Annotated in this window: 57 protein-coding genes (2 of these 57 running past the window's edge); 19 read left to right on the top strand and 38 right to left on the bottom strand. The window is 65.2% G+C overall.

Going from position 1 to position 55,319, the window contains the following annotated elements:
* Positions 1 to 129 carry the 3' portion of a TraB/GumN family protein gene (locus ASE49_RS00895; protein WP_082456227.1) on the top strand. The gene continues 861 nt to the left of window position 1, outside the view, so the window shows 129 of its 990 coding nt (coding positions 862–990); its start codon lies off the left edge, out of view; its stop codon occupies positions 127 to 129.
* Positions 130 to 218: 89 nt separating this feature from the next.
* Here the strand turns inward: ASE49_RS00895 and ASE49_RS00890 are convergent, their stop codons facing one another.
* The 4 genes from ASE49_RS00890 to ASE49_RS00875 are packed head-to-tail and all read right to left on the bottom strand — an operon-like array spanning position 219 to position 1,381.
* Positions 219 to 416, bottom strand: coding sequence for a hypothetical protein (locus ASE49_RS00890; RefSeq protein ID WP_156370003.1), 198 nt, complete (start codon positions 414 to 416; stop codon positions 219 to 221).
* Entirely contained in the window at positions 416 to 610 is a 195-nt protein-coding gene (locus ASE49_RS00885; RefSeq protein ID WP_007684939.1) for a helix-turn-helix transcriptional regulator, read from the bottom strand. The genes ASE49_RS00890 and ASE49_RS00885 overlap by 1 nt, the downstream gene beginning before the upstream one ends.
* Positions 607 to 1,197 (bottom strand): hypothetical protein, encoded by a 591-nt coding sequence (locus ASE49_RS00880; RefSeq protein WP_056767601.1) that lies wholly within the window; start codon positions 1,195 to 1,197, stop codon positions 607 to 609. Before ASE49_RS00880 ends, ASE49_RS00885 begins: the two co-directional genes overlap by 4 nt.
* Positions 1,198 to 1,201: 4 nt before the next feature.
* Positions 1,202 to 1,381 carry a hypothetical protein gene (locus ASE49_RS00875; RefSeq protein WP_056767598.1) on the bottom strand — a complete coding sequence of 60 codons (180 nt, stop codon included), beginning with the start codon at positions 1,379 to 1,381 and terminating at the stop codon, positions 1,202 to 1,204.
* 355 nt (positions 1,382 to 1,736) lie between these two features.
* Between ASE49_RS00875 and thrS the strand changes: the two genes are divergently transcribed.
* Entirely contained in the window at positions 1,737 to 3,731 is a 1,995-nt protein-coding gene (gene thrS / locus ASE49_RS00870; protein ID WP_056768620.1) for a threonine--tRNA ligase, read from the top strand.
* Positions 3,728 to 4,402, top strand: coding sequence for a spermidine synthase (locus tag ASE49_RS00865; protein ID WP_056767594.1), 675 nt, complete (start codon positions 3,728 to 3,730; stop codon positions 4,400 to 4,402). Before thrS ends, ASE49_RS00865 begins: the two co-directional genes overlap by 4 nt.
* A gap of 30 nt (positions 4,403 to 4,432) precedes the next feature.
* Here the strand turns inward: ASE49_RS00865 and ASE49_RS00860 are convergent, their stop codons facing one another.
* The 6 genes from ASE49_RS00860 to ASE49_RS00840 form a co-directional block, all read right to left on the bottom strand.
* Entirely contained in the window at positions 4,433 to 4,774 is a 342-nt protein-coding gene (locus tag ASE49_RS00860; protein ID WP_056767589.1) for a hypothetical protein, read from the bottom strand.
* Positions 4,775 to 4,811: 37 nt separating this feature from the next.
* Positions 4,812 to 5,699: a bestrophin family protein gene (locus tag ASE49_RS00855; RefSeq protein WP_056767585.1), complete on the bottom strand. Its 888-nt coding sequence runs from the start codon at positions 5,697 to 5,699 to the stop codon at positions 4,812 to 4,814.
* Complete coding sequence (locus ASE49_RS00850) at positions 5,696 to 5,956, bottom strand: hypothetical protein (RefSeq protein ID WP_056768619.1); 261 nt, start codon at positions 5,954 to 5,956, stop codon at positions 5,696 to 5,698. Before ASE49_RS00850 ends, ASE49_RS00855 begins: the two co-directional genes overlap by 4 nt.
* Positions 5,957 to 6,121: 165 nt before the next feature.
* Positions 6,122 to 6,244 (bottom strand): hypothetical protein, encoded by a 123-nt coding sequence (locus tag ASE49_RS18815; RefSeq protein WP_268778231.1) that lies wholly within the window; start codon positions 6,242 to 6,244, stop codon positions 6,122 to 6,124.
* Positions 6,245 to 6,302: 58 nt separating this feature from the next.
* On the bottom strand, positions 6,303 to 7,283 hold the full coding sequence (locus ASE49_RS00845) for an agmatine deiminase family protein (protein WP_082456267.1): 981 nt from the start codon (positions 7,281 to 7,283) through the stop codon (positions 6,303 to 6,305).
* Positions 7,280 to 9,007, bottom strand: coding sequence for a M28 family peptidase (locus ASE49_RS00840; protein WP_056767577.1), 1,728 nt, complete (start codon positions 9,005 to 9,007; stop codon positions 7,280 to 7,282). The genes ASE49_RS00845 and ASE49_RS00840 overlap by 4 nt, the downstream gene beginning before the upstream one ends.
* A gap of 97 nt (positions 9,008 to 9,104) precedes the next feature.
* Here ASE49_RS00840 and ASE49_RS00835 point away from each other — a divergent pair, with 97 nt between their 5' ends.
* The 4 genes from ASE49_RS00835 (at position 9,105) to ASE49_RS00820 (ending at position 13,940) form a co-directional block, all read left to right on the top strand.
* A complete protein-coding gene (locus ASE49_RS00835) occupies positions 9,105 to 11,825 on the top strand; it encodes a bifunctional [glutamine synthetase] adenylyltransferase/[glutamine synthetase]-adenylyl-L-tyrosine phosphorylase (RefSeq protein WP_056767573.1) in 2,721 nt (906 codons plus the stop codon).
* Complete coding sequence (locus ASE49_RS00830; RefSeq protein ID WP_056767569.1) at positions 11,822 to 12,292, top strand: peroxiredoxin; 471 nt, start codon at positions 11,822 to 11,824, stop codon at positions 12,290 to 12,292. Before ASE49_RS00835 ends, ASE49_RS00830 begins: the two co-directional genes overlap by 4 nt.
* A gap of 28 nt (positions 12,293 to 12,320) precedes the next feature.
* Complete coding sequence (locus ASE49_RS00825; RefSeq protein ID WP_056767566.1) at positions 12,321 to 13,112, top strand: ferritin-like domain-containing protein; 792 nt, start codon at positions 12,321 to 12,323, stop codon at positions 13,110 to 13,112.
* A gap of 141 nt (positions 13,113 to 13,253) precedes the next feature.
* The gene (locus tag ASE49_RS00820) at positions 13,254 to 13,940 is read left to right on the top strand and encodes a M23 family metallopeptidase (RefSeq protein WP_082456266.1); all 687 of its coding nucleotides are present in this window, start codon (positions 13,254 to 13,256) and stop codon (positions 13,938 to 13,940) included.
* A gap of 90 nt (positions 13,941 to 14,030) precedes the next feature.
* On the opposite strand, the gene ASE49_RS00815 is transcribed toward ASE49_RS00820, so the two are convergent.
* From ASE49_RS00815 to cyoA, 8 genes are all read right to left on the bottom strand, one after another.
* Entirely contained in the window at positions 14,031 to 14,486 is a 456-nt protein-coding gene (locus tag ASE49_RS00815; RefSeq protein WP_056767562.1) for a GtrA family protein, read from the bottom strand.
* 67 nt (positions 14,487 to 14,553) lie between these two features.
* Positions 14,554 to 15,114, bottom strand: coding sequence for a response regulator transcription factor (locus tag ASE49_RS00810; protein ID WP_056767558.1), 561 nt, complete (start codon positions 15,112 to 15,114; stop codon positions 14,554 to 14,556).
* On the bottom strand, positions 15,101 to 16,438 hold the full coding sequence (locus ASE49_RS00805; RefSeq protein WP_056768617.1) for an ATP-binding protein: 1,338 nt from the start codon (positions 16,436 to 16,438) through the stop codon (positions 15,101 to 15,103). Before ASE49_RS00805 ends, ASE49_RS00810 begins: the two co-directional genes overlap by 14 nt.
* Positions 16,438 to 17,100 (bottom strand): SURF1 family protein, encoded by a 663-nt coding sequence (locus tag ASE49_RS00800; RefSeq protein ID WP_056767555.1) that lies wholly within the window; start codon positions 17,098 to 17,100, stop codon positions 16,438 to 16,440. The genes ASE49_RS00805 and ASE49_RS00800 overlap by 1 nt, the downstream gene beginning before the upstream one ends.
* A 74-nt stretch (positions 17,101 to 17,174) precedes the next feature.
* Complete coding sequence (gene cyoD / locus ASE49_RS00795; protein WP_056767550.1) at positions 17,175 to 17,609, bottom strand: cytochrome o ubiquinol oxidase subunit IV; 435 nt, start codon at positions 17,607 to 17,609, stop codon at positions 17,175 to 17,177.
* Positions 17,609 to 18,148 carry a cytochrome o ubiquinol oxidase subunit III gene (gene cyoC, locus ASE49_RS00790; RefSeq protein ID WP_235522802.1) on the bottom strand — a complete coding sequence of 180 codons (540 nt, stop codon included), beginning with the start codon at positions 18,146 to 18,148 and terminating at the stop codon, positions 17,609 to 17,611. The genes cyoD and cyoC overlap by 1 nt, the downstream gene beginning before the upstream one ends.
* A gap of 124 nt (positions 18,149 to 18,272) precedes the next feature.
* Positions 18,273 to 20,288 (bottom strand): cytochrome o ubiquinol oxidase subunit I, encoded by a 2,016-nt coding sequence (gene cyoB / locus ASE49_RS00785; protein ID WP_056767542.1) that lies wholly within the window; start codon positions 20,286 to 20,288, stop codon positions 18,273 to 18,275.
* Positions 20,289 to 20,293: 5 nt separating this feature from the next.
* Complete coding sequence (gene cyoA, locus ASE49_RS00780) at positions 20,294 to 21,562, bottom strand: ubiquinol oxidase subunit II (protein ID WP_056767539.1); 1,269 nt, start codon at positions 21,560 to 21,562, stop codon at positions 20,294 to 20,296.
* 194 nt (positions 21,563 to 21,756) lie between these two features.
* On the opposite strand from cyoA, the gene ASE49_RS00775 reads away from it, so the two are divergent.
* From ASE49_RS00775 to ASE49_RS00755, 5 genes are all read left to right on the top strand, one after another.
* Positions 21,757 to 23,073, top strand: coding sequence for an MFS transporter (locus tag ASE49_RS00775; protein WP_056768616.1), 1,317 nt, complete (start codon positions 21,757 to 21,759; stop codon positions 23,071 to 23,073).
* A 421-nt stretch (positions 23,074 to 23,494) separates the two neighbouring features.
* Complete coding sequence (locus ASE49_RS00770; protein ID WP_056767536.1) at positions 23,495 to 24,706, top strand: efflux RND transporter periplasmic adaptor subunit; 1,212 nt, start codon at positions 23,495 to 23,497, stop codon at positions 24,704 to 24,706.
* Between the two features lie 16 nt (positions 24,707 to 24,722).
* Positions 24,723 to 28,151, top strand: a complete 3,429-nt coding sequence (locus tag ASE49_RS00765) for an efflux RND transporter permease subunit (RefSeq protein WP_056767533.1) — start codon at positions 24,723 to 24,725, stop codon at positions 28,149 to 28,151.
* An 80-nt stretch (positions 28,152 to 28,231) separates the two neighbouring features.
* Complete coding sequence (locus tag ASE49_RS00760; RefSeq protein WP_056767529.1) at positions 28,232 to 29,452, top strand: DUF445 domain-containing protein; 1,221 nt, start codon at positions 28,232 to 28,234, stop codon at positions 29,450 to 29,452.
* The gene (locus ASE49_RS00755; RefSeq protein ID WP_056767526.1) at positions 29,449 to 29,979 is read left to right on the top strand and encodes a GNAT family N-acetyltransferase; all 531 of its coding nucleotides are present in this window, start codon (positions 29,449 to 29,451) and stop codon (positions 29,977 to 29,979) included. The genes ASE49_RS00760 and ASE49_RS00755 overlap by 4 nt, the downstream gene beginning before the upstream one ends.
* 3 nt (positions 29,980 to 29,982) lie before the next feature.
* Here ASE49_RS00755 and ASE49_RS00750 read toward each other — a convergent pair whose 3' ends face one another.
* The 4 genes from ASE49_RS00750 to sucC form a co-directional block, all read right to left on the bottom strand.
* Positions 29,983 to 30,843 carry an energy transducer TonB gene (locus ASE49_RS00750; protein WP_056767524.1) on the bottom strand — a complete coding sequence of 287 codons (861 nt, stop codon included), beginning with the start codon at positions 30,841 to 30,843 and terminating at the stop codon, positions 29,983 to 29,985.
* A gap of 110 nt (positions 30,844 to 30,953) precedes the next feature.
* Positions 30,954 to 31,883, bottom strand: a complete 930-nt coding sequence (locus tag ASE49_RS00745; protein WP_056767519.1) for an electron transfer flavoprotein subunit alpha/FixB family protein — start codon at positions 31,881 to 31,883, stop codon at positions 30,954 to 30,956.
* 29 nt (positions 31,884 to 31,912) lie between these two features.
* Positions 31,913 to 32,659, bottom strand: coding sequence for an electron transfer flavoprotein subunit beta/FixA family protein (locus ASE49_RS00740; RefSeq protein ID WP_056767515.1), 747 nt, complete (start codon positions 32,657 to 32,659; stop codon positions 31,913 to 31,915).
* Between the two features lie 226 nt (positions 32,660 to 32,885).
* On the bottom strand, positions 32,886 to 34,085 hold the full coding sequence (gene sucC / locus ASE49_RS00735; protein ID WP_056767510.1) for an ADP-forming succinate--CoA ligase subunit beta: 1,200 nt from the start codon (positions 34,083 to 34,085) through the stop codon (positions 32,886 to 32,888).
* Positions 34,086 to 34,252: 167 nt separating this feature from the next.
* On the opposite strand from sucC, the gene ASE49_RS00730 reads away from it, so the two are divergent.
* The gene (locus ASE49_RS00730) at positions 34,253 to 35,047 is read left to right on the top strand and encodes a 3'(2'),5'-bisphosphate nucleotidase CysQ (RefSeq protein WP_056767508.1); all 795 of its coding nucleotides are present in this window, start codon (positions 34,253 to 34,255) and stop codon (positions 35,045 to 35,047) included.
* On the opposite strand, the gene ASE49_RS00725 is transcribed toward ASE49_RS00730, so the two are convergent.
* Entirely contained in the window at positions 35,035 to 36,606 is a 1,572-nt protein-coding gene (locus tag ASE49_RS00725; RefSeq protein WP_235522773.1) for a DUF1570 domain-containing protein, read from the bottom strand. The genes ASE49_RS00730 and ASE49_RS00725 overlap by 13 nt on opposite strands.
* A gap of 78 nt (positions 36,607 to 36,684) precedes the next feature.
* Positions 36,685 to 37,359: an OmpA family protein gene (locus tag ASE49_RS00720; protein ID WP_056767504.1), complete on the bottom strand. Its 675-nt coding sequence runs from the start codon at positions 37,357 to 37,359 to the stop codon at positions 36,685 to 36,687.
* 201 nt (positions 37,360 to 37,560) lie between these two features.
* Here ASE49_RS00720 and ASE49_RS00715 point away from each other — a divergent pair, with 201 nt between their 5' ends.
* Together ASE49_RS00715 and ASE49_RS00710 are read left to right on the top strand one after the other, a co-directional pair.
* Positions 37,561 to 38,898, top strand: coding sequence for a hemolysin family protein (locus tag ASE49_RS00715; RefSeq protein ID WP_056767502.1), 1,338 nt, complete (start codon positions 37,561 to 37,563; stop codon positions 38,896 to 38,898).
* Positions 38,899 to 39,180: 282 nt separating this feature from the next.
* Entirely contained in the window at positions 39,181 to 41,361 is a 2,181-nt protein-coding gene (locus ASE49_RS00710) for a TonB-dependent receptor (RefSeq protein WP_156370001.1), read from the top strand.
* Between the two features lie 35 nt (positions 41,362 to 41,396).
* On the opposite strand, the gene ASE49_RS00705 is transcribed toward ASE49_RS00710, so the two are convergent.
* Both ASE49_RS00705 and ASE49_RS00700 read right to left on the bottom strand, forming a co-directional pair.
* Positions 41,397 to 41,903, bottom strand: coding sequence for a 3'-5' exonuclease (locus tag ASE49_RS00705; RefSeq protein ID WP_056767495.1), 507 nt, complete (start codon positions 41,901 to 41,903; stop codon positions 41,397 to 41,399).
* 20 nt (positions 41,904 to 41,923) lie between these two features.
* The gene (locus tag ASE49_RS00700) at positions 41,924 to 42,928 is read right to left on the bottom strand and encodes an adenosine kinase (RefSeq protein WP_156369999.1); all 1,005 of its coding nucleotides are present in this window, start codon (positions 42,926 to 42,928) and stop codon (positions 41,924 to 41,926) included.
* A 141-nt stretch (positions 42,929 to 43,069) separates the two neighbouring features.
* On the opposite strand from ASE49_RS00700, the gene ASE49_RS00695 reads away from it, so the two are divergent.
* Positions 43,070 to 43,534, top strand: coding sequence for a hypothetical protein (locus tag ASE49_RS00695; RefSeq protein WP_056767489.1), 465 nt, complete (start codon positions 43,070 to 43,072; stop codon positions 43,532 to 43,534).
* Between the two features lie 11 nt (positions 43,535 to 43,545).
* On the opposite strand, the gene ASE49_RS00690 is transcribed toward ASE49_RS00695, so the two are convergent.
* Positions 43,546 to 44,463 carry a cation diffusion facilitator family transporter gene (locus ASE49_RS00690; RefSeq protein ID WP_056767486.1) on the bottom strand — a complete coding sequence of 306 codons (918 nt, stop codon included), beginning with the start codon at positions 44,461 to 44,463 and terminating at the stop codon, positions 43,546 to 43,548.
* Complete coding sequence (gene pdxH, locus ASE49_RS00685) at positions 44,460 to 45,098, bottom strand: pyridoxamine 5'-phosphate oxidase (RefSeq protein WP_056767483.1); 639 nt, start codon at positions 45,096 to 45,098, stop codon at positions 44,460 to 44,462. The genes ASE49_RS00690 and pdxH overlap by 4 nt, the downstream gene beginning before the upstream one ends.
* Positions 45,099 to 45,259: 161 nt before the next feature.
* Here pdxH and ASE49_RS00680 point away from each other — a divergent pair, with 161 nt between their 5' ends.
* The 3 genes from ASE49_RS00680 (at position 45,260) to fabI (ending at position 48,007) form a co-directional block, all read left to right on the top strand.
* Positions 45,260 to 46,195, top strand: a complete 936-nt coding sequence (locus ASE49_RS00680) for a DnaJ C-terminal domain-containing protein (protein ID WP_056767480.1) — start codon at positions 45,260 to 45,262, stop codon at positions 46,193 to 46,195.
* Positions 46,196 to 46,313: 118 nt separating this feature from the next.
* Positions 46,314 to 47,207, top strand: coding sequence for a YihY/virulence factor BrkB family protein (locus ASE49_RS00675; RefSeq protein WP_235522772.1), 894 nt, complete (start codon positions 46,314 to 46,316; stop codon positions 47,205 to 47,207).
* Positions 47,204 to 48,007, top strand: coding sequence for an enoyl-ACP reductase FabI (gene fabI / locus ASE49_RS00670; protein ID WP_056767477.1), 804 nt, complete (start codon positions 47,204 to 47,206; stop codon positions 48,005 to 48,007). The genes ASE49_RS00675 and fabI overlap by 4 nt, the downstream gene beginning before the upstream one ends.
* A 39-nt stretch (positions 48,008 to 48,046) precedes the next feature.
* Here the strand turns inward: fabI and ASE49_RS00665 are convergent, their stop codons facing one another.
* From ASE49_RS00665 to ASE49_RS00620, 10 genes are all read right to left on the bottom strand, one after another.
* Positions 48,047 to 48,889, bottom strand: coding sequence for a sulfite exporter TauE/SafE family protein (locus ASE49_RS00665; protein WP_056767474.1), 843 nt, complete (start codon positions 48,887 to 48,889; stop codon positions 48,047 to 48,049).
* A gap of 96 nt (positions 48,890 to 48,985) precedes the next feature.
* Positions 48,986 to 49,552, bottom strand: coding sequence for a hypothetical protein (locus ASE49_RS00660; RefSeq protein ID WP_056767471.1), 567 nt, complete (start codon positions 49,550 to 49,552; stop codon positions 48,986 to 48,988).
* A 92-nt stretch (positions 49,553 to 49,644) separates the two neighbouring features.
* The gene (locus ASE49_RS00655; RefSeq protein WP_056767470.1) at positions 49,645 to 50,166 is read right to left on the bottom strand and encodes a demethoxyubiquinone hydroxylase family protein; all 522 of its coding nucleotides are present in this window, start codon (positions 50,164 to 50,166) and stop codon (positions 49,645 to 49,647) included.
* A complete protein-coding gene (locus ASE49_RS00650; RefSeq protein ID WP_056767467.1) occupies positions 50,163 to 50,651 on the bottom strand; it encodes a disulfide bond formation protein B in 489 nt (162 codons plus the stop codon). Before ASE49_RS00650 ends, ASE49_RS00655 begins: the two co-directional genes overlap by 4 nt.
* A gap of 21 nt (positions 50,652 to 50,672) precedes the next feature.
* Positions 50,673 to 52,022, bottom strand: a complete 1,350-nt coding sequence (locus ASE49_RS00645) for a S41 family peptidase (protein WP_056767465.1) — start codon at positions 52,020 to 52,022, stop codon at positions 50,673 to 50,675.
* A 131-nt stretch (positions 52,023 to 52,153) separates the two neighbouring features.
* Positions 52,154 to 53,389 carry a murein hydrolase activator EnvC family protein gene (locus tag ASE49_RS00640; protein WP_056767462.1) on the bottom strand — a complete coding sequence of 412 codons (1,236 nt, stop codon included), beginning with the start codon at positions 53,387 to 53,389 and terminating at the stop codon, positions 52,154 to 52,156.
* 53 nt (positions 53,390 to 53,442) lie between these two features.
* Positions 53,443 to 53,868 carry a 23S rRNA (pseudouridine(1915)-N(3))-methyltransferase RlmH gene (locus ASE49_RS00635; RefSeq protein ID WP_056767460.1) on the bottom strand — a complete coding sequence of 142 codons (426 nt, stop codon included), beginning with the start codon at positions 53,866 to 53,868 and terminating at the stop codon, positions 53,443 to 53,445.
* A 53-nt stretch (positions 53,869 to 53,921) separates the two neighbouring features.
* Positions 53,922 to 54,320 (bottom strand): ribosome silencing factor, encoded by a 399-nt coding sequence (rsfS, locus tag ASE49_RS00630; RefSeq protein WP_056767457.1) that lies wholly within the window; start codon positions 54,318 to 54,320, stop codon positions 53,922 to 53,924.
* 113 nt (positions 54,321 to 54,433) lie between these two features.
* Positions 54,434 to 55,138 (bottom strand): nicotinate-nucleotide adenylyltransferase, encoded by a 705-nt coding sequence (locus ASE49_RS00625; RefSeq protein WP_056767453.1) that lies wholly within the window; start codon positions 55,136 to 55,138, stop codon positions 54,434 to 54,436.
* Positions 55,102 to 55,319, bottom strand: partial view of a glutamate-5-semialdehyde dehydrogenase gene (locus tag ASE49_RS00620; RefSeq protein WP_056767449.1) — the end only. Its footprint extends 1,072 nt past the window's final position; 218 of the gene's 1,290 nt are visible here — the last part of the coding sequence; its start codon lies beyond the right edge, outside the window — the gene reads right to left on this strand; the stop codon is at positions 55,102 to 55,104. The genes ASE49_RS00625 and ASE49_RS00620 overlap by 37 nt, the downstream gene beginning before the upstream one ends.

Genomic DNA, 55,319 nt, shown 5'->3' with positions numbered 1-55,319 from the left:
TTCGAGGCGATGCTGGACGAGCCGAAGCCAACGATGGTCGTTGTCGGACTCTACCACCTAGTTGGTCCCAATAGCTTGCTCGCCAAACTTCGAGAGGCCGACTTCACGGTCAGCAAAGGGATTTACTAATCAGCGCGACTGAGAGGCAAGGTCCGCTGTTGGGGCGAAAGCAGACATCGAGACCAAAGCTGAGGGATTGTGCGGCAGTTATACTCCCCTCAATAGAGCTTGGGCGCCATCACCCGCAGCACCAGCTTTCCATCGGGCCGGATCGTTCCAAACAACTGCTGCGGGGCTGATACGCGGGGGCTCGTCCCGGACTGGAAAACATCCATCGCGACAACCACGCCCACTGCGATGGCAACCCCGGCGCCGATCAGCGCCGCTTTTCTGCGCGGGTGCAAATTTGCCGCCATCATTCCCCCCTTTGGAATATGTCTTCGATCGCCATACCGAACAGATCGGCGATGCGGAAGGCCAATGGCAACGAGGGATCGTAGCGCCCGGTCTCGATCGCATTGACGCTCTGGCGGGAAACTTCCAGCCGCTCTGCCAGATCCTGCTGGCTCCACCCGCGCTCGGCGCGCAGCACCTTGAGGCGGTTCTTCACCGGCTGTCCCTCCACCGGCCGATCGCGCTGCCGATGCCAAGCCCCACCGCCCACACCGGCACCGCCATCCAGCCCGGCACATGGTCAACCACGTGGAAGGTTTCCAGAAAACCCCAGACCGTCGCCACCCCCAGCAGCAGCGCCGTGGCCCCCAGCGCGGCGTTGACGACGCGCATGCGCAAGTATTCGTCCTGCTCTTCGGCCAGATAGCGGGCCATCGCCCAGATGAGGTAGAGGATCGGCAAGGCCGGCAGCACCGCCAGCAGCCACAGCAGCGGACCGCCGGGGTGCAGCTGGCGGTTGGCGATCACCGAAACCGCGAGCAGGACCATATACCCGAACGACCATAGCATGGCGCGCCGGTTGTAGCGCCGCGTCGCCGCGGACAACGCGCCGCACTCCGCCTGCGCGCGCTCCGACGAACGGACCAGCGGGATCAGCAGCAGCATGGGTGGCAGCATCACCAGCATGGACGGGATCGCGCCAAGGTCGAGCCGTCGTGCCAGGATGCCGGTGCCAAACATGCCCACGAAGAATGCCGCGCCCCACAATGTCGCGGCGCGGCGTGGGGCGGTGATGGTGCTCATCGCCTCAGCCCTCCATGCTGTGCTGGCTGGCATAGGTGCGCACGGCCGCGAGAACGGGCAGCGCGCAGATCGCCGCGATCGTGGTCCAGTGCGGCAGGACGCCGGCGACTTCGAGCGCGAACGTCAGGCCGACGGCGATTCCCCAGTCGCGGGCGATTTTGCGGGGCAGAGTGTCGCAGAGCATCGAATCAAACTCCCTTTGTCATTAGTAAAGGGTGTTTGACATCCCGGCGCCACATGAGTCAAGTTTCATTTACTCTTTGTCGTGCTTCGTTGACTCACCTGCACGCTTGATGACAAATCCCGTCGGCGTCGCTATCTGCCTTGCCCATGCCCAGCCCCCGCCTCACCCACACCCAGCGCACTACCCGGCCCCTGCGGGCACGGCTGGCCACGCGCTGAAGCGCAACGCCGCCGTCGCCCGGTTTCGGGTGAGGCCGCGTCCCTCCCTGCCGAAACTGCCGCAATCCCGACGCGCAACGCTTCACCCGCGCGCGCGCCTGTGCCATGGCGCGCGGCAGGTAATGGAAAGACTGCCGATGTCCGAAATGTTCAAGATCAGCCTGCCCGACGGTTCGGTGCGCGAGATGCCGCAAGGGTCCACCCCGGCAGACGTGGCCGCCGCGATCGGCCCCGGGCTTGCCAAGGCAGCGATGGCCGCGCGGATCGACGGTGAATTGGTGGACCTGTCGATGCCGTTCACCGGCGATGCCGCGCTCGCGCTGGTCACCAGCCGCGACGAGGCGGACGCGCTGGAACTGGCGCGGCACGACTTTGCGCATATCCTGGCCGAAGCGGTGCAGGCGCTGTTCCCAGGCACGCAGATCACCTTCGGCCCGTCCACCGACGATGGCTTTTACTATGACTTCGCGCCGCGCGACCGCCCCTTCACCGAAGAGGACCTGCCCGCGATCGAGGCGGAGATGCGCCGCATCATCGCCGCCGACAAGCCGCTGCGCCGCGAAGTGTGGGACCGCGAACAGCTGGTCAGCCGCTGGAAGCAGCAGGGTGAGACGTTCAAGGCCGAATGGGCCGCGCAACTGCCCGGCGACGAGCCGCTGACGGTATACTGGTCGGGCGACGACTGGCTGGACATGTGCCGGGGCCCGCACATGCCCTCCACCGGCAAGCTGGACCCGGCCGCCTTCAAGCTGACGCGGGTGTCCGGCGCGTATTGGCGCGGCGACCAGAACAACGCGATGCTCAGCCGCATTTACGGCACCGGCTGGCTCAACAAGAAGCAGCTCAGCGCCCACCTCACCCGGCTTGAGGAAGCCGCCAAGCGCGATCACCGCCGCCTGGGCGCGGAGATGGACCTGTTCCACCTTCAGGCCGAAGCGCACGGCTCGGTGTTCTGGCATCCCAAGGGCTACATGATCTGGCGCGAGCTGGAAGCCTATATGCGCCGCGCGATTGACGATGCCGGCTACCGCGAGGTCAAGACCCCGCAGGTGATGGACGCGCGCCAGTGGGAACAGTCCGGTCACTGGGGCAAGTACCGCGAGAACATGTTCGTCATCCCCGACGAAGTGCCCAACGTGGAGGACGAAGGCCCGATCGTGTCGGACGACGCGCAGTGGATGGCCCTCAAGCCGATGAACTGCCCGGCACACGTGCTGATCTTCCGCCAGGGCATCAAGTCCTACCGCGATCTGCCGCTGCGCCTGTATGAAAACGGCTGCTGCCATCGCAATGAGCCGCACGGCGCGCTGCACGGCCTGATGCGCGTGCGCCAGTTCACGCAGGACGATGCCCACATCTTCTGCCGCGAAGACCAGATCGTGGCCGAAGTGCGCGCGTTCTGCGAACTGGCGGACCGTATCTACAAGGACTTCGGCTTCACCTATTCCATCAAGCTGGCGCTGCGCCCCGAAAAGCGCTTCGGCACCGATGCCATGTGGGACATGGCCGAAAACGAGCTGCGCAACGCGGTGGTCGAGGCCGGCCTTGCCACCCCGGAATACGGCTGGGAAGAACTCCCCGGCGAAGGCGCCTTCTATGCGCCCAAGCTGGAATGGCACCTGACCGATGCGATCGGGCGCACCTGGCAGGTGGGCACGATCCAGTCCGACCGGGTCCTGCCCGAGCGGCTGGACGCCAGCTACGTGGGCGAAGATGGCGCGCGCCATCGCCCGGTAATGCTGCACCGCGCGATCTTCGGCTCGTACGAACGTTTCATCGGCATCCTGATCGAGCATTTCGCAGGCAGGCTGCCGGCGTGGCTGGCGCCGGTGCAGGCGGTGGTGGCCACGATCGTATCGGACGCCGATGCTTATGGCGCGCAAGTTGCCGCCAAGCTGCGGAGCGCCGGGGTGCGGGTGGAAACCGACATGCGCAACGAGAAGATCAACTACAAGGTGCGCGAACACTCCCTGCAGAAAGTCCCCTACCTGCTGGTGGTGGGCAAGCGTGAGGCCGAGGAAGGCACCGTGGCGCTGCGCACGCTGGGCGCGGAACACCAGAAGATGATGAGCCTGGACGATGCCATCGCCCTGCTCACAGCAGAGACCGCCGCGCCGGACCTGCGCCCATGATCCAGCGCGAACTTCTGGACAGCGCCTGGATCCCCGATGGCGAGAAGCTGGAGCTGTACCGCCACGACAAGGACTTCATGATCGTCATCGGCCACAACGAGCTGATGAGCACCCGCAAGTGGGGGTCTGAAGAAGCGCTGGCGACGATGGCCTACGATCGCATCAAGACTGCGAGGCGCCCGCACATGCTGATCGGTGGCTATGGCATGGGCTTCACCTTGCGCGCCGCGCTCAGGGTGCTGCCCGCCGATTCGCGCGTGACGGTGGTGGAACTGGTGCCCGAAATCATCCAGTGGGCGCGCGGGCCGATGGCGCACCTGACCGCCGATTGCCTGGAAGATCCACGCGTCACGCTGGTGATGGGCGATGTGGCGCATGTCATCGAAGAAGGCCTCGGCGATTATGACGCAATCCTGCTCGACGTGGACAACGGGCCGGACGGGTTGGTGCGCGAGGACAACAACGTCATCTATTCCAAGCTGGGCCTGCGCGCCGCCAAGCGGGCGCTGACCCCGGACGGGGTGCTGGCGATCTGGTCCGCGGGTGCCGATCCGGTATTCGCCCGCAGGCTGGAAAAGGCGGGCCTGGCGGTGGACGAGGTAAAAGTGCACGCCCGCAGCAACGGCAAGGGCGCAAAGCACGTCATCTGGTTTTCCACCAAGCGCGAGTAATTCGCGCAAGGCGGGCGCGCAGACCTGCGCTTACGCTTGCGCCTTAAAGACATCCAGCCAGGCGCGGGCCTGCTTCGCCTCGCCCACCTCGTGCGCCTTGGCTGGCCTGCGCCGCGCCAGAAAATCGCGGTGAAGCGCGAAAGGCTCCATATCCAGCTTTTCGCGCAAGTCGTCGATCTGCGCGGCCTGCTCTGCCAGATCGTCCAACACCGGTGCGGCCTTGGCGCGCGTGGCCTTGTCCACCGATGGGTCCAGCAGCCCGCGCATACCGGACGCCGCCGCTTCCAGCGCGGCCATCAAGGCGGCGCGATACTCCGCCTCCAGGTCGAGGCGAAGGTTTTCCATGCGTTCGAGACGGTCTGCTCTGGCCATGGGCCCTGTTAGACCGCGTTAGCGCAGCGTCAACCGGTCACCACAGCACGCCGTGCTTGTCCGGCTGGACCGGCGGCGGTGCTTCCTCGCCGATTGCCTGCAGCAGATCTATCTCGATGGTGCGACACATGGCGTTGAGCGGCAGATCGTGCACGTCGTTGGCGAACGGGTCCACCAGATCATCGCCGATCGTCAGCACCGCCAGGAACATCAGCCCTGCGATAGTGGAGCCCAGCGGGGTGGCGAACTGCAGCGTCTCCACCAGCCCGATCGGCAGCAGCAAGCAGAACAGGTGCGTGAACAGCACAGGCAGGAACCGGTATTGCGACGGCAGCGGCGTATTCTTGAGCCGCTCCATGCCGCCTTGCGCATTGGCGATGTCGATCAGGACCGATTCCATCCGGGATTCCTGGATGGTGTCCAGCCAGCCGCGCTTGCGCGCCTCTGCGATGCGGCGCCCGGTGCCGTCCAGAATACCGTTCGCCACGTTGGTGCGGCCCAGCGCAAGGTCCGCCTCGTGCTGCGGGAGCAGGCGAATCACCTCCTCGTCCGGCGGCAGGCGGCGCAACTGGCAGCGCAGCGCGTTCACATACGCAATCTGCCGCCGCACGATCCGACGCTTGAAATCGGCGGCTTCCGGATCAGGCATGAAATTGCACGCGGCGCGCGCCAGGTTGCGGCTGGCGTTGATCATCAGACCCCACAGCCCGCGTCCTTCCCACCAGCGCTGGTAGGCCGAGTTACTGCGAAAGCCCAGAAACAGCGCCAGCGCGGTGCCGAACAGCGTCACCGGCAGTTCCGGCGCATCGAACGGCAGGACGTAATACGTTATGGTGACGATGACGTCCCATACGAACAGCACCGTCAGCGGTTTCCAGACTTCCCGGACGATGCGGGTGGGGCTGGGAAATTTGGAAACGATCATTGGTGCGAAGCAGGCTCCGTGCGGGGACGCTGCGCAAGGGTTGCAACAGCCTTTTGTGGCTTCACGTTGGTGTCGCCAGCCTCGGTCGAACGGGCCATGGCGATCGATGTTCCGGTGGCCGGGCGGATCGCGAACCAGTTCATGCGGTCTACCGAGACCAGGAACGCCAGCACCAGGCAGCCGAACAGCAAAAGCAGGCCATTGCCCATCAGCGCTTCGCGCAGGCGGGTCTTTTCCGCTGGGGTGAGGTTACGCATAACAAGCCTTTCGAAAGCGACGTTTGACGCCAAAATGGTCATCCTCGGTTTCGTTCGTTTATGCATAATGCAACAAAAGTTTGCTGCAGCGCACCCATGCGGTGTGCAGTGCAGCAACCGCGATAAATCAGCAGTTTGAAATGAAAAGAGAGGCCTTGGCCCGTGTCAAAGCGCGAGCGAGTGGCGTGCCAGAATCAGCGCCAGTGCGCAGCCTGCAACCACGACCGGGCGCAACAGCGCCGTCGATCGGACGGGAAGCGCGTGGGCAAAGGTGATGATGCGGGCCATAGCCGGCATCCTGCGCGCGCAGTGGTTGCCAAAGCGTTAAGCGTGCAGCGTGCAGCGTTCAGGCCGCCGGCATCTGCTGGCTGGAACAGTGGAAGGAGCCGCCGCCGGCCAGCACCGCATCGGCCATGATCCCCACGGTATCGCGATCGGGAAACAGCGCGGCGATCGCGGCCACCCCGTCCTCGTCATGCGGCGTGCCGTAGATCGGCACCACCACCAGCGTCGAGGTGATCGCAAAGTTCATGTAGCTGGCCGGCTCTATCCGCCCGTCCGCTTCCACCCGGCCCGGAGACGGCACCTGCGTGACTATGACGCCCATTGCCTCGGCGCGCGCCCTGGCATCGGCATAGATCGCGGCATTGGGATCTTCCGGCCCGGTGGCGCCCGGCAGGGTCAGATGGTTTGGCCCCACGAACCGCGCGAGATTGTCGACATGGCCGTCGGTATGATCGTTGATCAGCCCCTCACCCAGCCACAGCACCCGGTCGTACCCCAGATCGCGCTTGAGGCGCATTTCGATGTCGGCGGGCGACAAATGGGGGTTGCGGTTGGGGTTGAGCAGGCACTGCTGCGTGGTGACGACGAGCCCGGTGCCATCCCCGTCCAGCGCTCCGCCCTCCAGAATCCAGTCCCCGGTCTCGACCTCCAGCCCGGCCTCGCGCGCCAGTTCCTCGCCGATGTCCTGGTCGCCATCCATCAGGTATTTGCCGCCCCAGCCGTTGAAGCCAAAGCGCATCGCCTTGCGCCCGCCATGCCCGTCGGTCACCACCAGCGGCCCGGTATCGCGCAGCCATACATCGCCGTAGCGCCGGGTTTCCAGCGTGACCTTGCCGCTCACCAGTTCGAGGGCGCGGGCGCGGTTGGCCTCGTCGCGCACCAGGAGGCGCACTTCCTGTCCACTGTCGGCCACGGCGCTGGCGAACGCGGCGATCTGTTCCTGCGCGCGCTCAAGGTAGCCGGGCCATTCCACCGGGTCATGGGGAAAGCCGATCCAGATCCAGTCCTGCGGGTGCCATTCTGGCGCAAGCGCATAGCTCATCGGGGATGACACCCGCCGGTTGCGGCCGCGCATGCCTTGTCGCGAATCGCGCGAAATTCGTCGGTCTTGCGCCAGTTCGGCCACATGGTGCCGTCCGCCAGTTCGCGGCCCAGCGCGTAATACAGCTCCACATCCTGGGCGATGCCGGACCAGTCCCAATCGGGAGAATACTCGTCCGCCGGGGCGTGATAGCGGTGATCGGTGTACTCCTGCGCGGCTTTTTCGCCGGCGGCGACACCGCCGTTCGCCAGATCGTTGCCGCGCTCCACGCTAAACATCGGAACGCCGCGCTTGGCCAGGCTGAAATGGTCCGAACGGTAATAGCCGCCGCGCTCCGGGTGATCTTCGGGAACGTCCGTCAAGGCGCGGTCGGCCAGCGCCTTGCGATACAAGTCCGCAAGCTCGGACTTGTCCCCGCCGGTCATGGTGTAGGAGCGCGCCGGGCCCACCGGCAGCAGCGCGTCCATGTTCACCCCGCCCACGGTGTGATCAAGGGGGTAGACCGGATTGGCGCCGTAGTATTCCGACCCCAGCAGCCCCGATTCCTCCAGCGTCAGCGCCACGAACACCTGGCTGCGCGCGGCGGGACCGGCTTCGGCGTTCATCTTCGCCAGTGCGGTCAGCGCGGCGACGCCATCGGCATTGTCCACCGCGCCGTTGCAGATATCGTCTGCGGGCTTGGCGCTGTCCTTTACCGGGGCGCAGTGGCCCAGATGGTCCCAGTGCGCGGAATACAGCACCACTTCGTCAGGACGGGTAGTGCCGGGCAGCACGCCCACCACATTGTTGGAGGTGGCGCGGCGGATCGCATTGTCGAACCCGAAGCTGACCTTGAGACCCAGCGGCACGGCGCGGAAGCCCTTTCGCTGCGCCGCCGCCGTCAGGCCGGCCAGGTCCTTGCCCGAAGCCTTGAGGATCGCCTGCGCCACGGGCTTCTGGATCCAGCCGTTGGCGATGGTCTGGTCCATGCCGTCGTTCGGCTTCTGCACGGAATACTGCGCGCCGGTCCAGCTGGAGTTGACGACGTTCCAGCCATAGGCTGCCGGGAACGTGTCATGCACGATCAGCGCGGCGGCCGCACCTTGCCGGGCTGCTTCCTCGAACTTGTAGGTCCAGCGGCCGTAGTAAGTCATCCGCCGGCCCTTGAAGAGGCCATCTTCGCCCGCCATCGCATAATCCGGGTCGTTGACGAGGATAACCGCCGTCTTCCCCTTCATGTCGACGCCGGCGTAATCGTTCCAGCCCAGCTCCGGCGCGTTGATGCCATAGCCCACGAACACCAGTTCGCTGTCCTTCACCTGCGAGCGCGGCGTAACGCGATACGTGCCCGCCACGTAATCCGCGCCGAACGCGAAGGACAGCGGCGCGCCCGCGCCGGACACCACCAGCGGCGTGTGATGGCTGCCCGTGATTTCCACGGTCGGCACCGGTTGCAGCCACTGGCCCTTGTTGCCCGGCTGCAGCCCCGCCGCCTTGAACTGCGCCACGATGTAATCGAGGATTTTTGGCTCTACCGCGGTGCTGGGGGCGCGGCCTTCGAAATCGTCGGCGGACAACCGCTTGGTGATCGCCTGCATCAAGGGCACCGGCACGTCGGGCGTGGCGCCCGCATCCTGCGGTGGCCGCAAGGCCGTGCCCTTGGGCAGCGGCCCATCGTCCTGCCCGGAAGCGGCGGTGCAGACGCCAAGCGTCACAAGGGCAGCGAAAGCCAGCAGATGTTTCATGGCCGCACAGGTGCCAGAGCGCGCCGCCCGGTTCAAGGGAGCATGGCCGCGTACGAAGCGCTTGCCCTGCGCGCCGCGTCGCGGCAGGACGCCAGGCATGACCCCGGACTGGACCAGCGCCCTTGCGCGTGCGCGTGCGCACGCCCCGTTCCTGGCCGGCGCGCTTGGCCGGTTGCCGGATCTGGCGCAGTTGCTGGCGGCAGGCGAGGCTGACGCCGCGCTGGCCTATGCCCGCAACGCCGGCCACAGCGCGCCCGATACCGGCGCGGCGCTGCGCCGCGAACGCCTGGCGCTGTCCCTGGTGCTGGCGATCGGCGACCTGGCCGGCGCGTTCCCGCTGCTAGAGGTGACCGGCGCGTTGTCCACCTTCGCGGACCGCGCGCTCGATGCCGCGATCGACGCCGGTATCCGCCGCCGCGCGCCGGACTTCGATCCCGCTGGCCCCAAGGGCTTTTTCGCGCTGGCGCTGGGCAAGCATGGCGCGGGCGAGCTGAATTACAGCTCGGACATCGACCCGATCCTGCTGTTCGACCCCGCCCTCCTGCCCCGCCGCGAGCGGGACGAGCCGGGCGAGGCCGCGCAGCGGGTAGCGCGCGCGGTCGTCGAGACGCTCTCACGCGTGGACCACGAAGGCTATGTGTTTCGCGTCGACCTGCGCCTGCGCCCGGCTTCTGAAGTCAGCCCGCTGGCGATCCCGGTGGACGCCGCGCTGACCCATTACGAATCCTCTGCGCTGACGTGGGAGCGCGCCGCCTTTATCCGCGCCCGCGCCTGCTCGGGCGACATCGCGGCGGGAGAGGCGTTCCTGGCCGCGATCCGCCCCTTCGTGTGGCGTCGCAGCCTCGATTTCGGGGCCATCGCCGAGATCGGGCGGCTGACCACGCAGATCCGCGCCAGCACGCGCGGCAGTCCGCAAGTAGGCCCCGGCTTCGACCTCAAGAAAGGGCGCGGCGGCATTCGCGAGGTGGAGTTCTATGCGCAGACCCACCAGCTGATTCACGGCGGGCGCAACCCTGCGCTGCGTCTGCGCGGCACCCGCGCCACGCTGGACGCGCTCGCTGCCGCTGGCCTGATCGGCAGCGACGATGCGGTGCTGCTGGGCGAAAGCTACGACCGGCTGCGCACCATCGAGCATCGCCTGCAGATGATGCAGGACCAGCAGACCCACAGCCTGCCCAAGACCGCAGAGGCCATCGAAGCGGTGGCCTTGCTGGATGGGCTCCCCAGCGGCGCGGCGCTGCTGGACGAGGTGGCCGCAATCACCGCGCAGGTGGGCACGCGCTACGACGCGCTGGTGATGGCCAACACCCCGCAAGGCAGCATATCGGTGGCGATGCCGGACCAATCGTCGTTGGAAGAGGAACTGGACGGGCTGGGCTTCGCCGCGCCCGGCGCTTTGGCCGAGCGTATTCGCGGCTGGCTGGACGGCAAAGTGCGCGCACTGCGCACCGATGCGGCGCGCGCCGCGTTCGCCGCGATCCGGCCAGACCTGTTCGCCGCGCTGGCCGCCGCGCCCGATCCGGAACGGGCGCTGGCCCGCTGGGAGCAGCTGCTGGGCAACCTGCCCAGCGCCATCAACCTGTTCAACCTGCTGGAAGCCCGGCCAGCCCTGCTGGACATGCTCGCCCGGATACTGGGGCTGGCCCCGACCTTGGCGGACGATCTGGCGCGCCGGGCCGACCTGCTGGATTCGCTGATCGATGCCAGCGCCTTCGATCTGCCCGGCCCGGTTGAGGACCTGATCGCGCAGTTCACCCGCTTCGAGGCGGGCGACGATTACGAGCGCAAGCTGGACGCGGTGCGCCGCAAGGTGGGCGAACTGCGGTTCAAGCTGGGCGTGCAGCTGATCGAAGGGGCCAACGACCCGATCGCCATCGGCCATGCGCTCGCCCGCATCGCCCATGCCGCGCTGACCGTGCTGACGGACTTGGCAGTGGCGGAATTTCGCACCGTCCACGGGCAGGTGCCGAACAGCGAGATGCTCGTCCTGGGCCTTGGGCGCATGGGCGGCGGCGTGCTCACCCACGCCTCGGACCTTGATCTGGTGTTTCTGTTCAGCGGAGACTTCCGCGCCGAATCGGACGGTCGCCGTCCGCTGGGCGCAACGCATTACTACAACCGCTTGTCGCAGCGGACGATCTCCGCACTGTCGGTGGCGACCGCGCAGGGCGCGTTGTTCGAGGTGGACACCCGGTTACGCCCGTCCGGCGAACAAGGCCCGCCGGCCGCCAGCCTAGACAGTTTCGCGCGATACCAGCACGAACAGGCCTGGACCTGGGAACACATGGCCTTGTGCCGCGCCCGGCCCCTGTACGGCTCCGCCTCCGCGCGCGATGTGCTGTCGGGCACGCTGCATGATGTGCTCACCGCCCCGCGTGATCCGGTGAAACTGCGCTACGATGTGCTGGAAATGCGCGCGAAGATGGCCCGGCACAAACCCGCCGCCGGCCCGCTTGACGTCAAGCTGCTGCGCGGCGGCCTCGTCGACTTGGAATTCATCGTCCACTATCTGCAACTGCGCGAACGCAGCACCGGGCTGACCCCCGACCTGGGCGATGCCGTGCGCGCGCTTGCCGCCGCAGGCTTGATAGCGCCCGCCCTGGTCGATGCGCACGACGCGCTTACCCGCCTGCTGGTTGCCATGCGCTTGTTGGCGCGTGACGCCAAACCGCCCGCCCCTGCGGCATGCATGGCGCTGGGCCGCGCATGCGGCTATGCAAACTGGGACGCGCTGGTGCAGGATCTCACGCGTGCCCGCACGCATGTTGCCAAGGCTTGGCGCGAAGTCTTTGGCGAAACTTTGGAGATAGAGCAGTGACCCGCCCCCACATCGGTGACCCCTTCCCCGATATCGCGCTGGAAACGCCGGACGGCGGCAGCGTGAAACCGTCCGACTTTGCCGGACGCAAGCTGGTGGTGTTCTTCTACCCCAAGGATGCAACGCCGGGCTGCACTACCGAAAACCTCGATTTCTCGGCGCTGCACGCACAGTTCGAAGCCGCCGATACGGCGCTGCTGGGGGTGAGCAAGGATTCGGCGAAAAAGCACCAGAATTTCATCGCCAAAAACGATCTCAAGGCCCCGCTGGCTACCGATGCGGAGCAGAACGGTCTTTCCGATGCGCTGGGCATCTGGACCGAAAAGCAGAATTATGGCCGCACCTATCTTGGCATGGTGCGCACCACCTACCTGATCGACAGTGACGGCACGATCGCGCAGGTTTGGGACAAGGTAAAGGTCAAGGACCACGCCGCCAAAGTGCTGGAAGCGGCCAAGGCCCTGTAAGCAGCCATCACCCGGCAGACCCCAGGCTATGCAACCTTCCGTTTCCGCAGCCATCGCCGCTGCGCTGCACGAATGCGATCCGCGCGCCAAGGTGATGGCCGCGCGCAAGGCAGCGCGTGACTGGCGCCTGGGCCGGCTGGACTTTGCGTTCGAAACTGCGATGCCCGACGTGCCCGGCCGCCCGGAGCGACCCGAACTGCTGCCCCCGGCCCGCATGCCCCGGCGCGGCAAGGGCGGATCGCAGCGCGGGCGCATCGCCTTGTGGCATGCCCTGGCGCATATCGAATTTGTGGCGATCGACCTCGCGCTCGACATGGCGGGGCGCTTCGGGGCCGACATGGGGCCGCGCTTCGTCACCGATTTTCTCAAGGTGGCGGCGGACGAAGCCATGCATTTCGCGATGATCGAACGGCACTTGCGGGCACTCGGCAGCTTTTACGGCGCCCTGCCGGCTCACGACGGCTTGTGGAGCGCGGCGTATGAGACCCGGCACGACGTGGGGGCGCGGCTGGCGATCGTGCCAATGGTGCTAGAGGCACGCGGGCTCGATATCACGCCGATGACGATCGAGCGCACCCGCCACGCCGGCGATGAAAAGGGCGCAGCGATCCTCGAACGAATCCTTGACGATGAGATCGTGCATGTTCGATTCGGCGCAACGCATTTCATCGAAATGGCGGCGCGGCTTGGGGAAGACCCCGCAAAATGGTGGAAATCATTAGTTTTTCGTTACTTTCGGGGAACCATTAAACCACCGTTCAACGACTCAGCGCGGCTTGCAGCCGGTCTGTCGCGGGATTTTTACGCGCCTATTGCCTAACTTCGCAGCGCAGGCATAACCCTGCTCACGAGACGGCGGGGGGTTCCGACCATCTCAGTATATTCTTGGCGCAGTGCTTTGTGCTGCGCTCAATATAACGCTGCTTGCTTGCGCAAGGTGGCGGACAGCAAGGTATTGCTAGTGGTCGTAACGAAATTTTTCGCCAAGTTCCGCGCAGTTACTGGCCTCGTCGCCATCGCGGGATTTTCCATCGCAGCGCAACCGGCCCTAGCCAACAGCGCTGCTGCCTCCGCCGATATTGCCGCCACCCTTCGCACCGCACAATCGCCCAACCAGCCTGCAGCAGGCGGTGAAGACGAACAGTTCAGCAAGCTTTTCAGTTCCTGGCAGAACTTTGAAGAAACCGGTTTTGCCGCCGCCAAGCCCAAGGCAGCCGTTGGTGGCCTGGCATCGGTGGCCATCCCCTCCCGCAACCCGCTCGCGCAAGACCGCATGACCAGCACCTTCGGCATGCGCGAACATCCCATTCTCGGCGGTCGCCGCCAGCACAAGGGCGTCGATCTGGCCGCCCCGGTCGGCACTCCGATCTACGCCACCGCAGACGGCATCGTCAGCCGTGCCTCCTGGTTCAGTGGCTACGGCTTGTTCGTGTCGCTTGAGCATGGCGGCGAAATGCAGACCCGTTACGGCCACATGTCGCGCCTCAACGTTGCTGAAGGCCAGCACGTCCACAAGGGCGATGTGATCGGCTTCGTAGGCAGCACTGGGAACTCCACCGGTCCCCACCTCCATTACGAAGTGCGCGTCGATGGCGAAGCGGTTAATCCGCTCGCGTACATGCAAACCAGCCTTGCTTCGGCGCACTGATACGCCAACAGATTTCTGGTTGAGAGGATGGGAAGGCGGCTTTGCAAAGAGCCGCCTTTTCGTTTGCCCACGGTCAATCTGCTGGGACTATCACACCTCGTGAAAGTTGAGGGTGGCGTTCAACACGAACACCAGTGTGCCGGCACATACCGAAACGATTACCCGCGCCAGCAGGTAATGCGTGCCCAGCAGGCCCGTCAGCAGCGCAAAGCCGGCGAGGATGACCGCGAGGCCGATGCAGGCATTCGCGACATAAAACAGATAGCCCGCGAACATGCCGCGATCACTGTGGGGAAACACCCATAGCCGGGCCAGCAGGTAATTGAGCGAGTTGGCGACCAGAAATCCGGTCGTCACCGCCACGAACTTGTCCACGCCGGCGCGCGATACCAGCAGCCAGATCAGCGCCATGTCGAGGCAGAAGCAGGCCCCCGAAGCGACAGCGTTACGCGCAAACAGCACCGCGCCACGCCGGCTGAACAACCCCGGATGATCGTTGCCCGTTTGCCGAAGGCCGGCACGGGAAGCCCGATTGAACAAAAGCATGCTATCGGCAACGCCTGCGCAAGCGGGATGTTGCAGCGCGGCATACCAGGTGCGCCGCGGCGCCCTCTTACACCTGCCGCTTCTCCAGCTTGCGCGCCAGCGTGCGGCGGTGGAGGCCCAGCCGCCGCGCGGTTTCGGAAATGTTGAAGTCGCATTCCACCAGCGTCTGGTGAATGTACTCCCACTCCAGCGTCTTGATCGAGCTCTTGCGCCCTTCCAGCGGCACGCCCGCGTCCCCGCGCACGCTGGCGAAAGCCGCCTCTATGTCATCGGTGTTGGACGGCTTGGCCAGATAATGCGAAGCGCCCAGCTTGATGGCCTCCACGGCCGTGGCGATGCTGGCATAACCGGTCAGCACCACGATCCGGGTTTCCGGTGCATGTGTGTGCAGCGCCTCCACCACGACCAGACCGGACGCGCCGCCCAGCTTGAGATCGACGACGGCGAAATCGAAAGTCCGGGCCATGAACAGCGCCTCGGCCTCTTCCGGACTGCCCGCGGACGCCACCTCATAACCCCGCCGCTCGAACGAGCGCCGCAAGGTGCGCGCGAACGTGGGATCGTCTTCCACGATCAGCAGCGCGGCGCCCCCGGTAGTGGCGGCGGTAGTGTCGTCAGGTTCGATCATCACCGCGTGCTCCTGCCGGTTCGAGCGCCAGTGTAGCAAGCGGGATGGCAAGTTGCACGCTGGCGCCGCCGCCAGGCCGATTTTCGACCGCCACGCTGCCGCCCAGCTTGCGGATGACGTTCACCACCAGGAACAGGCCAAGACCGCCCCCGTCCCGGCCCTTGGTGGAAGCATACGGCTGACCGATGCGCCCCAGCATCTCGGGCGGGAAGCCCGGCCCGCGATCGCTGACGGTAAGCACCAGCACGGCATCGGCGCCATCGCCCTCCAGCCACGCCTCGATCACGACAAGGTGGGGTGAGACTTCGGCGGCATTGTCGATCACGTTGCCGATGACCTGCCGCAGGCCCGGATCGGCGATGATCGGCACGTCCTGCGCCACCTGGTCGATCAGCCGCACTTCGCCGTTCAGGCGCGCGCGCCATTCGCCGGCGATGTCTTCGATGAAGGCCCGCACGCCGGTGGCCGCCGGATCGATTCCGCGCACTTCGCCGGCGGACATCAGGATACCGGACACGATCGTCTTGCAGCGCGCCAGTTCGCGTCGCACGTCGGCGAGATCGGCGGCCATGTCGGGATCGTTGGCGATGGCTGGCTCCCGGCTCCAGTCCCCCAGGATGACCGAGATGGACGACAGCGGCGTGCCCAGTTCGTGCGCGGCGCCGGACGCCAGCAGCCCCATGCGGATGATGTGATCCTCCTCCGCCGCCTGCTGGCGCAGCGCAGCCAGCTGCCCGTCGCTTTCCCGGCGATTGCGATCGAGCCGCACCACAAACACGGTGAGCAGAACGGCCGCCAGCACGAAGCAGAACAGGCTGCCCTGGATATAGAGCTGGAACGGGTCGGTGGCGTAGGCAGGCGGCAGCGCCAGCGGCCTGTAGCGAAAGGTCAGCAGCGCCATGCATAAGCTGGCGTTCAGCGCTACCAGCCAGCTCCACCGCGCCTCCAGGATGATCGCGCCGATCACGATCTGCAGCAGGAACAGGAAGGTGAACGGATTGGTCGCGCCGCCCGAATAATACAGCTGCCAGCACAGCGCCACCACATCGATCAGCAGCGCCATGAACAGTTCGCGCTGGGAAAACGCGCGGCGGCGATTGACGATGCCAGCCACCGTCAGGTTGACGACGATCAGCAGCAGCGGAACCAGCAGCAGCGGCGCAAGCGGCAATCGCACTTTCAGCACGGTCGCCACCACGATGATCGTCGCCAGTTGCCCGAACACCGCAATCCAGCGCAACTGGGTGAGCAGCACGAAGCTGGAGCGGCTGGGCGCGCTGCCGGCCAGCGCTGGCGGCGCAAACAGCGCAGCCAGCCGCTCCATCACGCCCGCCGCCACGCGTGGACCAGCCCGCCGGCCGATAGCGCCGCCATTGTGAACCAGGTCAGCGCGTACATCAGGTGATTGTCAGGAAAATGGATCTGGGTCAGGCCAGGTATCGGACGGACACTACCTGATGCGGGCGCGATGCAGCGCTCCTGCTGGGCGTCGACGAAGGCGGGCGTCACCGGGCCGATCCGGCGAGCGGCGGCAAGCGCCTGCACATCGCGCGAATACCAGCGGTCGTCCGCCGGGCGGTTGGCTTGCAGCAAGCTGCCCCCCGGCTCGTTTCGCCGCAGCAACCCGACCACCGTCACCGTGCCGGACGGCGCGGATGCTCCTGCTGACTTGGCACTCGTACCCGCCGGCACGAACCCGCGGTTGATCCACACCTGACGGCCATCACCCAGCCGCAGCGGCGTCATCGCCCAGTATCCGGTGCCATAGTCGGTCGCGGCGCGCACCAGCGCGGTGGCATCTCCTTCGTACGCACCGGACACTCGGACCCGCAGATATTCAAGATCGTCCGCGCGCACACGATCATCCCCGGGCAGCGGCACGGGTGCGGCGTGCACGCGGGCGTCCACCCGCGCGATCAGCGCATGCTTCCAGTGCAGGCGCTGCACCTGCCAGACGCCCAGCCCGACGAACAGCGCGATCGCCACAAGCAGAAGCGCGGCAAGCCCGATGGGCCGCCGCGCCTTGCCTGTGGTTCGTGGCGGGTCGGAGAGCGTCCCGGTCAGGGCATCTGCCTCATATCATGGGTCATCGGCATCATGTTGTGGTTCAGGTGATACATGACCCACAGCGAGCCGGACAAAGCGATCCCCACCACCACGATGGTGAATATCAACGCCATCATCGTCCAGCCGTTCTCGGACTTGCTGTTCATGTGCAGGAAGTAGATCATGTGGACCACGATCTGCACGATCGCGAACGCCATGATCACCAGCGCGGTGGTCTGGCGATCGGGGATCGCGCCGCTCATCACCAGCCAGAACGGAATGGCGGTGAGCACGACCGACAGCAGGAAACCCACTGCGTATTCGCGCAAGGAACCGTGGCTGCCATGCTCCAGATCGTGATGATCCTCCGCGTTGGGATGCGGGTGCGCTGCGGACGGGGCCTGCCCAGACGAAGCGTGGCCGGTTGGCGAGTGCGTGGTTTGGGCCATTACAGCATTCCCATCAGATACACGAACGTGAAGACGCCGATCCAGATGACGTCAAGAAAGTGCCAGAACAACGACAGGCACATCAGCCGCCGCTTGTTGGCCGGGATCAGACCCTTCGTGGCGATCTGCGATACCAGCGTGAACAGCCAGATCAGACCGAAGGTCACGTGCAGCCCGTGCGTGCCCACCAGCGAGAAGAACGAGGTGAGGAAGCCCGAACGCATCGGCGTCGCGCCCTCATGGATGAGGGTGCTGAATTCGTAAAGTTCGATCGACAGGAATGCCGCGCCGAACACGGCGGTGACCAGCAGCCAGGCGATCGTCGCGCCCTTCTGGTTCTTCGCCATTGCCAGCATCGCAAAGCCATACGTGATGGACGAGAACAGCAGCATCGCGGTGTTCACTGCCACCAGCGGCAGTTCGAACAGATCCTTCGGCCCCGGCCCGGCGGCAAAGCTGCCCCCCAGCACACCATAAGCGGCAAACAGCATCGCGAAGATGAGGCAATCGCTCATCAGGTACATCCAGAAGCCCAGCATCGTGCTGTCGCCTTCGGGATGATGGTGTTCCTCCAGCTGGAAGAACGTGGCGCGCAGCTGCTCGGGGCTCAGCGTCTTGTCAGTGCCGGGGGCACCTGCGGTGGTGGTTATCGAGGTCATGGCGTCAGGCTCCCGCGGCTGCGAGCTGGCGGGTGCGCGCGGCTTCCGTCTCGGCCACGCTCTCGGCCGGGATGTAATAGTCGCGCTTGTAATTGAAGGTGTGCGCGATGGCATAGCCGATGATGCCAACGAACGCGATCGCCGCCAGCCACCAGATGTACCAGATCATCGCAAAGCCCATTACCGTGGACAGGCCCGCCAGCACCACGCCGGTGCCGGTGCCCTTGGGCATGTGGATCGGCAGGAAGCCCTCCACCGGACGGGTTACGCCGCACCGCTTCATGTCCTCGTACGCATCAATGTCGTGCACGATCGGCGTGAAGGCGAAGTTGTATTCCGGCGGGGGCGAGGAGGTGGACCATTCCAGCGTGCGGCCATCCCAGGGGTCGCCGGTTTCATCACGCAGGGCCTCGCGCTTCCACACGGACACCGCGAACTGCACCAGCATCGCACCGATGCCGCCTGCGATCATCGCCGCGCCTATACCGGCGATCACGAACCAGATCTGCAGGCTGGGATCGTCGAACACGCGCATGCGGCGGGTCACGCCCATCAGGCCCAGCACGTACAGCGGGGTGAACGCGACCCAGAAGCCGGGCACCCACAGCCAGAAGCTGACCTTGCCCCAGAATTCATTCAGCTTGAAGCCGAACGCCTTGGGCCACCAGTAGTTGATCGCCGCGAAAATGCCGAACAGCACGCCGCCAATGATGACGTTGTGGAAGTGGGCGATCAGGAACAGCGAGTTGTGCAGCACGAAGTCAGCCGGAGGCACGGCGAGCAGCACGCCGGTCATCCCGCCGACGGTGAAGGTGAGCATGAACGCCACCGTCCACATCATCGGCAGTTCGAACCGGATGCGGCCGCGATACATCGTGAACAGCCAGTTGAACAGCTTGGCGCCGGTCGGGATCGAGATGACCATCGTGGTGATCCCGAAGAACGAGTTGACGCTGGCGCCCGAGCCCATGGTGAAGAAGTGGTGCAACCACACCAGGTACGACAAGATGGTGATGACCAGCGTGGCGTAGACCATCGACGAATAGCCGAACAGGCGCTTGCCGCTGAACGTGGCCGTCACTTCTGAGAACACGCCGAACAGCGGCAGGATCAGGATGTAAACCTCCGGGTGGCCCCAGATCCAGATCAGGTTCACGTACATCATCGGGTTGCCGCCGAAGTCGTTCGTGAAGAAATTGAAGCCCAGGTAACGGTCTGCGGTCAGCATCGTCATCACCGCTGTCAGCACCGGGAAGGCGGCGACGATCAGGACGTTGGTGCAAAGCGCGGTCCAGGTGAAGATCGGCATGCGCATCATCGTCATGCCTGGCGCACGCATCTTGACGATGGTGGCGATCAGGTTGACGCCGGACAGCAACGTGCCCACGCCCGCGATCTGCAAGGCCCAGATATAGTAATCCACCCCCACCCACGGACTGTACGACAAGTTCGACAGCGGCGGATAGGCCAGCCACCCGGTCTGCGCGAATTCGCCGATGAACAGGCTCATCATGACCAGCACGGCGCCCGCCGTGGTCATCCAGAAGCTGAAATTATTCAGGAACGGGAAGCTGACGTCGCGCGCACCGATCTGCAGCGGCACCACGTAGTTCATCAGGCCGGTGACGAAGGGCATCGCCACGAAGAAGATCATGATCACCCCGTGCGCGGTGAACACCTGGTCGTAGTGATGCGCGGTCAGGTAGCCTTCCGAGCCGTTGAACGCGATCGCCTGCTGGATGCGCATCATGATCGCGTCGGAAAAGCCGCGCAGGAACATGATCAGGCCCAGCACCATGTACATGATGCCGATCTTCTTGTGGTCCACGCTGGTGAACCACTCTTTCCAAAGGTAGCCCCACAGCTTGAAATACGTGAGCGCGCCCACCACGGCCATGCCGCCCAGCGCCACGACCACGAAGGTCGCCATCACGATGGGTTCCTGTGGTAGCGCGTCCAGGCCGAGCCGGCCCAGCAGCGGGCTCCAGTGCGAATGATTGATTACGGCTTCGATTGCCATGACAGTCAGTTCCGGGAAATCAGGGAAACAGGCGCGGTGCGCTGCGACGCTTTGTCATCGCGCAGCGTCAGGCCGATAGATTTGGGTGCATCGATGCCCGCGCCGCTCAAGCTGCGCAGGTCGTCAGGTGCCTTGACGGAGCCATCGCGAACCGTGCCGGACATCTGGGCGCACAAGGCGCGGACCCAGGCCAGTTCACGCCGCACCGCCGCATCGGGGGTGGCATTCTCCTGCCTCGCGGTGGACCGGCCGTTCTTGTCGTACGTCAGCATGGCGACGTTGCGAATGCCGGCCTTGCCCAGCCCGCCGCGCGCATCGATCGCCATCATCTCGCTGTTGCACATCTTGCCCGGCTCAACACACATGTCGACGATGGCACCGTACAACGCCGGATCGACGGCAGCATAACGGGTAGGCGGCACGCCCTCGCTGGGCTTTTCGAGCGCCAGATACGCGGCGCGGTCCAGGTTGCCGGCGTTCTTGTCACCGCCCGCCTTCACCGCGCTCACCCACTGGCTGAAATCGCCCTGAGGCACCGAGCGCATCGGAAAGCGCATCTTGGAAAAGCCGGCGCCGGAATAGTTCGCGGAGAACCCCATCGACTGGACGGGCTGGTTCATCACCGCGTGCAGGCGCGTTTCCATGCCGGGCATCGCGTAGATCTGGCCCGCCATCGCCGGCACATAGAACGAATTCATCACGCTGGAGGCGGTGATGCGGAACTGCAGCGGGCGACCGATCGGAACCACCAGTTCGTTGACCGTAGCGATGCCCTGCTCGGGATAGATGAACAGCCATTTCCAGTCGAGCGCGACGACTTCCACTTCCAGCGGCTTCACGTTGGCGCTGACCGGGGTGGCCCGGTCGATCCGGCCAATCGTGCGATAGGGGTCGAGCAAGTGCGTGCTCACCCAGGTCACGGCGCCTAGGCAGATGATGATCAGCAGCGGCGCGGCCCAGATCAGCAGTTCCAATTGCGTGGAGTGATCCCAGTGCGGCTCATACTTCGCGACCTTGTTGGATGCACGGTAACGCCAAGCGAAGATCACTACCGCCGCCATCACCGGGATCACGATCAGCAGCATCAGCAGCGTCGCCACGATCACGAGGTCGCCCTGCTGGCGCGCAACGTCTCCGGCGGGGTTAAGAACGACCGTGTTGCAGCCGGACAAAGCCGCGACAAGTCCCAGCGTGCCAGCCAGGCGCGCGATTCGGGAACGACGCAGCGCGCTGCTGCGACCGGACGGGTTCAGACGTGAATCGGACGAATGCATGGCGTGTCGCCTAGGCTCGTGCTGCGGATGCGAACATAGGACATTTTGTCCAATCCCCTCGATCGCCGTTCGGTATGATAGGAGCGGCACATGCTGATCCCGCGCGCTTGTCGTGCGGGATCGATTCGCGGAACGCACGCAAGTGTTCCCGCGTTCCGCTTGACCGATACCACACGAAGGCCGCGAACCGCCAGATGAGCACCAACACCGCCCACCAGACCCGCGAGGAACTTGGCCTGCCAAGCTTCAAGGCGGCGCACACGATATCACCGGGCGAAATCGCTATCGGCGTCGTCATCGGTCGCACGTCGGAGTTCTTCGACTTCTTCGTATACGCCATCGCCTCGGTGTTGGTGTTTCCCAAGCTGTTCTTCCCGTTCGTGGATGCGCTGACCGGCACGCTGTATTCCTTTGCGATCTTCGCGCTAGCCTTCATCGCGCGCCCGGTCGGATCGCTGGTGTTCATGGCGATCGACCGCGCATACGGGCGCGGCGTGAAGCTCACGATCGCGCTGTTCGGCCTTGGCGGATCGACCGCCGCGATCGCGTTCCTGCCTTCGTATGAAACGGCAGGAACGACCTCGATATGGCTGCTGATGCTGTTTCGTCTGGGCCAGGGCTTTGCCCTTGGCGGCACGTGGGACGGGCTGGCCTCGCTGCTGGCGCTCAATGCACCGGAAAACCGCCGCGGCTGGTATGCGATGATCCCGCAGCTTGGCGCCCCGTTCGGGCTGATCGTGGCGAGCACTTTGTTTGCGTTCATGATCGCGGCGCTGCCGGCGGCGGACTTTCTGGACTGGGGCTGGCGTTACCCATTCTTCGTGGCTTTTGCGATCAACGTGGTGGCGTTGTTCGCACGCCTGCGGATCGTGGTGACCGAGGAATTCCAGACCCTGTTCGCCAGCCGCGACCTGCAGCCCGTCAGCGTGCTGGGCACTGTATCACAGGAATGGCGCACCGTGGTGATCGGCGCATTCGCCCCGCTCGCCAGCTTCGCGCTGTTCCACATGGTCACGGTTTTTCCGCTGTCCTGGGTGTTCCTGTTCACGCGTGAGGCACCGACCGGATTCCTGCTGATCGAAGCACTGGCTGCGGCGTTCGGTGTGGTGGCCATGATCATCTCGGGCCGCCTGGCGGATCGCTACGGTCGTCGTACCCTGCTGGGCGCGTGCGCGGTGGGCATCGCCGTTTTCAGCGGCTTCGCGCCGCAGCTGCTCGACGGCGGCGCGGCGGGCGAGATCGTGTTCATGATCTCCGGCTTCATCCTGCTGGGGCTTGCTTTCGGCCAATCGTCCGGCGTGGTGTCTTCGGCCTTCAAGACCGAGCACCGCTATACCGGCTCGGCGCTGACCAGCGATCTGGCGTGGCTGTTCGGCGCGGGCTTCGCCCCGCTGGCCGCGCTTGCCCTGTCGGTGAAGTTCGGCCTGATCGCCTCGGGCGCGTACCTGCTGTCCGGCGCACTGGCGACGTTGATCGCGCTGTGGTTCAACAAGGAACTGGCAAGCCGCTGATCTGGTGAAACGAAGGGGGCTGCGGATGCCCCCTTCCCTCGGCCACCATTTTGCACATCCTGCGGTTTTGGCCGCTGCGCCCAAAGTCGGTCGGAGCCCAGTGTCGACGCGTTGCAGTCTCGCGGGGCGGACGCTGTAAACCCGTCAGGATCACAGATGCGCACTTTACGCGCAGTTTCGGCCTGATTTCCGTAATGAAATTACGATTTCGGCCGGGCTGAGAACTGCCAAGTCGTTCGTCGATGGCAGATGGACCACAGAAGAGTTCACGTTGCCACTAACCGGCGGCAGGTATATGAATTAGCCGATTTTCAGCCTCACCAACGGTTTGTTTCATGGCCTGCCATGCGCGGACATATAGTTGGACGTGGCGGGAGGGCGCGCTGCCAGGGGGGCACGTGCACTGCTTTTCGGTGAACGCATGAATTACGACAGCAAGATTGATCCGAGCATACCCGCCCACGACGCGCAGACCTCCTATGCCGCCGATCCGCTGGCGCAGCCGGCTCACGAACGTCACTCCTGGCGTTTGATCACACTGGCCGGGCTGGTGGTGGTCGCCGTGCTGGTGGGCTTGTGGTTCTTCCTTCATCGTGATGGCGCAGCCGATGCGGCGAACGCTGGCGCCGAGCAGATCCCGGTCGTCACGGTCGTCGTCCCAGGCAAATCCTCCGTGGCCGGAGAGATCACGGGAACCGGCTCGCTTGCGGCGCGGCGATCGATGCCGGTCGGCTCGGTCGGCGAAGGTGGCCAGGTGCGCGAGGTGCGGGTCGATGCTGGCACCTGGGTACGCCAGGGCCAGGTTCTCGCCGTGATCGACCGCTCGGTACAACAGCAGTCCGCCGCCAGCCAGGCCGCGCAAGTGCAGGTTGCCGCAGCGGACGCCCGCATCGCCCAGTCCAACCTCGACCGCGGGCTCAAGCTCGTCGATCGCGGGTTCATTTCCAAGGCCGACATTGATCAGCTTACCGCAACCCGGGATGCGGCCGTCGCCCGCGTCAAGGTGGCCCGCGCCACCCTGGGCCAGCTCAACGCGCAGAACGCGCGGCTCAACATCGTGGCCCCGGCCTCCGGCCTGGTGCTGGAACGCAACGTCGAGGTGGGCCAGGTGGTGAGCGGCGGCAGCGGCGTGCTGTTCCGCCTGGCGCGGGACGGTGAAATGGAACTGCCCGCGCTGTTGTCTGAGGACGATCTGGCAAGGCTGGCCGTAGGCGGCGAAGCGAAAGTGACCCCAGTCGGTTCAGGCAAGACGCTGATCGGCCACATCTGGCAGATTTCGCCGACCATCGATGCCACCACCCGGCAGGGCACCGCGCGCATCGCGCTGGGGTACGACCCCGCCCTGCGGCCCGGCGGCTTTGCCAGCGCCGTGATCGAAAGCGGCGCGGTGACAGCGCCGATGCTGCCCGAATCCGCCATCCAGACCGACGCCAAGGGCACCTTCGTGTACGTGGTCGATGCCTCCGGACGTGCCCATCGCCGAGCCGTGAAAACCGGGCTGGTCACTGCGCAGGGCATTACCATCGCGTCCGGCCTTGCCGGTAATGAACGCGTGGTGCTGCGTGCCGGCGGGTTCCTCAACGACGGCGACAAGGTGAAAACCCGTCTCGCTGCCGACCCCGCCGCCAAGTAACGGCAGGCCGAAGCCCATGCGTAATATCTCTGCCTGGTCGATCCGCAACCCGATCATCCCGATCGTCTTCTTCATCGGTCTGGTGATCGCGGGCATTGTCGCGTTCAACCGGATGGACATCAACAACATGCCGGACATCGACTTTCCCGGCGTGCGGGTCAGCGTGTCCCAACCGGGCGCCGCGCCGACGGAAATCGAGACGCAGATCACCCAGATCGTGGAAGGGGCGGTGCGCTCGATCCCCGGTGTCGAGGAGATCCAGTCCACCGCGTCCGAAGGCCGCTCAACCACGATCGTATCCTTCACCGTGGGCACCAATGTCGATGTCGCCACCAATCAGGTGAAGAACGCGGTCGATCAGGTGCGCGGCCAGTTGCCTGACGGCATCCTGGAACCGCAAGTCGCGAAAATCGAAGCGGGTGGCAGCGGCAACCTCGCGTATTTCTCGGTCAGCGCCGATGACATGACCATCGAACAGCTCAGCTGGTTCGTGGACGATACCATTTCCAAATCCCTGCTGTCCGTCGAGGGCATGGCGTCTGTGGACCGGGACGGCGGCGTTACCCGGGAAATCCGGGTGGTCATCGATCCGCAGCGCATGGTGGCGCTGGGGGTCAGCGCCGAATCGCTGAACTCCGTCCTGCGGCAGGTGAACGTCGATGCGGCGGGCGGGCAGGCCGAAATCGCGGGATCGCGCCAGTCCGTGCGCGTGCTGGGCAACGCGGCTACGGCCTATGACCTTTCGCAAAAGCGCATCAACCTTGGCGGCGGGCGCTCGGTGAAGCTGGCCGACATCGCCAACGTGTCCGACGGCTATTCCGATCGCACCTCCATCGCCCGCGTGGACGGGCGCGAAGTGGTGACGTTCGGCTTTTCGCGCGCGCGCGGCGCATCGGACGTCGCCGTCTACGATGCGGCGATGCTCAAGCTGGACGCGATCAAGAAATCCCATCCCGACATTCACATCACCCGCCTGTTCTCGCAGGTGGATTACACGCGCGGCCAGTACACCAGCTCGATGGAAGCGCTGGTCGAAGGGGCCGTGCTGGCGATCGTGATAGTCTATCTGTTCCTGCGGGACTGGCGCGCCACGATGATCTCGGCGCTGGCCATTCCGCTGTCCGCGATACCGACCTTCTGGTTCATGGATCTGCTGGGCTTCACGCTCAACTTCCTCTCGCTGCTGGCGCTCAGCCTGGTGGCGGGCGTCCTCGTCGATGACGCGATCGTCGAGATCGAGAACATCGTGCGGCATATGCGCATGGGCAAAAGCGCCTATCAGGCGTCCATCGACGCGGCGGACGAAATCGGCCTTGCTGTCGTGGCCACCACTTTCTCCATCGTCGCGGTGTTCCTGCCGGTGGGCCTGATGCCGGGCATTCCAGGGCAGTTCTTCAAGGCCTTCGGCCTGACCGTAGTGGCCGCCGTGCTGATGAGCCTTGCGGTGGCGCGCATCATCACGCCGATGGTCGCCGCGTATTTCCTCAAGGCCCATGGCCATGCCGAGCATGGCGGCGGACGCCTGATGGACATCTACATGAAGATCCTGGCCTGGACGCTGGACAGCCGCGAAGCGCACCGCCGCAAGGCTGCGCTGGTCCCCCAGCCCCGCCGCTTCGTGTACGTCCTTGGCGCCGCGCTGGCCTTCGTGCTGCTGTTTGCCGGCGGCCTGGTGCTGGCCTATCTGACCTTTTCAGGAGTTCAGGCAGGCGGTACCGCCATCGGGCTGGACAAAGCCGCCTTCGTGCTGGCCGCCGCCGCCGCGCCTTTCGGCATTCCCTTCGTTATCTGGGGATTGGGCAAGGCGTTCCGGATGATGGCCGCTGCGATGGGCGGTTTCGGTCGCTGGTATCGCTATTTCACCGACCGGGTGATCGCCCGGATGCACGACCACCGCTTCTACGCCTTTTGCGCCTCTGCCTATGCGCTGGTGCTGACGTTTGCGCTGCTGGCCGGGCTGCCCCAGCAATTCCAGCCCAACACCAACGAGGACACCAGCGAGGTCAAGATCGAGATGGTGCCCGGCACTACCCTCGAACAGTCCGAGCAGGTGACCGCCAATGTCACCCGGATGCTGGAAAAGCAGCCCGAGGTGAAGCAGGTGCTGGCGTTCTCCGGGGAGGGTTCGGGCAACCTGTACCTGGCGCTCAAGCCCGCCAACGAGCGCACGGGCACCAGCGTCTCGTTCGAGCGCCGGATGGCCCCGCAACTGCAGGCGATCCCGGACGCGCGGGTAAGCTTTGCCTCCCAGTCCGGCGGTTTCGGTAGCGGACGCGACATCTCGGTCATGCTGTCCGGCAGCGATTCGCAGCTGCTCAACAAGACCGCGCAGACCTTGGCCGAACAGATGCGCACGATCCCGGGCGTCGTCGCCCCGCGGATCGCGTCCGATCTGCAGCGCCCCGAACTGATCATCTCGCCGCGCATCGACCTTGCCGCCCAGCTGGGCGTGACCACGGCGGCGCTCAGCCAGACGATCCGCATCGCCACCCTTGGCGAAATCGACCAGAACACCGCCAAGTTCTCGCTCAGCGATCGGCAGGTGCCGATCCGCGTCCTGCTTGACCGCACGTCCCGCCGCGACTTCTCGACGATTGAGAACCTGCCGGTGGCCACTGTCACGGGCGGTACGGTTCCGCTGAAACGGGTGGCACAGATCGACTTTGGCGCAGGCCCCACCCAGATCCAGCGCTACAACCAGTCACGCCGGGTGTTTGTGGGCGCCGATCTTGGCCAGGGCCAGGTCAAGGGGCCGGTGCTGGAGGCGATCCAGAAGCTGCCGGTCATGCGCAATCTGCCGGCAGGCGTATCGAATGCGCCCGTGGGCGAGGACAAGTGGCAGGCGCAGATGATCAGCGAATTCGTGATCGCGGTGGTCAGCGGCATCTTCCTGGTCTTCGCGGTGCTGGTGCTGCTTTACAAGCGCTTCGTCTCGCCGCTGGTCAACATGGCCTCACTGCTGCTGGCGCCCTTGGGCGGGATGCTTGCGCTGACCGTAGCGGGCCAGCCGATTTCCATGCCGGTCTACATCGGTATCCTGATGTTGCTGGGCATCGTCGCGAAAAACTCGATACTGCTGATCGACTTCGCGATCGAGGAGATGGCGCGCGGCGTGGACAAGGTGACCGCGATCATGGACGCCGGGCACAAGCGTGCCCAGCCGATCGTGATGACCACCGTGGCGATGACCGCCGGCATGGTCCCCACCGCGCTGTCCATTTCCGGAGACGGCGCGTTCCGCCAGCCGATGGGGATCACCGTCATCGGCGGGCTGATCCTGTCCACCCTGCTCACGCTGGTGATCGTGCCTGCAGCCTTCAGCCTTGCCGATGGTTTCGAAAAGCGGATCGGCCCACGGCTGCGCAAGTCGCTGCTGACGTACGATCCGGAAAAGCATGGCCCGGGCGGCACGGATGAACGCTACCAACCGCACCCGGCGCAATAGGAAGGATCGCTTTGCCGCCAGCCGGGCGCAGGGACGCGAATGATGCGCTGACATTGCGAGGGCCGGACCGGGCCCGCCGCATGCGCCTGTTCGCCACCGGACTGCTGCTGGTGATGGCGGTCGCTTTCGTGGTGCTGCGCCGGCTGTCAGGCCTGCATCCCGACTGGAACCCGGCCCTTGGCTATGCCATCGCCTTTGTAGAGGCGGCGATGGTAGGCGGGCTGGCGGACTGGTTCGCGGTGACCGCCCTGTTCCGCCGTCCGCTGGGCCTGCCGATCCCGCACACCGCGATCATCCCGGAGAACAAGGACCGGATCGCCGATTCGATGGCCACGTTTCTGCGCGAAAACTTCCTGACGCCTCAGGTCGTGGCGCGGCGGGTGCACGGTTTTAATTTCGCCGGAGCCGCCGGCACGTTCATGGGCGATCCGGTCCGCAACGATCCGTCGCGCCTTCGCGGCGGTGCGGCCAACCTGATCGCCGACGTGCTGGAATCGCTCGATCCGGAACGGCTGGGCAACCAGGTGCGCGCCGGCCTTGCCCGGCAGCTGGAACGCGTGGAGGTGGCGCCGCTGCTGGGCCAGATGCTGTCCGCCATGATTGCCGACCGGCGGCATCTACCGCTGATCGATTCCGCGATCCGCTGGGCCGGGGAAGCGCTGGAGGCCAACGAGGAACTGGTGCGCGCCATGATCCGCGAACGGGCGAACGGACTGCTGCGCTTCACCGGGCTGGACAGCCGCATCGCCAGTTCGGTGCTGGACGGGCTGTACAAGCTGCTGGCGGAGATGATCGTCGAGCCTGATCATCCGCTCAAGATCAAGCTGGGCCTGATGCTGGAAGACTTCGCCGCCAAGCTGGTGCATGATCCGGAAACGCGCGAACGGGTTGAGACCGCCAAGCGCGAACTCATCGCCAACCCTGCCGTGGGGCAATGGTGGCAGGGCGTGTGGGAGCGGTTGCGCCGTAAGCTGATAGATGCCGCGCGCAGCCCGGACACAGCGCTTTCCGGCCAGCTTACCACGATGTTCGCCGAACTGGGCGGGGCCTTGCGCGATGATCCGCGCCTGCAAAACCAGATCAACCGGTTCGCCCGCCGCACGCTCGTCGGTGTCACGGCGCGTTACGGTGACGAGATCGTGCGGCTGGTGTCCGAAACCGTGAAGCGGTGGGATGCCAGCACGGTCAGCAACCGGATCGAGGGCGCGGTAGGCCGCGATCTGCAATTCATCCGCATCAACGGGACGCTGGTGGGCGGACTGTTCGGCATCTGCATTCACGCGGTGGACCAGTTGCTGTGAGCGAGAGGCCGGTGCTGTCCACCGCACGGTTCGATCTCTGGCGTCCCCGAGCGAGCGACCTTCCCGATCTGGTAGACCTCATGGCTGACGAGGAAACACGCCGGTTCCTTGGGCCCAACCGCGCGGGCGCGCCGGCTGTTTTTGAGCGACTGCAGCGCAACGCTGGATCATGGGCGCTGCATGGCTATGGCACCTTCCATGTCCGCGCGCATGGCAACGACGCAATCATCGCCACATGCGGCGTCTTCCACTCGTGGCGCGGCTTTGGCAAAGGCATGGACGACGTGCCCGAAGCCGGCTGGATCGTGCGACATGACCGCTGCGGGCATGGCATCGCCTGCGAAGTGATGGACGCGGCGCTGGCGTGGTTCAACCACACGCACGGGCCACGCCGGATCGCGTGCATGATCGAACACGGCAACACGGCGTCAGCGCGATTGGCGGCGAGGCTGGGGTTTGTGGCGTACGACGAACACTGCACCGATGAGGACGTGCACATCACGCTGCTGGAGCGCGGCGCATGCTAGGGATCACATGGACCGCCACACGACGGTGTTGGTGTAGTACGACGCGACGGGTTTGCCCTGGCGGTTCAGCGCGGGTTTGAACCGCGCAATTCGCTTGAGCAATCGACATGCTGCCGCATCGAAAACGGGCTTGTTGTAAGAACGCAATACCGTGCAGTCGGTGGGAACCCCATTGCTGTCGACGATCAGCCTGACGTTGATCCGTGCTTGCCCTCCCGTCATACCGACCGTAGTTGCTGCCCCGATCTGTTGGCCCCACGTGTTGACATCGATTGGTTCCAGCCGCCGAGAAAGCATCCGCTGCTCCTCCGGATCAAGGCCCCAGGATTTTACCAGTGCTGCAGTACATTGGCGCATAAGGGCAAACGGCTTCGCCAGCGAACCAGTGCCAAGGGTCAAGCGCTTATTCGACCATTCCAGTGTTATATCGGTCGCCTGCCCTTCGATGAGCGACAGCTGGGCATCGGCCATCTGATACGCCCTGTTGGTCAAGGCCGCAGTCGCGAAAACCGTCGGGATGTTTTTTGCCTCGCCGCGGACCGTGGTGCCCGGTATGAAGGCCAGAGGATATTTCTCATTAGGCAATCGGCCCAAGCGGTAAAATAATTCTGACGCCTTGGCGATGCCGCGCATCTCCTCGCCAATCACGATCAGTTCGAAATCCTGGCTTGGCGCGTTGCGGTTCATCTCCAGCATGAGCGCTGGTGTGCCGGTTCCGAACGCACGGCGCAGCGCGCAGCCCGATGGCGTGGCATCCAGGTTCCACGGCGATGCGGGCGCCAGCACCGTCTCTTTCGGTGCCGCCAACGCTGGCTGGCCGGCAGCCAGAAGCAGAAATAATCCCGTGATTGAGCGGATATACATGCACGCTTTCCCCCAGACCCCGCCGGCAACGTAACAGAGTGCGGGCAACAAAAAACCCCCGGAAGTTTGCCTTCCGAGGGTCTTTGTGATGCTTTGCGCGGCGCGCCGGATCACAGCTTGCTGGCAAGCTCCGGCACGGCGGTGAACAGATCCGCGACCAGGCCGATGTCCGCCACCTGGAAGATCGGTGCGTCCTCGTCCTTGTTGATGGCGATGATGGTCTTGGAGTCCTTCATGCCGGCAAGGTGCTGAATCGCGCCGGAAATACCCACCGCGATATACACCTGTGGGGCGACGATCTTGCCGGTCTGGCCAACCTGATAGTCGTTGGGCACATAGCCTGCATCCACCGCCGCGCGGCTGGCGCCAACCGCCGCGCCCAGCTTGTCTGCCAGCGGCAGGATCGTGGCCTGAAAGGTTTCCGCATCTTTGAGGGCGCGGCCACCCGACACGATGATCTTGGCGCTAGTGAGTTCGGGGCGTTCAGACTTGGCCAGTTCGGCGCCCACGAAGCTGGACAGGCCGGCATCGCCGGTAACCGCAACGTCCTCGACCGTGCCGGAGCCGCCAGTCGCCTCGGCCTTGGCGAACGCGGTGCCGCGCACGGTGATGACCAGCTTGGCATCGCTCGATTCCACCGTGGCGATAGCGTTGCCCGCATAGATCGGCCGGGTGAAGGTCTTCTCGCCTTCGACCGACAGAATGTCGGACAGCTGCATCACGTCCAGCAGCGCTGCAACGCGCGGGGCGAGGTTCTTGCCAGTGGTGGTCGCCGGTGCCAGGAACGCATCGTGCGTACCCATCAGCTGCACCACCAGCGGCGCGACGTTTTCGGCCAGCGCGTGTTCGTACGCCGCATCGTCCGCCAGGTGGACCTTGCCGACACCGGTGATCTGCGCGGCCTCGTCGGCCACGGCGCGGCAGCCCGATCCGGCGACCAGCAGATGCACTTCACCCAGTTTGGCAGCGGCGGTGACGACGGCAAGCGTGGCATCCTTGACGGACGCATTGTCGTGTTCGACCCAGACGAGCGTCTTCATAACTCTATGTCCTTTCGCGGGGTGCGCCTTCAGGCGACGCCCAATTCCTTGAGCTTGGCGACGAGCGCATCGACATCAGCGACCTTGATGCCGGCAGTGCGCACCGGCGGCTCGGACACTTTCAGGGTCTTGAGGCGCGGCGCGATATCGACGCCGTAATCGGCAGCCGTCTTCACATCGAGCTGCTTCTTCTTCGCCTTCATGATGTTGGGCAGCGAGGCATAGCGCGGCTCGTTCAGGCGCAGGTCGGTGGTGACGACAGCGGGGATCGCCAGCTTCACCGTTTCCAGGCCGCCATCGACTTCGCGGGTGACCGCTACGTGATCGCCGTCCACATCCACCTTGCTGGCGAACGTGCCCTGCGGCCGACCGAGCAGCGCGGCGAGCATCTGGCCGGTCTGGTTCGAATCGTCGTCGATCGCCTGCTTGCCCAGGATGACCAGGCCCGGGTTTTCTTCGGCAACGATCGCCTTGAGCAGCTTGGCAACCGCCAGCGGTTCCACTTCGGCGTCGGTCTCGATCAGGATCGCACGATCAGCGCCCATCGCCAGCGCGGTGCGAAGAGTTTCCTGCGCCTTGGTCGGCCCGACCGAAACCGCGACGATTTCTTCCGCCTTGCCAGCTTCCTTAAGACGGATAGCTTCTTCGACGGCGATTTCGTCGAACGGGTTCATGCTCATCTTAACGTTGGCAAGATCGACCCCGGTGCCATCGGCTTTCACGCGTGGCTTCACGTTATAGTCAATCACCCGCTTAACGGGCACGAGGATCTTCATTGTGATATGTCCTCTCAAGGCAGAAACGGCGATTTAACCGCGCAGTTAAAAATAGGCTGGGCGAGCTATCGCGCCCCTTCCCCTTTGCGTCAACCCCTCACCAGCGGTGGCGGGGCGGGAGCGCAATCCATCGCGGGTGTGCTGGCGCAACATGTGCAAACGGCGGGGGTTTGCGCCACCCCCGCCGTCTTTGTGGCGCTCATGCAATCACAGGCACCGCGTGCGATCAGGCGACCTTGGACACCTCGGCCACGATCTTCTTGGCGGCATCGCCCAGATCGTTGGCAGGAACGATGGCGAGACCGGAATTCGCGAGGATGTCCTTGCCCTGCTGGACGTTGGTGCCTTCGAGGCGGACGACGAGCGGAACCTGCAGGTTCACTTCCTTCGCCGCAGCAACGATGCCCTCGGCGATGACGTCACACTTCATGATGCCGCCGAAGATGTTGACGAGGATGCCCTTCACCGCCGGGTCGGACAGGATGAGCTTGAACGCCGCCGTCACCTTTTCCTTGTTGGCGCCGCCGCCCACGTCAAGGAAGTTGGCGGGGAACTTGCCGTTAAGCTTGATGATGTCCATCGTCGCCATGGCAAGGCCAGCACCGTTGACCATGCAGCCGATGTCACCGTCCAGCTTGATGTAGGCCAGGTCATACTTGCTGGCCTCGATCTCGGCGGGATCTTCCTCGGTCTCGTCGCGCAGGGCGAACACGTCGGGGTGACGATACAGCGCGTTCGAATCGAAGCTCATCTTGGTGTCGAGCACCAGCAGCTGGCCGTCCTTGCTTTCAACCAGCGGATTGATTTCCACCATGTCGCAGTCCAGGCCGATGAAGGCGGTGTACAGCTGCTTGGCGATCTTCTGCGCCTGCTTGTTGAGATCGCCGGACAGCTTGAGCGCGAACGCCACAGCGCGCCCGTGGTGGGCTTGGAAGCCTTCGGCGGGGTCGATCGTGATGGTGGCGATCTTTTCCGGGGTGGAGTGGGCGACTTCTTCAATGTCCATGCCGCCTTCGGTCGACACGATCATGGCGACGCGGCCCGACGCGCGATCGACCAGCATCGACAGGTAGTATTCCTTGGCGATGTCAACACCGTCGGTCACGTACAGGCGGTTGACCTGCTTGCCCGCTTCACCGGTCTGGATGGTGACCAGCGTGTTGCCGAGCATTTCCTTGGCGAACGCTTCCACTTCCTCGATCGACTTGGCCAAGCGCACGCCGCCCTTGGCGTCGGCGCCCAGTTCCTTGAACTTGCCCTTGCCGCGACCGCCCGCGTGGATCTGCGCCTTCACGACATACAGGGGTCCCGGCAGTTGCTTGGCGGCGGCAACCGCTTCTTCAACCGTGAGGGCGGCAATGCCGGCAGGAATGCCTACACCGTACTTGGCAAGCAGTTCCTTGCCCTGATATTCGTGAATGTTCATCGCTCAAATCGCTTTCTGCTGGAGTCCCTTGGGAAGGCGCCGTAGCCAAAGTTCGCGTCGTCCGCCTAAGCACATCACGGCAGCCTTGAAAAGGCCCGGTCACTGCGCAAATGCATAGTGACAGGTGAACTTTTTCAGAACGTTTGATAGCGAAACGCAATAGCAATATGATTGACCGGAACAGGCTGGAAACCATCGTACGCAGCGCAGGGCAGATCGCACTGGCGTCTTGGCCGGGTGATGGCCATGATCTGGCGTCGTGGGAAAAGACGCCCGGCAGCCCGGTTTGCACGGCGGACCTGGCGGTCGATTCGTTCCTGAAGCGCGAACTTAGCGCGCTGCTGCCTTCCGCCGGGTGGCTTTCCGAGGAGACGGCGGACACGGCGGAGCGCCAGGACCATGAGCTGGTCTGGCTGGTCGACCCGATCGACGGCACGCGCGATTATATTCGCGGACGGACGGGCTGGGCGATCTCGGTGGCGCTGGTCAATACCGGTCGGCCCCTGCTCGGTTATTTGTACGCGCCGGCGCGCGCGCGTGATCAGGGCGGGGAGTTCTGGTGGGCGGAAGCGGGCAAGGGCGCATGGCTGAACGGGCAGCCGCTGGTCGCGAGCCACCGGGCGCAGCTTGCCGGAGCGCGCGTGCCGGCGCGTAAGCTCGCCGCCGAAGATGCCGACTTGTGCCTTGTCGACCAGCCCAATTCGATCGCGCTGCGCATGGCGATGATCGCCGACGACCGCGCCGACCTGCTCACGACGCTGCGCTGGGGATACGAGTGGGACATTGCTGCCGCCGGGCTGATCGCGCGCGAGGCGGGTGCGGTGGTGACCGACGCCTTCGGCAATCCGCTCAATTACAACAAGCGCGATCCCCGCGCGTTCGGCGTGATGGTGTCTTCCACCGGCATCCACCCCGCCGCCGTGGGGCGCCTGGCGGAGCGTGCGGCGCGCTATTGCGTCTGAGCCGGCGCCGAAGCCGGGGCGGCGGGCGCCGGTTCATCGCTATCGGCGTCGTCCAGGTTTGCCCGCTTGCCGGCCTGGCCCTTGTCCATCCGTTCCAGCAACTGCCGGGCGCGGCCCGCCAATTCGCTGTCATGCGGATTGTACGCCACGGGCGCGAGCGCGATCCGCGCCTCGTCTTGGCGGCCCTGCCGGATGAGCACATGGCCCAGCATCAGGCGCAGCCCCATGTCGAACGGTGCGAGTTGCACGGCGCGGATCAGGCCGTCGACGGCGAGCGACGGGGGTTTGATGCCTTGCTCGGCGAAACTGCGGTAGAAATAGATCAGCGGAATCGGATGATCGTTTTCCATGGCGTTAAGCGCGATGAAGGGCCTGCGCGCCGCCTTGAAAGCCGCCGCCTTGCTGTCCGCGTCCGCCGCGTTTGCTTCGCGAAACAGCGCCAGGCCTTTCTGGACATAGGCGTTCGCTTGCTTGGGATCGCGCGCCAGCGCCGCATCAGCGGCGGCGATGGCTTCCTTGTCATGCCCGCCATCGTATTCTGCCTCGGCCAGCTGCGACAGGACCGCAGGATCGTCCGGGTATTGCGCGGCGACCTTGCGGGTATCGGCCAGAACCTCTGCCGCTTCTTCGGTCGTCGAGATACCGCGCTTGGATCGCAGGCGGGAGGGTATCACCGCTGCTTCGCCCGCTGACACCGCCCGTACCCGAACCGGGCCGACGTGCAACAGCTGGGGCTGCAACTTCAACGCCGACATCTTGGGCCGGGCGAGATAGCGCTCCACGTCTTTTTCCAGCACCGCAAAGTCGCCAAACGCATGGAGGCCGGCGTCGCGCTGGCTCTCGCCCGCCTGCAACAGCTGCACGTAGCGCCTGAGTTGCCCTTTGCGGGCGGGCTCGAACGTAAGGTAATGATACAGCAGCCAGCTTTTGCCGTAAAAGGCATCGTAGGTAGTGTGCGGGCGCGCATCATACTGGGTGGGATCGAGCAGGTCGGCGACTTTGACGTCCTTGGCCAGATACAGCTCGCCGGCGCGATGCTGCGCCGGGCGGCCCAGCCAGATGCTGCCGTCCGGATCGAACCCGCTGGACGCAAAGAATTCCGCCGAGCCCTCGCTCAACCAGCGAGGCATCGCGGCTGCATTGGACGAAATCATGAAGTGATGGGCATATTCGTGCAGCAGCACCAGCATCGACAAGGTTACCGGCCCGTTGCCTGTCTGCACCGCCGGTACCACGGCGATCGAGCCGCCGGCGTGGGGCACGTAGAACCCGCCCAGATACTTGTTGTTGCCGCCATAAACCTGGCGGACCGCGCGATCGTTGCGCACGACATATACGGTGACGCGGTTGGACGGGCTGGGGGCCACAATGTCTACGCCCAGCACACTGGCCATGCCGGCGTGATAGCGTTCAAGCTGCTGCGCGAACCGGGTGATGTCGCGTTCGCTGTCGTTCGCGTAAATCACGAAATGGTCGCTGGACGCCTCCAGCCAGGCGGCACTCGCCAAACCGGGGATCAGGCAGAGCATCAGCGCTGCCGCCGCCATCATCACTCGCATCACGCCGCTCCCGCTTCTGCAGGCAGGGGCGTAAACCCTTTGCCTGCAGGAGCGCAAGCCACGCAGCGTGGCGGCGTTCTAACGCGCGGAGCGCACGTCGTCCGTGGTGACCGGCGTGATCTTGATCTCAACCCGGCGGTTGAGCGCGCGGCCTTCCGGGGTGTTGTTGTCCGCCACCGGATAGTTCTTGCCCATACCCTGGGTCTGGATGCGCGACGAGGATACGCCGCGACCGATAAGGTAACGCGCGACCGAATCGGCGCGCCGCTTGGACAAGTCCATGTTGTAGGCATCCGAGCCGGTGGAATCGGTATGGCCGTACACGTCGACCAGACTGTTGGGATATTCGACCATCGAGTTGGCGACTTTATCCAGCGCCGCCTGGAAGGAAGGGGTGATGACGGTGGAATCGACCGCGAACGTCACGTCGGGCAGGTTCACCAGGATGCCGTTGCCCTCCTGCGTCACGTCGATGCCCGAGCCTGCGGTCTGCTCCTTCAGCTCCTTGATCTGCTTGTCCATCTGATAGCCCACGACGCCGCCGGCCACGCCGCCGATGCCGGCGCCCAGAATGCGCGCGGTGCGCCCGCCGATGACGCTACCCAACAGATAGCCCAGTCCTGCCCCGCCCGCGCCGCCGATCGCGGTGCGCGAAACCTTGCGCTCACCGGTGTTGGGATCGGTAACGCACGCGGAAACCGTGACCAGAGCGAAAACGGCTGCCGCCGAAGTAAGCCAACGCGAAGTCTTCATACTAAATGTCCCGTCCTGTTTACGCCCGTTCAGGCGCATGCCCTTCGCGTGCATCACGTAACATGAACCGCAAATTGACTATTCAGCGCACAACCAATCGCGCGCTCATGTGTTCCTGCCAGCGGCGGACGGGGAACAACGGTTGCAGCGCAACACGAGTCCTTCGCGTCGGCCCTGTTCTCTGCTAGCGGTTGAAGCACTGTGACACCTTTTCCCTGGACCGACGTCCTCATCATCGCCGGCCTGATCCTGCTCAACGGCCTGTTCTCCATGTCCGAACTGGCGATCGTGTCCGCGCGCGCCAATCGTCTGCGCGGCGCAGCGGACAAGGGCAGCCGGGCGGCACAAACCGTGCTGGACCTGGCGAGCGACCCTGGCCGCTTCCTCTCCACCGTGCAGATCGGCATCACCCTGATCGGCATCATCGCCGGCGCGTATTCCGGCTCAAGCCTGGGCCAGCCTGTGGGTGATCGGCTGGCGCTGCTGGGCGTGCCCACCCGCTTTGCCGGCGAACTGGGATTTACGCTGGTGATCATCGGCACGACGTATGCCAGCGTTGTGGTGGGCGAACTGGTGCCCAAGCAGTTGGCGCTGCGCATGGCAGAGCCGGTGGCGCTGGTGATGGCCCGGCCGATGAGCCTGCTGGCCACCGCGATGGGGCCGTTCGTGTGGCTGCTCGACCGGTCGTCGGCGCTGATCCTGCGGTTGTTTTCGATACGGCGCGGGGACAGCGAGCAGCTGACGGCCGAAGAACTGCACATGATCTTCGCCGAGGCCACGCGTTCCGGCGTGATCGAGGAAGAAGAGCGCGCGATGATGACCGGCGTCATGCGCCTGGCCGAGCGCCCGATCCGCGAACTGATGACCCCGCGCAACCAGATCGACTGGGTCGGCCTCGATGCGGACGAAGCGCAGCTGCGCGCCACGATCGACGCATCGCCACACTCGCTGCTGCCCGTGGTGGACGGCGAAGGCACGCCGGACAACGTGGTGGGCATTCTCAAGGTGAAAGAGGTCCTCGCCTGCATGGTCGCCGGCCGCCCGGTCGATGTGCGCGCGATGATGCGCAAGGCCGAAGTCATCCCCGACCAGCTGGACGCCATGGACGCGCTGCGCAAGCTGCAGACCGCCGAGGTCGCCATGGCTGTGGTGCACGACGAATATGGCCATCTCGAAGGGCTGGTTACGCCGTCGGACGTGCTGTCCGCGCTGGCCGGCACGTTCATTGCGCACCTTGACGAAGGCGATGCGCCGATGATCGTCGTGCGCGAAGACGGCTCGCTGCTGGTGTCGGGCGCGATGCCGATGGACGCGCTGGCGGACCGGCTGGAAATGACGCTGGCCGACGACCGCGATTTCGCGACCGTGGCGGGCTACATCATGGCTGTGCTGCGCAAGGTCCCCCACGAAGGCGAACATTTCGCCGAGCAAGGCTGGCGCTTCGAGGTGGTGGATATGGACGGGCTCAAGATCGACAAGATCCTGGTGAGCAAGGAAGTGATCGAAGAGGCTGACGACGGCGTTACCGGCGACGGATAGCCAGCAGGTCGCCCCGGCTATGCCCGATTAGCCAGCCGGCAGTCGCTTGCCACGCGCAGCGTCTTATCGCGGGGGGGGGTGCCTTGCGGCGGCTTAGCCAATGCAGGCTGGCGCCTGTCACACAACATTACAAATAATTTACATTCGGTTTGCCGTTTGACGTAATGATACATCGTATCATACATATGCGGCGGCAAGGGCGCCAACCGCAGAGTACAAGGCTGCTGCACCCCATCTCCCTCGCCAGATGCAACATTTCGACGTCTTCCCGAGGAAACCATCATGCGTGTTTTTCCGCTGTGGGCCTGTGCGCTCCCCGCTCTCGCGTTTACATCACAGACCGCGTTTGCGCAGGATGCCACCGCGCAAGCCGAACCCGGCAGCGTCCAGCCTGCCGCACCCGCGGCTGACGCGTCCCCATCGACCATCGTCGTCACCGCGAAAAGGCTGGACGATGCGCGCGCTTCAATCCAGCCATCGCTCGGCGCGACCAGCTACACGATCACCAATGCCACCATCCAGGCGCTGCCGGGCGGTGATAATCAGCAGTTCAACCAAATCGTCCTGCAGCTTCCCGGTGTCGTGCAGGATGGCTTCGGCCAGTTCCATGTCCGCGACGATCACAACAACCTGCAGTATCGCATAAACGGCACGATCCTGCCCGAAGGCCTGGCGGTTTTCGGCCAGACCCTGTCCCCGCGCCTGATCAACAGTTTCAACCTGCTTACCGGCGCGCTACCGGCACAATACGGGCTGCGCACCGCCGGTATAATCGACGTCACCACCAAGTCCGGTTTCGACAACGCCGGCGCGGTTTCGCTGTACGGCGGCAGCCACGGCATGATCGAGCCAAGCGTGCAGTATGGCGGCTCCACCGGATCGACCAACTACTTCGTTTCAGCGGACTATCGCTACGACAAGCTCGGCATCGAAAGTGTCGATGGCACATCCACCCCGATTCATGACGGCACCAAGCAACTCCAGCTGTTCGCCTATGTCGATCACATCCTCGACGATGAAAACCGGGTGTCCTTTGTCGGCGGCTACGCAAACCAGCTTTTCCAGATTCCGGATCCCAGCGGCCTTCAGGCAGCAGACACCAATCCGGGCTGGAACGTGAATGGGCAAACCGATTATCTGTCCAACAATCTCAACGAGAGGCAGCTTGAGCGGACCGGCTTCGGCCAGATCGCATTCCTGCATGACAGCGGGCCGCTTACCATCCAGACATCGCTGTTCGCGCGCTATTCCCTGCTGCGGTACACGCCCGACACGCTTGGCGAACTGCTGTTCAACGGGCAGGCCCAGAATGCCACCAAGAAAGACGTGACTGCGGGCGCACAGATTGACGGCGCCTATCGCCTGTCATCGGCCCACACACTGCGTTTCGGCGCCTTGTTCGAGCATGACCACGGCAGCAGCCAAACCGCGACAGCAGTGTTCCCCGGCAGCTATGACGACACCGGCAATTTCATCCAGACCGGACAGCCGATCACCATCGTCGACAACGGCGCGAAAACCGAGACCACCGAAAGCGTCTACCTGCAGGACGAATGGAAGCTGCTGCCCACCCTCACCTTCAACTTCGGAGCGCGCTTCGATCATTATGACGGCTATCGATCCGAGCAGCAACTCAGCCCGCGCGCGAACCTCGTGTGGCAGCCGACGCCCGGCACCACGATCCACGCCGGCTACGCCCGGTACTTCTCACCCGCCCCGTTCGAAAACGTCGCCACTACCACGATTTCCAAGTTTGCCGGGACCAGTGCCGCCCCCCCCTCCGGCGCGCTGGACACCACACCGTTTGCGGAACGGCAGAACTATTTCGACGTCGGCTTCCAGCACGCCTTCGGCACCTCGGGCGTCACTTTCGGGCTGGACGGCTATTACCGCCGCAGCCATCAGCTGATCGACGAAGGGCAGTTCGGCGCGCCGATCATCCTGACCCCCTTCAACTACCGAAGGGGCCGGATCCACGGCATCGAAGGCAACGTCAGCTACACCAAGGGGCCGTGGCTGGCTTACGCGAACTTCGCCTATGCCAAGGCCCAGGGCAAGGACATCACATCAAGCCAGTTCGATTTCGACCCGGCTGACCTTGCCTATATCCAGACCCATTACATCTATCTGGACCACGACCAGACCTACACCGGGTCAGGCGGCATCTCCTATGCGTTCAAGCAGGGGCCGCTTGCCGGGCTCCAGCTGGGCGGATCGATGATTTACGGTTCAGGCCTGCGCGCCGATGGCGCGGTGCCGAACGGCGTGGCGCTTAAGGACTATGCCCAGTTCAACCTGTCATCCAGCTACAAGATCGCCGGCCCGGGCATCCAGGTGCGTTTCGACATCATCAACGTCGGCAACCTGAAATACGAAATCCGCGACGGCACCGGCGTTGGCGTGGGCGCGCCCCAGTACGGTCCGCGGCGCGGTTTCTTCGTCGGGATATCGAAGGACATCTGACCAGGCCTGACGTGATCGGGCTGGCTCTCAATCAGTCAGCCCGATACCCCGTCTTCCAGCAGCCTGACCACCAGCGCCAGGCGCTTGGCATCCTCGCGCGCGAGATGTTCCTTGGGCAGCAGGCGCTTGGCTTCCTCCAGCGCGGCGACCACTTGCGGGCGGGTATAGCCGCGCTCCACCAGCAGCTCGCCCAGGTAGCGCACCGGGAAGGGCAGCCGCGCGCCGGCTCCGGTGCACAGCACTTCGAGCCAGTATTCGTCCACGTCCGCATCGGCGTAAACGTCAGCATCGCGCACGAAGTCGGCCAGTTCGGCGACTACTTGGGCGGGTGGCAGGCCATCGGCCTCCAGCATCGCCGGGGTGATGCCGTGCAGGGCCTGCGCTTGCGGCGACCAGTCCCACCCGCGCCACAGCGCCACCGGGCGGATCAGCCAGGACCGGCTGGACCCGTCGGTGCGCGCCGCGGCAACCTCGATCGGATAGGAACGCCCGTATTCGGGCAGGCAACTCGCTTCGAAATCGATCAGCGCGGGGCAGGTCAAACCGCTTCCCTTCCGGCGTGTCAGGCCATGCGTTGCGCCACAAATGCGGCAAGATCGCATTCTGGCCTGGCGCCGTAATGCGAGATGATCTCGCTGGCACAGATGGCCCCCATTCGCAGTGCATCGTCAAGGCTCTTGCCGCGCACGTGGCCATAAAGGAAGCCGGCGGCGAACAAGTCCCCCGCGCCGGTGGTGTCCACCACTTTGTCGACCGGCTGCGCCGCCACTTCGGCTCGTTTGTCGCCGGACAGCGCTACCGCCCCGTCCGCGCCGCGCGTTACCACCAGCACCGGCACTTTGGGGCGCAGCGCCGCGAGCCCAGCCTCGAAATCTGCCTCACTCGTTAACGCGGCCAATTCCGGCTCGTTGCAGAACAATACGTCGATCTCGCCGCCCTCGATCAGCGACAGGAAATCGGCACGGTGGCGCTCGATCACGAAGCATTCCGACGGGGTGAAGGCGATCTTGCGGCCGGCTGCGCGCGCGGCGGCGATCGCCTTGCGCATCGCGGCGCGCGGCTCTTCGGGGTCCCACAGATAGCCTTCGAGATACAGCACCGCCGCATCGGCGATCATCGCATCGTCCAGCGCTTCGGCGGGAAGGTAGTGCGAAGCGCCCAGGAATGTGTTCATCGTGCGCTGCCCGTCCGGCGTCACGAAGATCAGGCACCGCGCTGTCGGCGGATCACCAGCCCGCGCGGCCACGTCGAACGCGATTCCGGCGGCGCGGATGTCATGGGTGAACACCTCGCCCAGCTGATCGTCGGCCACCTGGCCCACGAAACCGCATTTTGCACCCAAAGCCGCAAGGCCGGCCAGCGTATTGGCGGCCGAACCGCCGGAGATTTCACGCGCCGGGCCCATCGCGGCATACAGATCGCGCGCCTGGTCCGCATCGATCAGCATCATGCCGCCGCGTGACAGGCCAAGATCGTCGATCAGCGCATCGGGGCAATTGGCGATAACGTCGATGATGGCATTGCCGATGGCAATCACGTCCAGCCGGGGCGGCGTGGGCTGCGTCATGGGGGGATACATCCTTCAGATCGTGGTGGGCCAGGGGAAACGCCCCGGCCGGTATCAGGCGCGCCTAGCGCGCGTCCCGCCGCTCGGCAAGCACCGGGGCGTTGACACGAAGCGGTGCGCAGGCGATGCCGCGCGGCGACCATGACCACCATCCTGCCGACACCGCCCGCCCGATTGCGTCCCGCCTGGCGCGGCATGATCGCCGCCGTTGCCCTTGCCGTAACCCTCAGCGCCTGCGCCAGCACAGGCGGCGTGACCGGCAGCCCTGCCCCGCAACGGCGGATCAAGGGCGTGCCGGTGGTGCGTCAGCCCGCCCGCACTCCGCAGCGCGACGCGCAAGTGCAGATGGTCCCCGGCCTGGAAAACGTGATCGGCGCGGATCGCGGCCAGCTGGTGGGCCTGTTAGGTCAACCACGGCTCGACGTGTGGGAAGGCGATGCCCGCAAGCTGCAGTTCACCGGCACCGCCTGCGTCCTGGATATCTACCTGTATCCCAGCGCGACATCGAAGGAGCCCCGCGCCACGTATGTGGAAAGCCGCCGATCGTCGGATGGCCGCGATGTAGACCGCGCGGCGTGCGTGGCCGCACTGCGCAGCACGCGCTAGGCGGGCCAGGTTCAGGTCGCGGCGGGAAGCAGGTCCTGCCCGGCGCTTCCTGCCTCACCCACATGCCCGGCGGGGTCGGGATGGATGAGGATTTCCACGTCGGGAAATTCCGCCTGCAGGCGCAGTTCGATTTCGTCCATCACCCGGTGCGCTTCGCGCACCGTCATGTCCGGGTCCACCCACACGTGGAACTGCACGAAATCGCGCATCCCCGAAGTGCGAGTGCGCAGATCGTGGACGTTGGTGATGTCCGGATGGCGGGCCAGCACCGCCAGAAAGCGCTGCTTCTTTTCGACCGGCCATTCGTGATCCATCAACTGGTCCAGCACATCCTTCGATGCGCCCCATGCGCTCCACCCCAGCCAGCCGGCGATGGCGAGACCGAACACCGGGTCGGCGCCGGTCAGCCCGGCGTACTGGTCCAGCGCCAGCGCGGCGATCACCGCCAGGTTGAGCAGCAGGTCCGACTGATAATGGACGTTGTCGGTGGTGATCGCCAGGCTACCGGTGCGGCGGATCACGTGCCGCTGCCAGGCAAGCAGCGCGAAAGTGACCACGATGGCCACGATCGAAACGCCAATCCCCTCCCCTGCCGCAGCCACCCGGCCACCGGCGAAGAACTGCTCCACCGCGCGCGCCGCGATGCCCAGCGCCGAAATGGAGATTAGTACGATCTGGAACAGCGCAGCGATCGCCTCCGCCTTGCCGTGGCCGAAGCGGTGCTTGTCATCAGGCGGAGAGGCGGCGATCCACACGCCCACCAGCGTGGCCACGCTGGCCACAAGATCCAGCACGGTATCAGCCAGGCTGCCGAGCATCGCGGTGGAGCCGGTGGCCCACGCCGCATAGCCTTTCACCCCCAGCAGCAGCGTGGCCGCTGAGATGCTGGCGATCGCGGCGCTGCGATTGAGGCGTCCGCTTTCGCTCATGGATACAGCAGCGTGCTCGCCCACCCATCCGCACTGTGCTGGAACAGGCGGCGTTCGTGCAGCCGATACGGTCGGTCGTGCCAGAATTCCATCGCCTGGGCGCGCACTCGCCACCCGCCCCAGTGCGGCGGGCGCACGACCTCCTGGTCAGCGAAGCGGGCGCGCTCAGCTTCGTAGCGATCGAGGAACACGCCGCGCGAATCGAGCGGCGCGGATTGGTCGGACGCGACCGCGCCCAGCTGCGAATCGCGGGCACGCGAATGGAAATACGCGTCCGCCTCCGCCGCGCTGACCGGCGACAACGCGCCTTCGATGCGGATCTGGCGGCGCAGGCTTTTCCAGTGGAACAGCAGCGCCACGTTGGGATTGGCCGCGATCTCCCGCCCCTTGCGGCTGTGGCCGTTGGTGTAGAACACGAAGCCTTCGGGGCCGTAGTCTTTCAACAGCACCATGCGGACCGAGGGAAAACCATCCGGCGTGGCGGTGGCCAGCGCCATGGCGTTGGCGTCGTTAGGCTCGCTGGCGCGCGCGTCCGCATACCACTGTGCGAACAGCGCCAAGGGATCACCGTGGGGTATCACCTCGCGCACCTGATCGGCGTCGAGGGCGGACGTGGGGGTATCAGCAGCGGTCATCGCGGGCACTCACGGTAAGGTTTACGGTGCCGCAACTCACGCAGCGCACACCGGTTGCGCCGCGTTTCGGCAATGCCCCATGCAATTACGGAACGCGCCGCGCATCCGCAAGCCACAGGAACGCTTGTCCAAACTGGCTGCGCAACCTAGCTAGAGCCATCATGGCAGCAGATCCTTACACCACACTGGGCGTTCCGCGCGGCGCAAGCGAAAAGGACATCAAGTCCGCATATCGCAAACTGGCGAAGGAACTCCATCCCGACACCAACAAGGACAACCCCGCAGCCGCCGCGCGCTTCAACGACGTGACGCGCGCCTACGACCTACTTTCGGACAAGGCCAAGCGCGCCCAGTTCGACCGTGGCGAGATCGACGCGGAGGGCAATCCGGCCAACCCTTTCGGGGGCGGCTTCGGCGGCGGTGGGTTCGGTGGCGGGCCGGGGGGCCAGCGCGGCTTTTCCGGCGGCTTTGGCCAGGATGACGGGATCGACATCGAAGACATTTTCGGCGGCATCTTCGGCGGTGGCCGTGGCGGCATGGGCGGTGGCGGCATGGGTGGCCGCGCCCGCGCCGCGCCGCGCGGAGCCAGCGTGAACTACCGGCTGGCCGTTCCGTTGACCGACGCGGCCGAACTCAAAACCCAGCGCATCACCTTGTCCGATGGCAAGACGATCGACCTCAAGTTGCCCGCCGGCGTCGAGGACGGTACCCAGATGCGTCTGGCCGGCAAGGGCGAGCAGGGTCCGGGAGGCCCGGGCGATGCCACCGTGACGATCCAGATCCAGCCCCACGCCTTCTTCCGCCGTGATGGCGACGACTTGCGGCTGGACCTGCCGATCACCCTGGACGAGGCGCTGGCCGGCACCAAGGTCAAGGCGCCGACCAGCGCCGGGGCGGTGATGCTCTCTGTCCCCCCCGGATCCAGCTCCGGCAAAGTGCTGCGCCTGAAGGGACGCGGCATGACCCGCAAGGATGGCAGCCGGGGCGACCAGTTCATCACCTTGCAGATCGTCCTGCCCGAAAATGACGCGGACCTTCTCCAGCGCCTGGAAGGCTGGCACGACGGGCGCGACGTGCGCGGCAAACTTGGCGTCTGAGCTGTCGGTCCCGGTCGCCGGACCGCAGGTTGCGGGTGGAGAAGATGCGCCAGAGGAATCGCACAAGCACGGGGGTCTGCGCCGCCGGATAAAGCGCAAGGCCGGACCTGGAACCCGGGTGTTCCGGGTGGTGATGCGGGTGATCGCGGGCACCTGGCAGGATGGCTTCATCCATGCCGGTAACCTGGCGTATATGACGCTGCTGGCGCTGTTTCCGTTCTTCATCGCGCTGTCCGCCATCTTCGCGGCCTTGGGTGAACAGGCGCAGATGGGCGCTTCCATCGATGCCGTGCTGCAGGCCCTGCCCCACCGCGTGGCCGAAGTGCTGCGCCCGGTCGCCCACGATGTCGCGGCTGCCCGGCATGGCTGGCTGCTGTGGGTAGGCGGCTTTTTCGGGGTGTGGACCGCCGGCAGCCTGGTCGAAACCATCCGCGACATCCTGCACCGCGCCTATGATGTGAAAAAGCGCCCCCGCTTCTGGCGATCGCGCTTGATTTCCAGCGGCCTGATCTTCGGCTCGGTGCTGCTGCTGCTAATCTCGCTATCTTCGCAAGTGCTGATCTCGTCGATGGAATCGATCCTGACGGCGCTGTTTCCCGAACTGGACACCCTGTCAGAACAAGTGGCCATTTCAGGGCTGGTGAGCGCACTGGCGCTGTTCGGATCGATCTATCTGCTGTTCTATCTGCTCACGCCGTCGGAATGCCCCACCCCCTGCCCCAAATGGCCTGGCGCGGCGCTGGTCACCGCCTGGTGGCTGCTGGTGGCGTATCTGCTGCCCAAGGTGTTGCAGACTTTCTTCACCTACGATCTGACGTACGGAAGCCTCGCCGGGGTAATGATCGCGCTTTTCTTTTTCTGGCTTGTGGGACTAGGGATGGTCATAGGCGCGGAACTCAACGCCGCGCTGACGCTGGCTCCAGAGGCGGATAATCCGTCCGGGGCTGCGGGCAGGGTATCGTCGGGGTCTGCGGGGCCTGACGATGAAGATGATACAGGAAGAAACGAATGACCGGTCTGATGCACGGTAAGAGGGGCCTGATTATGGGCCTGGCCAATGACAAGTCGCTGGCCTGGGGCATAGCCAGGAAGCTGCGCGAACACGGAGCGGAGCTTGCCTTCTCCTACCAGGGCGAGGCTTTGGCCAAGCGCGTGCGCCCGCTGGCGGAAAGCCTGGGATCGGACTTCGTGTTTGAATGCGACGTGTCGGACATGAACGCCGTGGATGCCGCGTTCGCCAAAGTCGCCGAAAGGTGGGATACCATCGATTTCGTGGTCCACGCGATCGGCTTTTCCGACAAGAACGAGCTGCGCGGCAAGTACGTCGATACCAGCCTCGACAACTTCCTGATGACAATGAACATCTCCGCCTATTCGCTGGTGGCAGTCACCAAGCGGGCGATGGCGATGATGCCCAACGGCGGCTCGATCCTGACGCTGACATATTACGGCGCCGAAAAGGTTGTGCCACATTACAACGTGATGGGCGTGGCCAAGGCGGCGCTGGAAGCCTCGGTCAAGTATCTCGCCAACGATCTGGGGCCGCAGGGCATCCGCGTGAACGCGATCTCCGCCGGCCCGATCAAGACGCTGGCCGCCAGCGGCATCGGCGATTTCCGCTACATTCTCAAATGGAACGAGCTGAACGCACCGCTGCGCCGCAACGTCACGATCGAGGATGTGGGCGGATCAGCGCTATATTTCCTGTCAGACCTGGCGTCCGGCGTTACCGGCGAGACTCACCATGTCGATTGCGGCTATCACGTCGTGGGTATGAAGCAGGAAGACGCGCCGGACATCGCGTTGGCCTGAGACTGGTAGGCGGCGGGGCAGAGGTATTCTGCCCCCCGCTCAGGGCCGTGTGTGGTGTTGCCCGACGGCAACGACTTTGGCCTTTTCCGGCATGTTCGCCTTCACGAACAGTTGCCACGACGAGATCGCCAGTACCGTTGCCAGCAGCGGCTGCAGCACCCGGTCAGGCGCGTGCGACGATAGATAGCTGCCCAGGATCACGCCGGGGATCGAGCCGATCAGCAGGTTGGTGAGCAATACGCCGTTCACATCGCCCATGATCCAGTGCCCGGTGCCCGCGATCAGGGCGAGCGGCACGGCGTGGGCGATGTCCGATCCGACGATGCGCGCCACCGGCAGGCGGGGGTACAGCACCAGCAGAACGGTTACCCCGATCGCGCCCGCACCGACAGACGAGATGGACACGGCAACCCCGATCAGCGCGCCCAGCAGCACCGTACTGCCCAGCACCAAGCTCGGCGGGCGCGCCGCCTCCCATTGCTGCGCCTTGCCGAACAGCCATTTGCGAGCGAACACCGCGATCGACGTCAGGGCCAGCAGGGTGGCGAGCGACACCAGGATCACATGTTCGGTCGATTTGCCGACCTCACCGATCCAGCCCAGCGCCGCCAGTGTCAACAGCGCGGCCGGGACGCTGCCCATCGCCATACGCCGCACGATCTTCCATTCCACCGTTTCGCGTGAACCATGCACCACCGACCCGGCAATCTTGGTGATCGCGGCGAACAGCAGGTCCGTGCCCACGGCCGTCTTGGCGCTGACGCCGAACAGCAGCACCAGCAGCGGCGTCATCAGCGATCCACCGCCTACGCCGGTCAGCCCCACCAGCACCCCGACCAGCAAGCCGGCCACGGCATGGAAGACGTCGATCGAACCGGTCATCACTACGTCGAACCCCTCATGCGATTGTTGTGTGCAGTGCGCTTGAAGCGCGGATCAACACAAGCACATTAGGGTTTCAGGACAGGAAGCATGCCTTCACTTGGGCGTGGGCAGGGGGGTGGTGGACGCGGCACTGGCATCCTTGGTGTCTTGCTCCGCCTGCTGGCGCTTCTGCTGCTCGAAGTAGGCCTTCTCCGCCTCTTCTACCCGCGCCTGCTCTTCTGCCGCAGTGGCATCAATGGTTGACAGACGCTTTTCGCGCTCCGCCTGGATCAGCTCGGCAAACTTGACGTCGGTGCCGTTCGCCCGCTCGGCATAGGCCTTGTCGATCATCTGCTGGACGCAGCCCGTTGATCCGCCGGGACCTACCGGCGAGCAGCTCAAGTTGCCGAACCGGCCCACGGTTTCATACGCCTGCACCTTGTTGGCCCAGGCTTCCGACTGCGGCTGGTCCAGCCCGCGCAAAGGCTCCGGGATCCGATAGCGTTCCTCTTCCGGCTTGCGCGCGCACACCGTAATCTCGTTGCCGGTGGATTGCGGGCAGGGATCCTTGCCGTAGACGATCAGTTGGTTGACCTTTTCACCGCTCTCGTCCTGCGCATGGGCCGGCACGGCGGCGAAGGAGACTGCAGCGAACGCGGCGGCGGTCATAAGGCGGATCATGTCAAAGGCTCCAATCGGTCATACGGCGGGCGCCGCGATGGTACAGGCGCGAGCCGGTGTTGGCGGTACCTGCAACCAACAACCGCATATCCTCAGATCCGTTCCGAGAGTTTTATGGCCGCGCGGCACCCCATGCGGATCGCCTGGAAGAGGAAGGGATAGGCGGGCGCCTTTTCCGCCCCCGCCGCCAGCGCCGCATCGCGATGTTCGCGCTCGTCATCGCGAAACTCGCGGATGGTGTCGCCCAGTTCGGGATCGTCGGCGCCCAGTTCATCCAGCTGCTGTGTGTAATGGCGTTCGATCTCAGTTTCGATCGCAGCGGTGCAGGCCATCGCCGCTTCCGGTCCGATCAGCGCCGTGGCCGCCCCCAGCGCATAGCCCGCAATCGACCATACCGGCTGCAGCAGGGTGGGCCGCACGCCGCGCCGCGCGATCATCGCGTCGAAGCGGGCGCGGTGCCCGGCTTCCTGCACAGCCATCGCCGCGATTTCCGTAGCGTGGGAGCCGCGCGTGCCCATTACCGCAAGCTGGCCGGCGTAAATCCGGGTCGCGCCGTACTCCCCCGCCTGATCCACCCGCAACATGCGTTCGCTGCGCTTGTCGGCTTCGGTCATCGCACAAAACTCCGCCTTGCGGCCAGCAGCCCGAAAACGGTTAGGGCGCCCGCGGTTGAGAACAGAAAGTTCCACCCGGCCAGAGAGATCCCGAACAGGCTCCACGGCGCCACGTCGCAGCGGATGATCGGCGCGTTCATGATCGCGGCCAGAGGATCGCCGCCCGCCGCCATCGGGCTGGCGGTGCAGGCAGTGAAGCCCTGCCACCATCCGTATTCGACCCCGGCATGAAAGCCGCCGATCAGCCCGGATGTCAGGATCGCCAGCGCTGCCACCGCAACCAGCGGTGCCACTGGTCGCCAGAAAAAGGCCAGTCCCGCCAGCACGATCGCCAGCATGTGCGGATACCGCTGCCACCAGCACATTTCACACGGTTGCAGCCCGAAGACATACTGGCTCACCAGCGCGCCGCCAAGCAGGCCCACCGGCAAAGCCAGCGCCAGCACACGGGCGGCACGAACCGGCGGGGTTACGGAAACGGTCATACGATGCCCTTGCCCCTCCGGTTACTTGGTCGCCGCGGCCAGCGCCGGCTTGCCCGCCGTCCGCTTCAGCGTGTCGATCGCGTAGCTGAGCTGGAAATCCTTGATACCCTGCTTTTCCAGTTCGGCGGCGGTCACCTTGAAGCGCGGATCGGTCATCTTGTCCGTCTCCAGGTCCTTGTCCTTGAGATCGGCCTCGTTGATCAGGTGGCCGCGCAAATCGGATTCGCGCACGGCATTTTCGGCGCGCTTGCGGGCATCCGGATCGGACAGCTGCGGCACTTTGATGTCCGGATTGATGCCGCCCTCCTGCACCGAATGGCCGGACGGTGTGTAATAGCGCGCCGTGGTCAGCTTGATCGCGCTTTTCGAATCGAGCGGCAGGAAGGACTGCACCGAGCCCTTGCCGAACGTGCGCTCGCCCATGATCACCGCGCGGTGCTGGTCCTGCAGCGCGCCGGCCACGATCTCGGATGCCGAGGCAGACCCGGCATCGACCAGCACGATCACCGGCAGGCCCTTGGCGGCATCGCCCTTGAACACGGTTTCGGCGCGGTAGAACTGGTTTTCGCTAGCGTTGCGGCCGCGCTGCGACACGATGTCGCCGTGATCGAGGAACAAGTCCGACAAGGCCACCGCCTCGTCCAGCGAGCCGCCGGGGTTGGACCGCAGATCCAGCACAAGACCCGCCAGCTTCCCGCCCTTGACGGCCATCTGCTTCTTGAGGTCCATCAGGCCCTTGTTCACATCGTTGCCGACATCGCGCGAGAACTCGTTTACCGAGATCACGCCCACGTTGTCCTTTAGCTCCCACGTCACCGGTTCCAGCTGGATGATGCCGCGCGTCACCGTCACGTCGAACGGCGCATCGCGCCCGGGGCGATAGATGGTCAGGCGGATGGACGTGCCGGATTCGCCGCGCATCTTGGACACCGCCTCGTCCAGATCACGCTCGTAATACAGCACGCCGTCGATATGCGTGATGTAATCCCCCGCCTTCAGACCCGCCTTTTCCGCCGGGCTGCCCTTGAACGGGGAGACGATCTTCACCGCGCCATCGTCCTCCACGACCGAGAGGCCAAGGCCGGTGTACTTGCCGTCGATCATCGTTTCGAGCCGCTGCAGCGAGGGGCCGTCCAGATAATTGGAATGCGGGTCCAAGCTGGCCAGCATGCCGTCGATCGCGCCCTTGAGCAGCTTGTCGTCGTCCACCGGGTCGACGTAGTTGTCTTTCACGATCTGGTAGATGGTGAACAGCTTGTCGAATTCGTGGCTGGTGCGCGTGTCCACCGCAGCCAGGCCGGACGTGGCGATAGGCAGCACCGCAACGGCGGATACCAGCAAGGTGGCGCGAAGAAACGGGAGGATCTTCATTCTAGGGCGAGGGCCTTTGATCGTGAGTGCCGCAAAACCTGCGGGGTATGGTGGCATCCTATCGCCCCATCGCCGTGAACGCCAGCGGAACGCGGTCAGCAAAACCCGCGCTTCGCCGAATACCGGTAGTCCTAGAGTGCGCGCAGATATTGCAGCGGGTTGACCGGGTTGCCGTCCTTGCGCAACTCCACCATGATCTGCGAGCGGGCCGGCCCGGCTGCGCCGATCGGCGAGCCGGCCAGCACGTCGTCCCCCACATGAACATCCAACCGCGCCAGACCCGTGACCAGCGACGTCCAGCCGCCCGGATGCTCGATGATGACGATGCTTTGATAACCGCGATAGGGCCCGGCGAACGCGACGCGCCCCGGTGCTGGCGCAACCGCCTGCGCCAGCGGGCGCGGCGCCAGCACCAGCCCGTTGGAGCGGGCTTGCCCGGGCGCGTCCTCGCCAAATCCGGTGACCAGCCGCCCGGTGACCGGCAGCATGTAGCCGGGTAGGCCTTCAGGCAGCGGGGTGAACTGGCCGGCACCGATCACGCGGGCCTCTTCGGGACGGGCGGGGCGCATTTCCGGCCCGGGCAGAGCGGCCAGTTGCGCACGCAGGCGGCCTTGCCGGCCCAATTCGTCGACGAGGCCCGTCAGATCACGCGCCTTTTCAGCCAGCGCCAGCGCATGGTCGCCTTCGCGCGCAGCAATGCCGCTGGCCGCGCGCCCGGCGAGCCGCTGCCGCGATTCGAGGACGGCCAGCTGGCTGCGGCTGATGCGCATCTGCGCCTGCGCCTTGGCCAGCCCCGCTTCTGCCGCGGCGGCCTGCAGTTCGAGCACGTGCCCGCGTTCGATCGCGCCGCGCAGCGCGGCGGTGCGCTGTTGCACCTGCGGCATCATCGTATCGAGCAGCGCCCGCAGATACACCGCGTCGCGCACCGAGCCGGGCCGCAGCAACGCAAGCACGGGGGGCCGGCGCGTCAGCCGTTGCAGCGCTCCGGTCAGCCGCGCAAGCGGGCCCTGCTTTTGCGCCAGCTGCGCGCGCAAGGCGTTGCGCTGCGATGCGATCAGGCGGATCTGCGCGCGCTGGGCGGCAATCTGCGCGTCCGCCTCCTGAATGCGGGCAGCAACTGCGGCGGCTTCACGCGCGGTAAGGTCGGCCTGCGCGGTGACCTGCCGGGCCCGCGACTCCAGCGTTCGCGCGCGGGCGTCCGCTGCTGCGCCTTCGCGCTGGGCGGTGATGAGGTCTCGGCGCGCCTGCGCGGCGTCAACGCCGGGGTCAATCACCGCAAGGCCGCTGCCCTGCGTGAACGCCTGCGTCGCAAACACGCCGGCTGCAACAGCGGCAAGCGTCAGTACGGCAAGGCGGGGGCGGCGCATCACGATCCGTGGGTTAGGGCCAGACTCGCGCAAATGCGAGGCGAAATCCCGCTTCAGCCGGAGCGGTGATAGGGATGCCCCGCAAGGATCGCGGTGGCACGCCAGAGCTGCTCGGCCAGCATCGCTCGCGCCATCAGGTGCGGCCAGGTCATCCGACCAAAGCAGAGCAGATGATCGGCGCGCGCTCTCGCCTCGTCGCCGTGCCCGTCCGCCGCTCCGATCAGGAAGCGGCATTCGCGCACCCCTTCGTCGCGCCAGCGGCCAAGCAGCGCGGCGAAGTCCTCGGAGCTCATGATCTTGCCGCGCTCGTCCAGCAGAATGTCGCGGGCAGGGGTTTGCGAAGGGGGCGGCACCCGCCCGCCCACGTCAGGCAGTTCGCTGTGCCGGAACGGCCATGCGATCCGCCTGGCATAGCGATCCAGCAGATCGCCTTCCGGCGTGCGGGCGATCTTGCCACGGGCGATGACGTGCAACAGCATGACTATAGCCCCAGGGCCGCCCGGCCGTTCGCGTCAACAACTATCAAGCGCGCTCAGGACGCGCCCGATGGCCCGTCAAAGCCCCACATCCGCTCCAGGTTGTAGAATGTGCGCACTTCGGGGCGGAACAGGTGGACGACCACGCTGCCGGCATCCACCAGCACCCAGTCGGCTGCGGGCAGACCTTCGATGCGCGGGTTCCCGAAGCCGCCTTGCTTCAGGCGTTCGCCCAGCTTCTGCGCCATGGCCGCGACCTGACGGGTCGACCGGCCCGAACCGATCACCATGAAATCGGCGATGCTGGATTTTCCGTCGAGATCGATGGTCACCAGTTCCTGCACCTGATCGTCGTCCAGCGACTGCAGGATCAGCGCAAGCAGCGGGTCATCGCTCTGGACGGTGGGGGGAAGCGCGGCGCCGGTTGCGCCCGGCTGTATCTGTGCCTGTGGCATCTTGGTTGGGTTCTGCTCCTTTCAAAATCGTCCAGGCAGGATGGGAACCACCCTGCCGCGTGCGATCGTATGCCGTGTAAGCCGGGTGCGTGCACGAAGGACCGCAAGGTCCATCATTCCGCCGTTCCGGGGATGGGGTGATGTGTAACTGCGTCTCGCGAAGGGGCGTTTCCGAACCTTCGTGCCCAGTCAGGATCGGCGCGGCGTATGGCCGTTGCCGACCGCGTATCGGGGTCGAATCGCAATATCACCAGCGCGGGTGCGCTCCACCTTTCCGGACCGCGAAGGCTGGTCAAGGGTCTCCGGAACGTCCCCAGCCAGGCCATCGCGGGGCTCGCGAGGGCGCCCCTGTCATACCCCGGACGGGCGATCACCGCAATCGGCATGAGCATCGCCAGTTTCCGCCAGTCTTTCCAGCGATGCAGCTGGGCGAGATTGTCCGCTCCCATCAGCCATACGAACCGCCGCTTGGGGTAGCGCGCCAGCAGCTTGCGCAGCGTATCCACGGTGTAGCGCGTGCCCAGTTCGCGCTCGATCGCCGTCACCTTGATCCGCGCGCGCCGGGCCTGAGCGCGAGCCGAACCCAGCCGGACCGCCAGAGGCGCCATCCCAGCCGCCGGCTTGAGCGGGTTACCGGGCGATACCAGCCACCACGCCTCGTCAAGGGCCAGCGCCCGAATCGCGAACAGAGTGATTCGCCGGTGGCCGCCGTGGGCGGGATTGAAGCTGCCACCCAGCAGCCCGGTCACCGGGCCATTGCGCACCGTCTGTGAACGCCGCGTCAGGGCCGCGCCTGTCCGGATCCGCGCACCTGCCACTTGTAGGTGGTGAGCCCTTCGAGCGCGACCGGGCCGCGCGCATGCAGGCGGCCGGTGGCGATGCCGATCTCCGCGCCCAGCCCGAACTCGCCGCCATCGGCGAACTGGCTGGAGGCGTTGACCATGACGATGGCGCTGTCCACTTCGGTCAGGAACCGCTCCGCCGCCGCATCGTCCTGCG

It is taken from the genome of Novosphingobium sp. Leaf2 (genome assembly GCF_001421325.1).
Lineage (GTDB): Bacteria > Pseudomonadota > Alphaproteobacteria > Sphingomonadales > Sphingomonadaceae > Novosphingobium.
This window is presented reverse-complemented; position numbering and strand designations above follow the sequence as displayed.

What these genes read in the sequence shown, in the direction of transcription:
- ASE49_RS00890 (WP_156370003.1), bottom strand. Translation starts at nt 416, where the DNA reads ATGGCGGCAAATTTGCACCCGCGCAGAAAAGCGGCGCTGATCGGCGCC.
- ASE49_RS00880 (WP_056767601.1), bottom strand. Translation starts at nt 1,197, where the DNA reads ATGAGCACCATCACCGCCCCACGCCGCGCCGCGACATTGTGGGGCGCG.
- ASE49_RS00875 (WP_056767598.1), bottom strand. Translation starts at nt 1,381, where the DNA reads ATGCTCTGCGACACTCTGCCCCGCAAAATCGCCCGCGACTGGGGAATC.
- thrS (WP_056768620.1), top strand. Translation starts at nt 1,737, where the DNA reads ATGTCCGAAATGTTCAAGATCAGCCTGCCCGACGGTTCGGTGCGCGAG.
- ASE49_RS00865 (WP_056767594.1), top strand. Translation starts at nt 3,728, where the DNA reads ATGATCCAGCGCGAACTTCTGGACAGCGCCTGGATCCCCGATGGCGAG.
- ASE49_RS00860 (WP_056767589.1), bottom strand. Translation starts at nt 4,774, where the DNA reads ATGGCCAGAGCAGACCGTCTCGAACGCATGGAAAACCTTCGCCTCGAC.
- ASE49_RS00855 (WP_056767585.1), bottom strand. Translation starts at nt 5,699, where the DNA reads ATGATCGTTTCCAAATTTCCCAGCCCCACCCGCATCGTCCGGGAAGTC.
- ASE49_RS00850 (WP_056768619.1), bottom strand. Translation starts at nt 5,956, where the DNA reads ATGCGTAACCTCACCCCAGCGGAAAAGACCCGCCTGCGCGAAGCGCTG.
- ASE49_RS18815 (WP_268778231.1), bottom strand. Translation starts at nt 6,244, where the DNA reads ATGGCCCGCATCATCACCTTTGCCCACGCGCTTCCCGTCCGATCGACG.
- ASE49_RS00845 (WP_082456267.1), bottom strand. Translation starts at nt 7,283, where the DNA reads ATGAGCTATGCGCTTGCGCCAGAATGGCACCCGCAGGACTGGATCTGG.
- ASE49_RS00840 (WP_056767577.1), bottom strand. Translation starts at nt 9,007, where the DNA reads ATGAAACATCTGCTGGCTTTCGCTGCCCTTGTGACGCTTGGCGTCTGC.
- ASE49_RS00835 (WP_056767573.1), top strand. Translation starts at nt 9,105, where the DNA reads ATGACCCCGGACTGGACCAGCGCCCTTGCGCGTGCGCGTGCGCACGCC.
- ASE49_RS00825 (WP_056767566.1), top strand. Translation starts at nt 12,321, where the DNA reads ATGCAACCTTCCGTTTCCGCAGCCATCGCCGCTGCGCTGCACGAATGC.
- ASE49_RS00815 (WP_056767562.1), bottom strand. Translation starts at nt 14,486, where the DNA reads ATGCTTTTGTTCAATCGGGCTTCCCGTGCCGGCCTTCGGCAAACGGGC.
- ASE49_RS00810 (WP_056767558.1), bottom strand. Translation starts at nt 15,114, where the DNA reads ATGATCGAACCTGACGACACTACCGCCGCCACTACCGGGGGCGCCGCG.
- ASE49_RS00805 (WP_056768617.1), bottom strand. Translation starts at nt 16,438, where the DNA reads ATGGAGCGGCTGGCTGCGCTGTTTGCGCCGCCAGCGCTGGCCGGCAGC.
- cyoD (WP_056767550.1), bottom strand. Translation starts at nt 17,609, where the DNA reads ATGGCCCAAACCACGCACTCGCCAACCGGCCACGCTTCGTCTGGGCAG.
- cyoC (WP_235522802.1), bottom strand. Translation starts at nt 18,148, where the DNA reads ATGCTGGGCTTCTGGATGTACCTGATGAGCGATTGCCTCATCTTCGCG.
- cyoB (WP_056767542.1), bottom strand. Translation starts at nt 20,288, where the DNA reads ATGGCAATCGAAGCCGTAATCAATCATTCGCACTGGAGCCCGCTGCTG.
- cyoA (WP_056767539.1), bottom strand. Translation starts at nt 21,562, where the DNA reads ATGCATTCGTCCGATTCACGTCTGAACCCGTCCGGTCGCAGCAGCGCG.
- ASE49_RS00775 (WP_056768616.1), top strand. Translation starts at nt 21,757, where the DNA reads ATGAGCACCAACACCGCCCACCAGACCCGCGAGGAACTTGGCCTGCCA.
- ASE49_RS00770 (WP_056767536.1), top strand. Translation starts at nt 23,495, where the DNA reads ATGAATTACGACAGCAAGATTGATCCGAGCATACCCGCCCACGACGCG.
- ASE49_RS00765 (WP_056767533.1), top strand. Translation starts at nt 24,723, where the DNA reads ATGCGTAATATCTCTGCCTGGTCGATCCGCAACCCGATCATCCCGATC.
- ASE49_RS00760 (WP_056767529.1), top strand. Translation starts at nt 28,232, where the DNA reads ATGCGCCTGTTCGCCACCGGACTGCTGCTGGTGATGGCGGTCGCTTTC.
- ASE49_RS00750 (WP_056767524.1), bottom strand. Translation starts at nt 30,843, where the DNA reads ATGTATATCCGCTCAATCACGGGATTATTTCTGCTTCTGGCTGCCGGC.
- ASE49_RS00745 (WP_056767519.1), bottom strand. Translation starts at nt 31,883, where the DNA reads ATGAAGACGCTCGTCTGGGTCGAACACGACAATGCGTCCGTCAAGGAT.
- ASE49_RS00740 (WP_056767515.1), bottom strand. Translation starts at nt 32,659, where the DNA reads ATGAAGATCCTCGTGCCCGTTAAGCGGGTGATTGACTATAACGTGAAG.
- sucC (WP_056767510.1), bottom strand. Translation starts at nt 34,085, where the DNA reads ATGAACATTCACGAATATCAGGGCAAGGAACTGCTTGCCAAGTACGGT.
- ASE49_RS00730 (WP_056767508.1), top strand. Translation starts at nt 34,253, where the DNA reads ATGATTGACCGGAACAGGCTGGAAACCATCGTACGCAGCGCAGGGCAG.
- ASE49_RS00725 (WP_235522773.1), bottom strand. Translation starts at nt 36,606, where the DNA reads ATGCGAGTGATGATGGCGGCGGCAGCGCTGATGCTCTGCCTGATCCCC.
- ASE49_RS00720 (WP_056767504.1), bottom strand. Translation starts at nt 37,359, where the DNA reads ATGAAGACTTCGCGTTGGCTTACTTCGGCGGCAGCCGTTTTCGCTCTG.
- ASE49_RS00710 (WP_156370001.1), top strand. Translation starts at nt 39,181, where the DNA reads ATGCGTGTTTTTCCGCTGTGGGCCTGTGCGCTCCCCGCTCTCGCGTTT.
- ASE49_RS00700 (WP_156369999.1), bottom strand. Translation starts at nt 42,928, where the DNA reads ATGACGCAGCCCACGCCGCCCCGGCTGGACGTGATTGCCATCGGCAAT.
- ASE49_RS00695 (WP_056767489.1), top strand. Translation starts at nt 43,070, where the DNA reads ATGACCACCATCCTGCCGACACCGCCCGCCCGATTGCGTCCCGCCTGG.
- ASE49_RS00690 (WP_056767486.1), bottom strand. Translation starts at nt 44,463, where the DNA reads ATGAGCGAAAGCGGACGCCTCAATCGCAGCGCCGCGATCGCCAGCATC.
- pdxH (WP_056767483.1), bottom strand. Translation starts at nt 45,098, where the DNA reads ATGACCGCTGCTGATACCCCCACGTCCGCCCTCGACGCCGATCAGGTG.
- ASE49_RS00680 (WP_056767480.1), top strand. Translation starts at nt 45,260, where the DNA reads ATGGCAGCAGATCCTTACACCACACTGGGCGTTCCGCGCGGCGCAAGC.
- fabI (WP_056767477.1), top strand. Translation starts at nt 47,204, where the DNA reads ATGACCGGTCTGATGCACGGTAAGAGGGGCCTGATTATGGGCCTGGCC.
- ASE49_RS00665 (WP_056767474.1), bottom strand. Translation starts at nt 48,889, where the DNA reads ATGACCGGTTCGATCGACGTCTTCCATGCCGTGGCCGGCTTGCTGGTC.
- ASE49_RS00660 (WP_056767471.1), bottom strand. Translation starts at nt 49,552, where the DNA reads ATGATCCGCCTTATGACCGCCGCCGCGTTCGCTGCAGTCTCCTTCGCC.
- ASE49_RS00655 (WP_056767470.1), bottom strand. Translation starts at nt 50,166, where the DNA reads ATGACCGAAGCCGACAAGCGCAGCGAACGCATGTTGCGGGTGGATCAG.
- ASE49_RS00650 (WP_056767467.1), bottom strand. Translation starts at nt 50,651, where the DNA reads ATGACCGTTTCCGTAACCCCGCCGGTTCGTGCCGCCCGTGTGCTGGCG.
- ASE49_RS00645 (WP_056767465.1), bottom strand. Translation starts at nt 52,022, where the DNA reads ATGAAGATCCTCCCGTTTCTTCGCGCCACCTTGCTGGTATCCGCCGTT.
- ASE49_RS00640 (WP_056767462.1), bottom strand. Translation starts at nt 53,389, where the DNA reads ATGCGCCGCCCCCGCCTTGCCGTACTGACGCTTGCCGCTGTTGCAGCC.
- ASE49_RS00635 (WP_056767460.1), bottom strand. Translation starts at nt 53,868, where the DNA reads ATGCTGTTGCACGTCATCGCCCGTGGCAAGATCGCCCGCACGCCGGAA.
- rsfS (WP_056767457.1), bottom strand. Translation starts at nt 54,320, where the DNA reads ATGCCACAGGCACAGATACAGCCGGGCGCAACCGGCGCCGCGCTTCCC.